Annotated in this window: 45 protein-coding genes and 2 pseudogenes; 22 read left to right on the forward strand and 25 right to left on the reverse strand. The window is 61.9% G+C overall.

Features of this window, described 5'->3' with window-relative positions; genetic code table 11:
• From ACIOUG_RS17795 to ppx, 3 genes and pseudogenes are all read left to right on the forward strand, one after another.
• Positions 1-83 (forward strand): annotated as a pseudogene (locus ACIOUG_RS17795) (amino acid ABC transporter permease); the annotation flags it as partial.
• The gene (locus ACIOUG_RS17800) at positions 70-807 is read left to right on the forward strand and encodes an amino acid ABC transporter ATP-binding protein (RefSeq protein ID WP_401067312.1); all 738 of its coding nucleotides are present in this window, start codon (positions 70-72) and stop codon (positions 805-807) included. The pseudogene ACIOUG_RS17795 and the gene ACIOUG_RS17800, both read left to right, overlap by 14 nt.
• 208 nt (positions 808-1,015) lie before the next feature.
• Positions 1,016-2,518 (forward strand): exopolyphosphatase, encoded by a 1,503-nt coding sequence (ppx, locus tag ACIOUG_RS17805; RefSeq protein WP_202369149.1) that lies wholly within the window; start codon positions 1,016-1,018, stop codon positions 2,516-2,518.
• A 156-nt stretch (positions 2,519-2,674) separates the two neighbouring features.
• Here ppx and ppk1 read toward each other — a convergent pair whose 3' ends face one another.
• Both ppk1 and hemB read right to left on the reverse strand, forming a co-directional pair.
• Entirely contained in the window at positions 2,675-4,900 is a 2,226-nt protein-coding gene (gene ppk1 / locus ACIOUG_RS17810; protein ID WP_401067314.1) for a polyphosphate kinase 1, read from the reverse strand.
• An 18-nt stretch (positions 4,901-4,918) separates the two neighbouring features.
• Positions 4,919-5,932: a porphobilinogen synthase gene (gene hemB / locus ACIOUG_RS17815; protein ID WP_401067316.1), complete on the reverse strand. Its 1,014-nt coding sequence runs from the start codon at positions 5,930-5,932 to the stop codon at positions 4,919-4,921.
• 207 nt (positions 5,933-6,139) lie between these two features.
• Here hemB and ACIOUG_RS17820 point away from each other — a divergent pair, with 207 nt between their 5' ends.
• A complete protein-coding gene (locus ACIOUG_RS17820; protein WP_401067318.1) occupies positions 6,140-6,790 on the forward strand; it encodes a DedA family protein in 651 nt (216 codons plus the stop codon).
• Here ACIOUG_RS17820 and ACIOUG_RS17825 read toward each other — a convergent pair.
• Entirely contained in the window at positions 6,771-8,006 is a 1,236-nt protein-coding gene (locus ACIOUG_RS17825; RefSeq protein WP_401067319.1) for a sterol desaturase family protein, read from the reverse strand. The genes ACIOUG_RS17820 and ACIOUG_RS17825 overlap by 20 nt on opposite strands.
• A 114-nt stretch (positions 8,007-8,120) precedes the next feature.
• On the opposite strand from ACIOUG_RS17825, the gene elbB reads away from it, so the two are divergent.
• On the forward strand, positions 8,121-8,789 hold the full coding sequence (gene elbB, locus ACIOUG_RS17830; RefSeq protein ID WP_401067320.1) for an isoprenoid biosynthesis glyoxalase ElbB: 669 nt from the start codon (positions 8,121-8,123) through the stop codon (positions 8,787-8,789).
• 169 nt (positions 8,790-8,958) lie between these two features.
• On the opposite strand, the gene ACIOUG_RS17835 is transcribed toward elbB, so the two are convergent.
• From ACIOUG_RS17835 to ACIOUG_RS17845, 3 genes are all read right to left on the reverse strand, one after another.
• On the reverse strand, positions 8,959-9,414 hold the full coding sequence (locus ACIOUG_RS17835) for a YaiI/YqxD family protein (protein ID WP_103483661.1): 456 nt from the start codon (positions 9,412-9,414) through the stop codon (positions 8,959-8,961).
• Between the two features lie 111 nt (positions 9,415-9,525).
• Positions 9,526-11,424, reverse strand: coding sequence for an FTR1 family protein (locus tag ACIOUG_RS17840; RefSeq protein ID WP_401067322.1), 1,899 nt, complete (start codon positions 11,422-11,424; stop codon positions 9,526-9,528).
• Positions 11,425-11,510: 86 nt separating this feature from the next.
• Positions 11,511-12,410, reverse strand: coding sequence for a LysR substrate-binding domain-containing protein (locus tag ACIOUG_RS17845; protein WP_401067324.1), 900 nt, complete (start codon positions 12,408-12,410; stop codon positions 11,511-11,513).
• 192 nt (positions 12,411-12,602) lie between these two features.
• Between ACIOUG_RS17845 and ACIOUG_RS17850 the strand changes: the two genes are divergently transcribed.
• The 5 genes from ACIOUG_RS17850 (at position 12,603) to ACIOUG_RS17870 (ending at position 17,367) form a co-directional block, all read left to right on the forward strand.
• The gene (locus tag ACIOUG_RS17850; protein ID WP_401067326.1) at positions 12,603-13,997 is read left to right on the forward strand and encodes a COG3014 family protein; all 1,395 of its coding nucleotides are present in this window, start codon (positions 12,603-12,605) and stop codon (positions 13,995-13,997) included.
• Positions 13,998-14,211: 214 nt separating this feature from the next.
• Positions 14,212-15,606 carry a COG3014 family protein gene (locus tag ACIOUG_RS17855; protein WP_401067328.1) on the forward strand — a complete coding sequence of 465 codons (1,395 nt, stop codon included), beginning with the start codon at positions 14,212-14,214 and terminating at the stop codon, positions 15,604-15,606.
• 15 nt (positions 15,607-15,621) lie between these two features.
• Entirely contained in the window at positions 15,622-15,996 is a 375-nt protein-coding gene (locus ACIOUG_RS17860; protein WP_027610463.1) for a YcfL family protein, read from the forward strand.
• Between the two features lie 36 nt (positions 15,997-16,032).
• Positions 16,033-16,620 carry a penicillin-binding protein activator LpoB gene (gene lpoB, locus ACIOUG_RS17865; protein ID WP_401067330.1) on the forward strand — a complete coding sequence of 196 codons (588 nt, stop codon included), beginning with the start codon at positions 16,033-16,035 and terminating at the stop codon, positions 16,618-16,620.
• A gap of 3 nt (positions 16,621-16,623) precedes the next feature.
• Positions 16,624-17,367, forward strand: coding sequence for a penicillin-binding protein activator LpoB (locus tag ACIOUG_RS17870; protein ID WP_401067332.1), 744 nt, complete (start codon positions 16,624-16,626; stop codon positions 17,365-17,367).
• A 189-nt stretch (positions 17,368-17,556) separates the two neighbouring features.
• Here ACIOUG_RS17870 and rhtB read toward each other — a convergent pair whose 3' ends face one another.
• From rhtB to ACIOUG_RS17885, 3 genes are all read right to left on the reverse strand, one after another.
• The gene (gene rhtB, locus ACIOUG_RS17875) at positions 17,557-18,189 is read right to left on the reverse strand and encodes a homoserine/homoserine lactone efflux protein (protein ID WP_003229368.1); all 633 of its coding nucleotides are present in this window, start codon (positions 18,187-18,189) and stop codon (positions 17,557-17,559) included.
• Positions 18,190-18,391: 202 nt separating this feature from the next.
• Entirely contained in the window at positions 18,392-18,973 is a 582-nt protein-coding gene (locus tag ACIOUG_RS17880; protein ID WP_401067334.1) for a mechanosensitive ion channel domain-containing protein, read from the reverse strand.
• The gene (locus ACIOUG_RS17885) at positions 18,973-20,883 is read right to left on the reverse strand and encodes an ATP-binding cassette domain-containing protein (RefSeq protein ID WP_027610459.1); all 1,911 of its coding nucleotides are present in this window, start codon (positions 20,881-20,883) and stop codon (positions 18,973-18,975) included. The genes ACIOUG_RS17880 and ACIOUG_RS17885 overlap by 1 nt, the downstream gene beginning before the upstream one ends.
• A gap of 50 nt (positions 20,884-20,933) precedes the next feature.
• Here ACIOUG_RS17885 and ACIOUG_RS17890 point away from each other — a divergent pair, with 50 nt between their 5' ends.
• The gene (locus ACIOUG_RS17890; protein ID WP_401067336.1) at positions 20,934-21,398 is read left to right on the forward strand and encodes a TIGR02444 family protein; all 465 of its coding nucleotides are present in this window, start codon (positions 20,934-20,936) and stop codon (positions 21,396-21,398) included.
• Here ACIOUG_RS17890 and ACIOUG_RS17895 read toward each other — a convergent pair.
• The gene (locus tag ACIOUG_RS17895; protein ID WP_401067338.1) at positions 21,395-22,540 is read right to left on the reverse strand and encodes an AlgP family protein; all 1,146 of its coding nucleotides are present in this window, start codon (positions 22,538-22,540) and stop codon (positions 21,395-21,397) included. The genes ACIOUG_RS17890 and ACIOUG_RS17895 overlap by 4 nt on opposite strands.
• 192 nt (positions 22,541-22,732) lie before the next feature.
• On the opposite strand from ACIOUG_RS17895, the gene ACIOUG_RS17900 reads away from it, so the two are divergent.
• Positions 22,733-23,398 (forward strand): FKBP-type peptidyl-prolyl cis-trans isomerase, encoded by a 666-nt coding sequence (locus ACIOUG_RS17900; protein WP_401067339.1) that lies wholly within the window; start codon positions 22,733-22,735, stop codon positions 23,396-23,398.
• A gap of 77 nt (positions 23,399-23,475) precedes the next feature.
• On the opposite strand, the gene rsd is transcribed toward ACIOUG_RS17900, so the two are convergent.
• The 8 genes and pseudogenes from rsd to ACIOUG_RS17940 all read right to left on the reverse strand — a co-directional run.
• Positions 23,476-23,934, reverse strand: coding sequence for a sigma D regulator (rsd, locus tag ACIOUG_RS17905; RefSeq protein ID WP_401067341.1), 459 nt, complete (start codon positions 23,932-23,934; stop codon positions 23,476-23,478).
• A gap of 186 nt (positions 23,935-24,120) precedes the next feature.
• Complete coding sequence (locus ACIOUG_RS17910; RefSeq protein ID WP_401067342.1) at positions 24,121-24,672, reverse strand: disulfide bond formation protein B; 552 nt, start codon at positions 24,670-24,672, stop codon at positions 24,121-24,123.
• Between the two features lie 218 nt (positions 24,673-24,890).
• Complete coding sequence (locus ACIOUG_RS17915; protein ID WP_401067344.1) at positions 24,891-26,129, reverse strand: heme biosynthesis protein HemY; 1,239 nt, start codon at positions 26,127-26,129, stop codon at positions 24,891-24,893.
• Positions 26,126-27,268: a uroporphyrinogen-III C-methyltransferase gene (locus ACIOUG_RS17920; protein ID WP_401067346.1), complete on the reverse strand. Its 1,143-nt coding sequence runs from the start codon at positions 27,266-27,268 to the stop codon at positions 26,126-26,128. The genes ACIOUG_RS17915 and ACIOUG_RS17920 overlap by 4 nt, the downstream gene beginning before the upstream one ends.
• 16 nt (positions 27,269-27,284) lie before the next feature.
• Positions 27,285-28,052: a uroporphyrinogen-III synthase gene (locus ACIOUG_RS17925; RefSeq protein ID WP_401067348.1), complete on the reverse strand. Its 768-nt coding sequence runs from the start codon at positions 28,050-28,052 to the stop codon at positions 27,285-27,287.
• A complete protein-coding gene (hemC, locus tag ACIOUG_RS17930) occupies positions 28,049-28,990 on the reverse strand; it encodes a hydroxymethylbilane synthase (protein ID WP_401067349.1) in 942 nt (313 codons plus the stop codon). Before hemC ends, ACIOUG_RS17925 begins: the two co-directional genes overlap by 4 nt.
• A 137-nt stretch (positions 28,991-29,127) precedes the next feature.
• Complete coding sequence (locus ACIOUG_RS17935) at positions 29,128-29,874, reverse strand: LytR/AlgR family response regulator transcription factor (RefSeq protein WP_401067351.1); 747 nt, start codon at positions 29,872-29,874, stop codon at positions 29,128-29,130.
• Positions 29,871-30,011, reverse strand: a pseudogene (locus ACIOUG_RS17940) (sensor histidine kinase); the annotation flags it as partial. The gene ACIOUG_RS17935 and the pseudogene ACIOUG_RS17940, both read right to left, overlap by 4 nt.
• 337 nt (positions 30,012-30,348) lie before the next feature.
• Here ACIOUG_RS17940 and argH point away from each other — a divergent pair.
• Complete coding sequence (gene argH, locus ACIOUG_RS17945; RefSeq protein ID WP_027610449.1) at positions 30,349-31,743, forward strand: argininosuccinate lyase; 1,395 nt, start codon at positions 30,349-30,351, stop codon at positions 31,741-31,743.
• Positions 31,744-31,862: 119 nt separating this feature from the next.
• Here argH and ACIOUG_RS17950 read toward each other — a convergent pair whose 3' ends face one another.
• Positions 31,863-32,522 (reverse strand): glutathione S-transferase, encoded by a 660-nt coding sequence (locus ACIOUG_RS17950; protein ID WP_401067352.1) that lies wholly within the window; start codon positions 32,520-32,522, stop codon positions 31,863-31,865.
• Positions 32,523-32,645: 123 nt separating this feature from the next.
• Here ACIOUG_RS17950 and ACIOUG_RS17955 point away from each other — a divergent pair, with 123 nt between their 5' ends.
• The 3 genes from ACIOUG_RS17955 (at position 32,646) to ACIOUG_RS17965 (ending at position 36,399) form a co-directional block, all read left to right on the forward strand.
• Positions 32,646-32,930 carry a hypothetical protein gene (locus ACIOUG_RS17955; RefSeq protein WP_401067354.1) on the forward strand — a complete coding sequence of 95 codons (285 nt, stop codon included), beginning with the start codon at positions 32,646-32,648 and terminating at the stop codon, positions 32,928-32,930.
• Positions 32,931-33,126: 196 nt separating this feature from the next.
• The gene (locus tag ACIOUG_RS17960; RefSeq protein ID WP_003229392.1) at positions 33,127-33,372 is read left to right on the forward strand and encodes a TIGR02647 family protein; all 246 of its coding nucleotides are present in this window, start codon (positions 33,127-33,129) and stop codon (positions 33,370-33,372) included.
• A 183-nt stretch (positions 33,373-33,555) separates the two neighbouring features.
• A complete protein-coding gene (locus tag ACIOUG_RS17965; RefSeq protein ID WP_401067355.1) occupies positions 33,556-36,399 on the forward strand; it encodes a class I adenylate cyclase in 2,844 nt (947 codons plus the stop codon).
• Between the two features lie 7 nt (positions 36,400-36,406).
• Here ACIOUG_RS17965 and rnk read toward each other — a convergent pair whose 3' ends face one another.
• The 3 genes from rnk to cyaY all read right to left on the reverse strand — a co-directional run bounded on the left by rnk (position 36,407) and on the right by cyaY (position 37,618).
• Positions 36,407-36,817, reverse strand: coding sequence for a nucleoside diphosphate kinase regulator (gene rnk / locus ACIOUG_RS17970; protein WP_047596730.1), 411 nt, complete (start codon positions 36,815-36,817; stop codon positions 36,407-36,409).
• Positions 36,818-37,073: 256 nt separating this feature from the next.
• Positions 37,074-37,289 carry a DUF1289 domain-containing protein gene (locus ACIOUG_RS17975; protein WP_401067357.1) on the reverse strand — a complete coding sequence of 72 codons (216 nt, stop codon included), beginning with the start codon at positions 37,287-37,289 and terminating at the stop codon, positions 37,074-37,076.
• 2 nt (positions 37,290-37,291) lie between these two features.
• Complete coding sequence (cyaY, locus tag ACIOUG_RS17980) at positions 37,292-37,618, reverse strand: iron donor protein CyaY (protein ID WP_007964535.1); 327 nt, start codon at positions 37,616-37,618, stop codon at positions 37,292-37,294.
• Between the two features lie 317 nt (positions 37,619-37,935).
• Here cyaY and ACIOUG_RS17985 point away from each other — a divergent pair, with 317 nt between their 5' ends.
• Genes ACIOUG_RS17985 through ACIOUG_RS18010 form a run of 6 tightly spaced genes read left to right on the forward strand, consistent with a single transcriptional unit; the run spans position 37,936 to position 42,545 of the window.
• The gene (locus ACIOUG_RS17985; protein WP_007911098.1) at positions 37,936-38,109 is read left to right on the forward strand and encodes a lipoprotein; all 174 of its coding nucleotides are present in this window, start codon (positions 37,936-37,938) and stop codon (positions 38,107-38,109) included.
• Positions 38,110-38,118: 9 nt separating this feature from the next.
• Positions 38,119-39,366 carry a diaminopimelate decarboxylase gene (gene lysA / locus ACIOUG_RS17990; RefSeq protein ID WP_401067359.1) on the forward strand — a complete coding sequence of 416 codons (1,248 nt, stop codon included), beginning with the start codon at positions 38,119-38,121 and terminating at the stop codon, positions 39,364-39,366.
• 3 nt (positions 39,367-39,369) lie between these two features.
• On the forward strand, positions 39,370-40,200 hold the full coding sequence (gene dapF, locus ACIOUG_RS17995; RefSeq protein ID WP_401067361.1) for a diaminopimelate epimerase: 831 nt from the start codon (positions 39,370-39,372) through the stop codon (positions 40,198-40,200).
• A 13-nt stretch (positions 40,201-40,213) separates the two neighbouring features.
• Positions 40,214-40,939 (forward strand): DUF484 family protein, encoded by a 726-nt coding sequence (locus tag ACIOUG_RS18000; RefSeq protein WP_097089519.1) that lies wholly within the window; start codon positions 40,214-40,216, stop codon positions 40,937-40,939.
• A 2-nt stretch (positions 40,940-40,941) separates the two neighbouring features.
• Positions 40,942-41,841, forward strand: coding sequence for a tyrosine recombinase XerC (gene xerC / locus ACIOUG_RS18005; RefSeq protein WP_003229409.1), 900 nt, complete (start codon positions 40,942-40,944; stop codon positions 41,839-41,841).
• Positions 41,838-42,545: an HAD family hydrolase gene (locus tag ACIOUG_RS18010; protein ID WP_401067363.1), complete on the forward strand. Its 708-nt coding sequence runs from the start codon at positions 41,838-41,840 to the stop codon at positions 42,543-42,545. Before xerC ends, ACIOUG_RS18010 begins: the two co-directional genes overlap by 4 nt.
• Before the next feature lie 188 nt (positions 42,546-42,733).
• Here ACIOUG_RS18010 and sutA read toward each other — a convergent pair whose 3' ends face one another.
• The 3 genes from sutA to ACIOUG_RS18025 all read right to left on the reverse strand — a co-directional run bounded on the left by sutA (position 42,734) and on the right by ACIOUG_RS18025 (position 45,142).
• Entirely contained in the window at positions 42,734-43,060 is a 327-nt protein-coding gene (sutA, locus tag ACIOUG_RS18015; RefSeq protein WP_007964546.1) for a transcriptional regulator SutA, read from the reverse strand.
• A 102-nt stretch (positions 43,061-43,162) separates the two neighbouring features.
• Entirely contained in the window at positions 43,163-43,588 is a 426-nt protein-coding gene (locus ACIOUG_RS18020; protein ID WP_003229414.1) for a secondary thiamine-phosphate synthase enzyme YjbQ, read from the reverse strand.
• 216 nt (positions 43,589-43,804) lie between these two features.
• The gene (locus ACIOUG_RS18025; RefSeq protein ID WP_025113244.1) at positions 43,805-45,142 is read right to left on the reverse strand and encodes an ammonium transporter; all 1,338 of its coding nucleotides are present in this window, start codon (positions 45,140-45,142) and stop codon (positions 43,805-43,807) included.
• Between the last annotated feature and the right edge of the window lie 71 nt (positions 45,143-45,213).

Here is a 45,213-nt window from a genome sequence, read left to right on the forward strand (position 1 = left end):
GGCATGCAGTCTACTTCCTGCTCTGCTACCCCTTGTCGCTCAGTGCGCGCTACCTGGAAAGGAGACTGCATGCCTCTGCTTAGAATTTCCGCCCTGCATAAATACTACGGCGATCACCACGTGCTCAAAGGCATCGACCTGAGCGTCGAGGAAGGCCAGGTGGTGGCGATCATCGGCCGCAGCGGCTCGGGCAAGTCGACCTTGCTGCGCACCCTCAATGGCCTGGAGTCGATCAACGACGGGGTGATCGAAGTCGACGGCGAATACCTCGACGCTGCCCGTGCCGACCTGCGCAGCCTGCGGCAGAAAGTCGGCATGGTGTTTCAGCAGTTCAACCTGTTCCCGCACCTGACCGTCGGCGAGAACGTGATGCTCGCGCCGCAGGTGGTGCAGAAAGTACCGAAGACCAAGGCTGCGGAGCTGGCGCGCAAGATGCTCGAGCGCGTCGGGCTGGGGGAGAAATTCGACGCCTTCCCGGATCGTTTGTCCGGTGGGCAGCAACAGCGCGTGGCGATTGCCCGGGCACTGGCGATGTCGCCGAAAGTCCTGCTGTGCGACGAAATCACCTCGGCGCTGGACCCGGAACTGGTCAACGAAGTGCTCGCCGTGGTGCGCCAACTGGCCAAGGAAGGCATGACCCTGATCATGGTCACCCACGAAATGCGCTTCGCCCGAGAAGTCGGCGACAAACTGGTGTTCATGCACCATGGCAAGGTGCATGAGGTGGGGGATCCGAAGGTGTTGTTTGCCAATCCGCAGACGGCGGAGCTGGCGAATTTCATTGGTACCGTTGAAGCGACTGCCTGAAGGATCCTCATTGCCCGTAAGGCCCTCTTCGCGAGCAAGCCCGCTCCCACATTGGAACGCGGTCACCTGTGGGAGCGGGCTTGCTCGCGAATGGCCGCGCCGCAGTCTCAAGCTTTTATGCGCAGGATCAACGGTTTGAACCATGCGCGTTGGCGCCAGCGTTTGATCGTGGCACGATGGCGGGGTTATCGACCGAGACCCCCTGACCATGCCGCAATCCAAAGCCAAGAATCTGTCCCTGATCGCCGCAATCGACCTGGGCTCCAACAGCTTCCACATGGTCGTGGCCAAGGCCCAGAACGGTGAGATCCGTATCCTGGAGCGCCTCGGAGAGAAAGTGCAGCTCGCCGCCGGTATCGACGATGAGCGCCATCTCAACGAAGAATCGATGCAGCGTGGCCTCGACTGCCTCAAGCGTTTCGCCCAACTGATCAACGGCATGCCATTGGGCGCGGTGCGGATCGTCGGCACCAACGCCCTGCGTGAAGCGCGCAACCGTCTGGAATTCATCCACCGCGCCGAAGAAATCCTCGGTCACCCGGTGGAAGTCATCTCCGGGCGTGAAGAGGCGCGGCTGATTTATCTGGGCGTTTCGCACACCCTCGCCGACACCCCGGGCAAGCGCCTGGTGGCCGACATCGGCGGCGGCAGTACCGAATTCATCATCGGGCAGCGTTTTGAACCGCTGCTGCGCGAAAGCCTGCAAATGGGCTGCGTCAGCTTCACCCAGCGCTACTTCAAGGACGGCAAGATCACCCCGGCCCGTTACGCCCAAGCGTACACCGCGGCGCGGCTGGAGATCATGAGCATCGAACACGCCCTGCACCGCCTGACCTGGGATGAAGCCATCGGCTCCTCGGGGACCATCCGCGCCATCGGCCTGGCGCTGAAGGCCGGCGGGCATGGCACCGGCGAAGTGAATGCCGAAGGCCTGGCGTGGCTCAAGCGTCGCCTGTTCAAACTGGGTGACGTCGACAAGATCGACTTCGAAGGCATCAAGCCGGACCGCCGGGCGATTTTCCCGGCAGGCCTGGCAATTCTCGAAGCGATCTTCGACGCCCTCGAACTGCAACGCATGGATCACTGCGAAGGCGCGCTGCGTGAAGGCGTGCTCTACGACCTGCTCGGCCGCCATCATCACGAAGACGTGCGCGAACGCACCCTGACCTCGCTGATGGAGCGTTATCACGTCGATCTGGAACAAGCGGCGCGGGTTGAACGCAAAGCCTTGCACGCCTTCGATCAGGTCGCCGCAGACTGGGAACTGGATGACGGCATCTGGCGCGAACTGCTCGGCTGGGCGGCAAAGGTGCACGAAGTCGGCCTCGACATCGCGCACTACCACTACCACAAGCACGGCGCCTACCTGATCGAGCACTCGGACCTGGCCGGTTTCTCTCGCGAAGACCAGCAAATGCTCGCCCTGCTGGTGCGCGGCCATCGCCGCAACATCCCCAAGGACAAGTTCGCCGAGTTCGGTGACGACGGCGACAAGCTGATCCGCCTGTGCGTGCTGCTGCGCTTCGCGATCCTGTTCCACCACATCCGTGGCACCCAGGCGATGCCGCAAGTGACGCTGCACGCCAAGGGCGACAATCTCGATGTGGAGTTCCCGGAGAACTGGCTGGATGAGAATCAGCTGACTCAGGCCGACTTTGGTCTCGAAGCCGACTGGCTGACGCGGGTTGGCATCGTCCTCACCGTCCACTGATCACCTTGCTCCCGCTGGGGCGCGAAGCGGCCCTTTCTTTTAAAGCGTGGGCCTGCTGCGCAGTCCAGCGGGAGCAAGCTCCCTCGCCACAGGTGGGTGAACGACAGGCACAAAAAAGGCGATCCCGAGGGATCGCCTTTTTTATTGGGCTGAAGGTCAGCTGCTCACCGGCAGAATCGGGCTGCCCAGCCGCTCCAGCAACGTCGCCTGCGCGCTGCGCGGGTTCTGGTTGCCGGTTGGCGTGTTGCGGATGTAACGGCCATCCGACTGCAGACTCCAGCTGTGGGTGTTGTCGGTCAGGTACAGTTCCAGCTCTTTTTTCACGCGGGTCAACAGCTTCTTGCCTTCCACCGGGAAGCAAGTCTCGACGCGCTTGTCGAGGTTGCGCTCCATCCAGTCGGCGCTGGAGAGGAACATCTGCTCCTCGCCACCGTTGAGGAAGTAGAACACCCGGGTATGCTCGAGGAAGCGGCCGATGATCGAGCGCACATGGATGTTGTGCGAAACCCCGGCGATGCCCGGACGCAGGCAGCACATGCCGCGCACCACCAGGTCGATGCGCACGCCGGACTGGCTGGCCTTGTACAACGCGCGGATGATCTTCGGATCGGTCAGTGAGTTGAACTTGGCAATGACGTGCGCCGGTTTGCCGTCGAGGGCGAACTGGGTTTCCCGGGCGATCATGTCGAGCATGCCCTTCTTCAGGGTGAACGGCGCATGCAGCAGCTTCTTCATGCGCAGGGTTTTACCCATGCCGATCAACTGGCTGAACAGTTTGCCGACGTCTTCGCACAACGCGTCGTCGGAGGTCAGCAGGCTGTAGTCGGTGTACAGACGGGCGTTGCCGGCGTGGTAGTTACCGGTGCCGAGGTGCGCGTAACGCACGATCTCGCCGGCCTCACGCCGCAGGATCAGCATCATCTTGGCGTGGGTCTTGAAGCCGACCACGCCGTAAATCACCACCGCACCGGCCGCTTGCAGACGGCTGGCCAGTTGCAGGTTGGACTCTTCGTCGAAGCGTGCGCGCAGCTCGATGACCGCGGTCACTTCCTTGCCGTTACGCGCGGCGTCCACCAGCGCATCGACGATTTCCGAGTTGGCGCCGGAGCGGTACAGGGTCTGGCGCACGGCCAGAACATGCGGGTCTTTGGCGGCTTGGCGCAGCAGGTCGACCACCGGGGTGAACGACTCGAACGGGTGCAGCAGCAGGATGTCCTGTTTGCTCACCACGCTGAAAATGTTTTCGCTGTTCTGCAGCAGTTTCGGGATCTGCGGGGTGAACGGCGTGTATTGCAGCTCCGGGTGGCTGTCCAGACCGGTGATGCTGAACAGGCGGGTCAGGTTGACCGGGCCGTTGACCTGATACAGCTCGGTCTCGCTCAGGTTGAACTGCTTGAGCAGGTAGTCCGAGAGGTGTTTCGGGCAGGTGTCGGCGACTTCCAGGCGCACCGCATCACCGTAGCGCCGCGAGAACAGCTCGCCACGCAGGGCGCGCGCCAGGTCTTCGACGTCTTCGGAGTCGAGCGCCAGGTCGGCGTTTCGGGTCAGACGGAACTGGTAGCAACCCTTGACCTTCATGCCCTGGAACAGGTCATCGGCGTGGGCGTGGATCATCGACGAGAGGAACACATAGTTGTCGCCCGGGCCGCCGACTTCTTCCGGAACCTTGATGATCCGAGGCAGCAGGCGCGGTGCCGGGATGATCGCCAGACCGGAATCGCGACCGAAGGCGTCGATGCCTTCCAGTTCGACGATGAAGTTCAGGCTCTTGTTCACCAGCAACGGGAACGGGTGCGTCGGGTCGAGGCCGATCGGGGTGATGATCGGTGCGATCTCATCGCGGAAGTAGCGGCGCACCCAGGTCTTGATCTTGGTCGTCCAGTGACGGCGACGGATGAAGCGCACCTGATGCTTTTCCAGCTCCGGCAGCAGGATGTCATTAAGGATCGCGTACTGGCGGTCAACGTGACCGTGCACCAGCTCGCTGATCCGCGCCAGCGCCTGATGCGGTTGCAGACCGTCGGCACCGGCCTGCTCACGGGCGAAGGTGATCTGCTTTTTCAGGCCGGCGACGCGGATTTCAAAGAATTCGTCGAGGTTGCTGGAGAAGATCAGCAGGAACTTCAGCCGCTCCAGCAACGGATAGGACTCGTCCAGCGCCTGTTCCAGCACGCGGATATTGAACTGCAGTTGCGAGAGCTCGCGGTGGATGTACAGGCTGCTGTCATCCAGCCCCGGGATCGCAATCACGGGCGCCGCCGCGACGGGTTCGGTGACCGGCGCGGGTGGCGCAGGCTCGAGTTCCGGCGGGGTTTCGGTGATTTGCTCGACCACCGGTTGAGCTTCTTTTACTGCAGTTTCAGTGAGTCCTTCGGTATTCATCGAATGTTCCTGGGAGGGCTATTTCTGCTCTCGTAACAATTGAGCGGCACGGACAGCAAAGTAAGTCAGGATGCCATCAGCGCCGGCACGTTTAAAGGCGGTCAGTGATTCGACAATCACCGCCTCGCTCAACCAGCCATTCTGGATCGCCGCCATGTGCATGGCGTATTCGCCGCTAACCTGATAGACGAAGGTCGGCACTTTGAAGGCATCTTTTACCCGGAAAAGAATGTCCAGGTACGGCATGCCGGGTTTGACCATGACCATGTCCGCGCCTTCAGACAAGTCCGCGCCGACTTCGTGCAGCGCTTCGTCACTGTTGGCCGGGTCCATCTGATAGGAGGCCTTGTTGGCCTTGCCCAGATTCGCCGCGGAACCCACGGCGTCGCGGAACGGCCCGTAATAGGCGCTGGCGTACTTGGCCGAGTAGGCCATGATCCGCACGTTGACATGACCGGCAATTTCCAGCGCTTCGCGGATCGCCTGGATCCGACCGTCCATCATGTCCGACGGCGCCACCACCTGAGCGCCGGCTTCGGCGTGGGACAAAGCCTGTTTGACCAGTGCGTCGACGGTGATGTCGTTCTGCACGTAGCCGTCTTCGTCGAGAATGCCGTCCTGACCGTGGGTGGTGAACGGATCAAGCGCGACGTCAGTGATCACCCCCAGCTCCGGGAAACGCTCACGCAACGCACGAGTGGCGCGCTGGGCAATGCCCTGCGGGTTCCAGGCTTCGGCAGCATCGAGGGATTTCAATTCGGTTGGCGTGACCGGGAACAGCGCCAGCGCCGGGATTCCCAGTTCGACCCATTGCGCCGCCTCTTCAAGCAGCAGGTCGATGCTCAGGCGTTCGACACCAGGCATCGAGGCCACGGCTTCGCGACGGTTTTCACCCTCAAGCACGAACACCGGCAGGATCAGGTCATCGACCGTCAGCACGTTTTCCCGTACCAGCCGACGCGAAAAATCATCACGACGGTTGCGGCGCAAGCGGGTGGCGGGGAACAAACGGTTGGCAGGGGTAAAGCTCACGGCAGACTCCTGAGCCCGCGCAAACGGGCGAGCGTGACAGTTATAAGCGGCCATTATGACCAACAGATGACAGTTATGTGTGCCCTGTGTCACGTAGCCGCATTCCATTGTCCGTGTAGGAAATGTTCACGTCGAGACACATTTCGACACTTTCCTGAATGTGCCCGAAGGGTTAGGCTGCGCGTTCATTTCGCCAGCACCCAGACAATGCTCCAACAATTTCTGCATGACTTCGGCTACTTTGCCTTGTTCCTCGGCACGTTCTTCGAAGGCGAAACCATCCTGGTGCTCGCAGGCTTCCTCGCGTTCCGTGGATACATGGACATCAACCTGGTGGTGGTCGTGGCGTTCTTCGGCAGCTATGCCGGCGATCAGCTGTGGTACTTCCTGGGACGCAAGCACGGGCGCAAATTACTCGCGCGCAAACCGCGCTGGCAGATGATGGGTGACCGCGCGCTGGAACACATCCGCAAGCATCCGGACATCTGGGTCCTGAGCTTCCGCTTCGTTTATGGCCTGCGCACAGTGATGCCGGTGGCGATCGGCCTGTCGGGTTATCCGCCGGGACGTTATCTGCTGCTCAACGGTATCGGCGCAGCGATCTGGGCCACCGCTCTGGCAGCCGCCGCCTACCACTTCGGCGCGGTACTCGAAGGCATGCTCGGCAGCATCAAGAAGTACGAGTTGTGGGTGCTCGGCGCGCTACTGGTGCTGGGTGTCGGCCTGTGGCTGCGTCGCCGTTTCAAGAATGCGCGCCTGGCCAAGCAGGTTTACGCCGACGAGCAAGCCGCAAAAGCCGCACACCTGCTTCAGGCAGAGCAAGCCAAACCCGCCGAACCTAAGACGCCAGCCGAGTAACGCGCTGGCGACAGCCATACAGCCCGATGCCACTGAGCAGGCTGTAACCGAGCAGACCAGCCCAGGCCAACGGGCTGGCCGGCCATAGCCCGAGCAGCGGCGCCAGCCACACCAGCGGCAAGTTCGACCCCAGCCGCAGCAGCTCGACCTTCAACGCCCACGGGCGATTCTCCAGCGCCACCCCCAGCGCAAACAAACCCCACGCCACCGCGCCCCAACCGAGCAGCAGCGCAGGGGCCGGCAGTTGCTGCGCCTGACCCATCAGGTAACTGCCCAGCGCGATATAGACGCAGAACTGCAACGCCACGTAGCTTTTTCGACGACTGTCGAGCGGCACTTCGAATTTGCGGAAACGGCTCAGGTCCGGTTTGTTCAGCGGGTACTTCGCCGCCACGTCCGCCGGACGCCAGCCAGTGCGCATGAACCAGATCCGCAGCTTGTCCCACGGGCTTGCGGCGCGACGTGCGTCGTCCCACAACTGCGCATAAAACTGCACATTGGCCCACAGCGGATTCCAGCTCGCCAGCGGCGTGGTCACACCGAATATCACTGGTTCGTTGTCGTCTTCTTCCTGAAACGTACCGAACAGCCGATCCCAAAGAATGAACACCCCGCCGTAGTTGCGATCCATGTAGAGAGCGTTCTGTGCATGGTGAGCCCGATGATTGGATGGCGTAACGAAGAACCACTCGAACCAGCCGAGCTTGGGAATGTGCCGCGTGTGAACCCAGAACTGATACAGCAGGTTCAGCGCCGCGACGCTGACGAACACCAGCAGCGGCACGCCGAGCACGGCCATCGGCAGGTAGAAGATCCAGCCCAGCAGAAACCCGGTACTGGTCTGGCGCAACGCCGTGGAGAGGTTGTACTCCTCGCTCTGGTGATGCACCGAGTGCGCGGCCCAGAGGATGTTGCGCTCGTGGCCCAGCCGGTGCAGCCAGTAGTAACAGAAGTCATAAAAGACAAAGGCCAACACCCAGACCCAGAGGCTGTCCGCTGGCAATCTGAGCAGCGCCAGATGATGCAGGGCAAACGCATACGTCAGCAGCCCAACCCCCTTGGTCAGCAGGCCGGTGGTAGTCGACAACACCCCGGCGCTGAGGCTGTTGACCGAGTCGGCAAGGCGATAGTGACTGACCCCGCGCCAACGGTCGGCGAGCAGTTCGGCGGCAATCAATACGAAGAAAAACGGCACTGCATACAGAATGAAGTCCATGGCGCGCCCCGGTCGGATTCTATGGACAGATCCTAGGTGTAGCCGCCCTTTCCCCCTATGGCAACGCGCGACAAATTAGTGGACATTTAGCGCCATGAATCTGGAGAGAAACCCATGAGCAAAAAAGTTGCAGTGATCCTGTCCGGCAGCGGCGTGTACGACGGCGCCGAGATCCACGAGAGTGTCATCACCCTGCTGCGCCTCGATCAACGTGGCGCGCAGGTGCAATGCTTCGCCCCGAACATCGCGCAATTGCATGTGATCAATCACCTGACCGGTGAAGAAATGCCCGAGACGCGCAACGTGCTGGTGGAGTCGGCGCGCATTGCCCGCGGCAACATCAAGGACATCCGCGAAGCCAACGTCGATGACTTCGACGCACTGATCGTGCCCGGCGGTTTTGGCGCGGCGAAAAACCTCTCGAACTTCGCCGTCGAAGGCGCCGGCTGCAGCGTGCAGCCACAAGTGCTGGAACTGGCCGAAGCCTTTGCCGAAGCGGGTAAACCGGTGGGCTTGATGTGCATCTCACCGGCACTGGCGGCGAAGATCTACGGCCCGGGCGTGACCTGCACCATCGGCAACGATACCGACACCGCCACCGCGATGAACAAGATGGGCGCTACCCACGAAGACTGTGCAGTGACCGACATCATCGAAGACAAGGCACGCAAACTGGTGACGACCCCGGCGTACATGCTGGCGCAGAACATCAGTGAGGCGGCTTCGGGGATCAACAAACTGGTGGATCGGGTGCTCGAACTGACCCATGAAAATGATGGCTGACACGACCTTGATGAAGGGCTTTTGTGGCGAGGGAGCTTGCTCCCGCTGGGCTGCGTAGCAACCCCAAAACCATTCAATCAAGCTGTGTCAGACACATTTTGATTGCAGGGCTTACGACGGCTGCGCCGCCGAGCGGGAGCAAGCTCCCTCGCCACAAGTCCTGGCACAATCAGGGTTTGCGGATCAGGCGCGTGAGGATCCGGTCCAGCGCATTGGCAAACGCCTGTTTCTCACGCTCGCCGAACGGCGCCGGGCCGCCGCTGATCTGGCCCTGTTCGCGCAGGTCGGTGAACAGGTTGCGCACCGCCAGCCGCTCGCCCATGTTCTGCGCGTCGAACTCCTTGCCGCGCGGATCCAGCGCCGCCACGCCTTTCTTCACCAGCCGATCGGCCAGCGGAATATCGCTGCAGATCACCAGCTCTCCGGGCACCGCGTGCTCGACCAGGTAATCGTCCGCCGCATCCGGGCCGCTCGGCACCACGATCAGCTTGACGATGGCCAGCCCCGGCTTGGTCTGCGGCTGCCCGGCCACCAGCACCACTTCAAACTGGCGCTTGAGGGCGAACTTCACCACCAGATCCTTGGCGGCCCGGGGGCAGGCGTCGGCATCAATCCATACACGCATCTTGATAACCTCTTGAAAGCAAAAGATCGCAGCCTGCGGCAGCTCCTACAGGTATACACCGAACCCATGTAGGAGCTGCCGCAGGCTGCGATCTTTCAAACGATAACCCGATCAGGCAGCAGAAACCCGCTTCTTCTCAACCATTCGGCTGCGCCCATACAACACCACAATCGCCAGAATCGCCAGCGCCTGCGCTGTCAGCGAATAGGCATCGGCATGAATCCCCAGCCAATCGAATTCAAAGAACGCTACCGGCCGCGTGCCGAAGATCCCGGCCTCCTGCAACGCCTTCACGCCATGCCCGGCGAACACCACCGACAGCGCACAGAGCAGACCGGCGTTGATGCTGAAGAACAGTGTCAGCGGCAGTTTCGCCGAACCGCGCAGGATCACCCAGGCCAGACCGATCAACAGCACCAGTGCCGTCGCACCACCGGCCAGCACCGCGTCGTGCCCGGCAGGACCGGCCTGCAGCCACAGGGTTTCGTAGAACAGGATCACTTCGAACAACTCGCGATACACCGAGAAGAACGCGAGGATCGCGAAGCCGAAACGCCCGCCGCCGCCCACCAGACTCTGCTTGATGTAATCCTGCCAGGCCGCCGCGTGGCGTCGGTCGTGCATCCACACGCCGAGCCACAGCACCATGACGCTGGCGAACAGCGCCGTGGCGCCTTCGAGCAGTTCACGCTGCGAGCCGCTGACGTCGATCACATACGCCGCCAGCGCCCAGGTCCCAAGCCCGGCGAGCAGCGCCAGGCCCCAACCGATGTTGACGCTGCGCACCGCCGACTGCTGGCCGGTGTTGCGCAGAAACGCGAGGATCGCCGCCAGCACCAGAATCGCTTCGAGGCCTTCGCGCAGCAGAATCAGCAGGCCGGAAATAAAACTCAGCGACCAGCTCAGGCCATCGCTGCCGAGCAGTTCGGCGGACTCTTTCAACTTGCCCTTGGCCGCGTCCAGACGCTGTTCGGCCTGCGCCACCGGCAAGCCGTCCTGCAACGACTGACGGTAGGCCATCAGCGATTTTTCAGTGTCCTTGCGCACATTGGCGTCGACGTTATCCAGCGAGCTTTCGACCAGTTCGAAGCCTTCCAGATACGCCGCCACCGACAGGTCATAGGCCTGATCGTGATCACCGGCGCGGTACGCCGCCAGGCTCTTGTCCAGTGTGGCGGCGGTGTAATCGAGCAACTGCGCCGGGCCGCGCTTGAGCTGCGGCGGCTGGGCGCGCTGGGCACGGAAGCTCGCGGCAACCTGCGGGCCTTCGGCGGCCAGTACTTCGGCCGGCGTCTGGCGCGCCAGATCGGCGATGTTGAAGGTCTTGTCGGACTTGGCTGCGGCCGGGTCGGCACTGAAACCGGCGATGTAGGTCGCCAGATCCCAACGCTGACGGTCGTCCAGTTGGTCGGCGAAGGCTGGCATGTCGGTGCCCTCAACGCCTTGGCCGAGGGTGCTGTAGATCGCGTACAGGCTCAGATGATCGATGCGTGCGGCGTCGCGCAAATTGGCCGGCGGCGGCGTCATGCCGAGACCCGCCGGGCCGTCGCCGGCACCGCTGGCGCCGTGACACACCGAGCAGTTCTGGGCGTACAGCGGCGCGCCCCGGCTCGGATCGGGGGTGATGATCGGCGCCTGACTGACTTCATACGCCACCGCCAGTTGCGCCCCCAGTTGCCGGGCCTGACGCGCGACGTCGGCGCCGTCCTGCTTCGCCGTGATAGCCACCTGCAGAGCTTCGACGCCCTGCTCCAGCGCAGCCTTCTCCGGTTTGGCCGGCAGGCCGCCGATCAACCCCAGCAACACCTGAGTGAATTCCAGTTGCTCGCGATATTCGCCGTCGTCGACGACCTTGCCCGCCTCGACCGTCGGCGGGTAGTCGGCGCTGATGTAATCGAGCAGGTGCAGCGCCTGCGGGGCGCCCTCCACGGTGTCGGCCAGCAGGTTGAAACTGCTCAGGGCAAACAGCGGGAACACCAGCCAGGCCAGAAATCGGGACGCGGCAGTCATGAATGAGTCTCAAATGGAAATGCGAAGTTACATATTGTTCACTTCGAACGCTTTCCACTCAAGCTCTGTCGACGTCTCGTGGCGTTTTAACGCAGCGCTGCGGCGGTGTGGCGGTAGTGCTCAAGCATGAATTCAACGAACACCTGCACCTTCAGCGCGACGTGCCGGGCATGCGGATAGAGCGCGTAATAGTGGCGCTGCCCGAGGCTGTAGTTGGGCAGGATCTGCACCAGCCGGCCACTGAGCAGATCGTCCTGCACCGTGGCCCGGGTGAACGCGGCAATCCCGACCCCGGCCAGCGCAGCGGCGTGCAGCGAGCTGATCGAATCGGCCTTGAACCGACCTTCTGCCCGTACCGGCGTGGTCGCCCCACGCGCATCGGTCAGCGCCCAGTCACTGCCTCCGGCAAACGCCAGCAACTGATGCTCGCCAAGCTCGCGCACCTGACGTACCAGACCGTTGCGCGCCACATAGACCGGCGAAGCCACCAGCAGCATGTCCGAGACGGTCAGCAACCGCGCCACCATGGATGAATCGGCCAAGGGTCCGCAGATGCGCAGGGCCACGTCAAAACCCTCGGCAATCAGATCAACGAAACGGTCATCGCAGGACAGGTCCACTTCGATGTCGGGATAGCGCTGCTGAAACGCCGGCAGCCAGCTCGCCAATTCCAGCGTACCGATCACCATCGGTGCACTGATGCGCAGCACGCCGCTGGGGCTTTCATGGGCCTGCCCCACCGCCAGCGCGGCTTGATCGAGGCGTTCGAGAATGTCCACGCACGCCGCGTAATACTGCTGCCCCGCCGTGGTCAGGTTGAACCCCCGGGTGTTGCGGTTGATCAGCCGCGTGCCCAGCTCGCTTTCCAGCTGCTGCAACTGCCGGGAGATCGTCGAGTGCGTGGTGTCGAGGCGTTCGGCGGCGGCGCTGAACCCGCGACACTCGACAATGCAACGAAACGCGCGCATGGCTTGCAGTTGATTCATTGAAGTCCCGCAATGGTTAAGCGTCAGGCCAGCAAGGCTAGCCCAAACCCCGCATCCATCCCACCGGTAAATCCGCCGCGTGATCCCAATGATCTGTGCAATCAGCAAACAAAAACCACGCATCACTTGGCCACTATTGCCGCCTATAATGCGCCACCTCGTCGCATTTCCCGCTCAAGGATGAACCCCCTCATGCGCCACCGCTTGCTGCTGCCCCTGTTGGTCACCGCTGTTATGCAACTGAGCGGCTGCGCCGCGTATCGTAACTACGACCTGGAACTGCAACAGACCACCGACCAGTTCAAGGCCGGCAACATCGACGGCGCCCTCACGCTGATCGAAGCGCACAATCCGGACCCGGATAAAGACCTGCTCTACTACTTCGAAAAAGGCGCCGTCCTCAGCGCCGGCGGCGCGCTGCCGCAGAGCCAGACAACCTGGCGCAGCGCCGAGCAGATGATCATCGAGCGCCAGGACACGATCGAAACCACCGGCGACAAGTTGCTCGCGGCGATGGGCGATCACTGGGGCGGCATCATCAATGACAAGCTGCGGCGCTACGATGGCTACGACTATGAAAAAGTCATGCTGACCACGCAAATGGCCCTCAACCAATTGGCGCTGAATGACTTCGACGGCGCTCGTGCCGACATCAAGAAAACCCACGAGCGCGAAGCGCTGATCGCCCGGCAGCGGGAGCTGGAATACGAACGTATCGAAGAAGCGGCCAAGGCCCAGGGCGCACGCGTGCACTACAAGGACCTGCAGGGTTATCCGGTGGTGATGCTCGAATCCCCGGCAGTGATTGCCCTGAAAAACGGTTACCAGAGCGCCTTCAGTCACTACCTCGCCGGCTTCACCTATGAGGCGCTCGGCGAAAAAGACCTGGCGGCGCCCGGTTATCGTCAGGCCATCGAACTGCGCCCGGACATGCCGTTTTTTCAACAGGCATTGCGCGACCTCGACAGCCCCGGACTCAAGGCCGACGAAAGCGATGTGCTGATCATCGTGCAAAGTGGGCTGGCGCCGGCCCGCAGTTCGGTGCGCGTACCGTATCCGGTGCAGCTCAAGGACGGTCAGGTGATCGTCGCCAACATTTCCTTCCCGGTGATGGTGCCGGATAACTCCACCGCGCCGTTCAATCAGGTCCGCATCGACGGTCGCGAGAAAAAGCTGATCGCGGTCAACAGCATCACCGATATGTCTTTGCGCACACTGCGTGACGACATGCCCGGGATTATCCAGCGCACCACCTACCGGGCGTTCCTCGCGGCGGACGTTCAGGGCACCGACAATCGCCGCAATCCGGCCAAGGCCTCCTACGTCACCCAGTGGGATGGTTTCGAGCAGGCCGACACCCGCACCTGGCGCACCCTGCCCAACCTGACACAGGTCGTGCGCCTGCGTCTGAAAAAGGGCGAGCACCAGATCAGCCTGCCGAACACTTCAGGCGCTCCACTGAACATCCGCATCGACCAGAATCGCCAGATGATCGGCCTGCGCGTGCTGGGCGAGCGGATTTACGCAAACGGCAGCGCTTTTCAACCTGCCACGTCGGTGGGAAATCGCGTATCCGCCCTGAAATAAGTAATGGCACCAAACTAACAAGTGCGATTAAAAAGCTATTACATGGCCAGCATCGCCTGCTTATAATGCCGCGCCCGCGCTATCGCGACGCGGCATAAAAGCTCCTCTGGTTATGAGGAATTGGCAGGAGGCCAGCGCCACTGTCGATGGGTCACACCAGCCCGACCAGCACCGGCGGCTGATGCAGTTTCTAGCTCAGGGAAGAAGTACCCCCATGGCATTGCGCACTCCCACCTTGATCGCGCTCAGCGCTGTCACCTTGCTGTCCGGCTGTACGGCATTTCGCAACTACGATTCGGAACTGGCCCAGACCAATCAGCAACTGGCTACCGGCAACGTCGATGCCGCGCTGACCCTGCTGGAAAAGAACAACACTGGCCCCGACAAAGACCTGCTCTATTACTTCGAGAAAGGTGAGTTGCTGCGCGCCAAAGGCGACCTGTCCGGCAGCCAGAACGCCTGGACCAGCGCCGATCAGGTGGTTGGCCAGTGGGAAGATTCGGTCAAGCTTGACACCGGTAAATACCTGGCGCAGTTCGGCAGTTTCCTGGTCAACGACAAGGTGCGTCGCTACGAAGGCTACGACTACGAAAAAGTCATGCTGACCACACAGATGGCCCTCAACCTGCTGGCGGTCAATGACTTCGATGGCGCCCGCACCGCGATCAAGAAAACTCACGAACGTGAAGCGGTGATCGCCGACCTGCGCGACAAGGAATACCTCAAGAGCGAGGAAGAGGCCGAGAAAGAAGGCATCAAGACCCAGTACAAGGATCTGCAAGGCTACCCGGTCGCCAGCCTCGACGCGCCGGAAGTGGTCGGCCTGAAAAACAGCTACCAGAGTGCGTTCAGCCATTACCTGGCCGGTTTCGTCTACGAAGCCCTGGGCGAGAAAGACCTGGCTGCACCGGGCTACCGCAAGGCCGCCGAACTGCGTCCGAACACGCCGCTGCTGGAGCAGGCGCTGGTCAATCTGGACAAGCCGACCAAGAGCGACGACAGCGACATCCTGATCGTGGTGCAAAGCGGTCTGGCGCCAGCGCGCGACTCGATCCGCGTGCCGCTGCCGTTGCCGATCTCCAACAACGTGGTGATCACCCCGCTGTCGTTCCCGATCATCAAGCCTGACACCTCCACCGCACCGTTCGCGCAGATTGGCGTCGATGGCCAGCAGGTCAACCTGACCGCCCTCAACAGCACCACCGCCATGTCCCGCCGCGCTCTGCGCGATGACATGCCTGGGATCATCGTGCGCACCACCGTGCGCGCGATCACCAAAGGCGTGGCGCAGAAGAAGATCAACGAAACCAACCCGCTGGCCGGCCTCGCCGTGGGTATTTCTTCAGCTGTGCTGGAAGGTGCCGATACCCGTACGTGGCGCACCCTGCCGGACAACACCCAAGTGGTGCGTCTGCGCTTGAACAAAGGCGAGCACCAAGTCAGTCTGCCGAGCACTGTCGGCGGCTCGGTGGTCAAGGTCACCGTCGATCAGCGTTATCAGGTGATCAGCCTGCGCGCCGTGGGCAATCAGGTGTTCGCTGCGGGCCTCGCCGCCCACGTCATCCCGAGCGCCGGCGCGACCAACGTCGCCAGCCTCAAACAACCTTAAGAACGGAGTCTTTGCATGCGCTTGAAACTCTTCGCCGTTGCCGCTCTCGCCATCCTGGCCAGCGGCTGCGCCACCCCGCCACCACCGGAGCCGGGCAGCGCCGCGAGCAAGGTCGTGGCCATGGGCCCGCAGAAACACATCGCGGTTGGCGCCATGCGCGTCGCCCGCGAGAACGGCTTCATGACCGTCAATGTGCAGTTGACCAACACCCTCAACAGCAACAAGACGTTCTACTACCGCTTCGCCTGGCTGGGCCCGGAAGGTTTCCCGATCGCCGAAGAAGAAGTCTGGAAAAGCCAGATGATGTACGGCGCCCAGACCAGCTTCATCCAGGGCATCGCCCCGACCCCGAAAGCCGTGGATTTCCGTCTGGAACTCAAGACGCCTTAAGTCCGCCACCCTATTCCTGTTTTAGAGAGCATTCCCATGTTTGCACGCTTTTCCTTGATCGCCGTCCTCGCCCTGCTGGCTTCCGGTTGCGCCAACACCTCGCCGACCCTGGGCAGCAAGAACATCAGCTACGGCGACACCAAAGCGGTTGAAACCGTGACCAACGAATTTGGCTCGACCGACCTGCAAATGATCGCCGAATCGATGACCCGCTCCCTGGCCCAGTCCGGCATTCTGCAGGGCCGCCCGGTGGTGCAGGTCTACGACGTGAAGAACAAGACCAGCGAGTACATCGACACCCGCGAAATCACCACCAGCATCAAGACTCAGCTGATGAAGTCCGGCACCGCCCGTTTCGCCAGCGACAACACCGCGATGCAGAGCCAGGTCGACCAGCTCAAGCTGCAAAACCAGAGCGGCCTGAACAAGAAGAGCACAGAGGCCAAGACCGGCAACATGATCGCCGCCAACGACCGTCTTGAAGGCTCGATCAGCTCGAGCGTCAAGCGCAGCAGCGATTACAAGGACGTCTTCTACAACTTCAGCCTGCAACTGATCGACGTTGAAAGCGGTCTGGCCGAGTGGATGGACGAAAAAGAGATCCGCAAAACCACGGAGCGTTAATTGATGCGCGCATGGATTGGCATGATGGCCCTGGCTTGCGCGTTCAGCGTGCAAGCGGCCCCGAAAGTCGCGGTGACGGATCTGGCGTATCAGGAACGGGTGGAGCAGTACATCCACATCGTTTCGGCGCAGAACAATTACCGCGAGGGTTATTACAGCTCCAGTGGTTCGTCGAACTACAACGAGCTGGAGGCAACCACCAGCTACATCGAGCAGGGTGAACTGCGCAAATTCACCGGCGACATCAAGGGCGAGATCCTGCGCACCGGGATGTTCCAGCTGGTGCAGGGCACGCCGTATACCGCATCGTCCAAGGGCGACGTCTACGACGTGATCAAGCGGATCAAGGCCGGCAACTTCAAGGGCGCCGACTATGTGCTGTTCGGCACCGTGTCGGACATCGACTTCACCCAGGACATGAACGAGCTGGCGCACACCGACAGCTATTCGGCCGTCCTGGGCCTGACGCTGGTGGCGGATTTCAGCCTGATCAACACCAAGACCTACGAGATCACCTCGGCCTTCACGGCGATGGGCGAAGCGCAGGACACCAAACTGGTGAACGGCCGCGACATCAAGATCTCGCTGAACCGCCCTCGGGTGGTGCGTGACGTGTCGAAAGCGCTGGGCGAAGACGTCGCCGGGCAACTGAGCATGCAGCTCGGTGGCGCTGGTTACGAGCAACCGCGTGAAGCGCAGCAGCGCAACAACCTGCCGCGTGATACCGCGCCAGTGATTTTGCACTGACTCTTGGCTGAACGCGTTCTGTGGCGAGGGAGCTTGCTCCCGCTGGGCTGCGAAGCAGACCCAAAAGCTTGTGAGCGCTGCGCACTCAAGCGGGAGCAAGCTCCCTCGCCACAATTGAGCGTCACTCCAAAGTCTAGGCGGATAAAAAAAGGCGACCTCATCAGGTCGCCTTTTTTGTGCCTGCGGGTTTTACACCACCGCTTTACGCAACGTCGCCATGAACGCCGCCGCACCGATGAACAGCCCCGCAAACGTGCGGTTCATGCGTTTCTGCTGCTTTGGTGTGCGCAACAGACGCAGCACTTTGGACGCCAGTCCGGTGTAGCCGGCCATGACAATCAGATCGACGCAGATCATGGTCACGCCGATCACCAGGTACTGCATCAGCAGCGGTGCGTGCGGATTGATGAATTGCGGCAGCACCGCGAGCATGAACACCAGCGCCTTGGGGTTGCTGATGTTCACCAGAAAGCCACGGAACACCAGCGCCAGCGGTTTGCCGATCGGGCGCACGGCGGAATCATCGCTCATGTCCATCGGCAGTGCGCGCCATTGTTTGATCGCCAGATAGACCAGGTAGGCCACGCCAAACCATTTGATCGCATAGAACGCGGTGGCCGATGCGGTGAGAATCGCGCCAACGCCAGCGCCGACAATCGCAATCTGTACCGCCAGCCCGACTTGCAGGCCCAGCGCGTTCCAGTAGCCGCGCCAGAAACCGTATTGCAGACCGCTGGACATCGACGCAATGGCGCCCGCGCCCGGGGACAGACTGATCACCCAGCAGGCGGCAAAGAATGCCAGCCATGTTTGAAGCTCCATCGCACACCTCGACTGTGAATCGTGACAGACGTCAAAGCTAATGCGGTTTGGCGCGGATGACTACCGATTTTTGCTGGATGGTTCGGGCGGGGCTGATGGCCTCTTCGCGAGCAAGCCCGCTCCCACATTGGATTTGTGTCGATCACAGATCCAATGTGGGAGCGGGCTTGCTCGCGAAGGCGTCAGATCAGACGCCCGAGGACTACTTCTCGAAACCGCTGGAGGGAAACACATCACTCCCGCGCCAGCGTCGCACCGAACGCTGGAAGAACAGGCTGTTCGGCACTTGCACCATGGCACTGCCTGTTCCCAGTTCCTCAGCCTCGATCAGCGTGGTGTAGAGCAGATTGATCGCCACCACCCGGCCTTTGACGCCCGGCTTGTCGGTGGTGTCCACCAGTTCGACCACATCGCCGAGGCGGAACGGGCCGACGGTGAAGATCAGAATCGCGCACAGCAGGTTCGACAGCACACTCCACATCGCGAAGAACGCCACCGCCGCCACCGCGACGAAACCCGACAGCGCCGTCCACAGCACCGTGGCCGACACCCCGAGGCGTTCCAGCACAAAGATCAGCGCACTGCCCATGATCAGCCAGCGCAGACCGCCACGCAGCGGCATCAGCAGCTGCGGCGGAAACGGGTAGCGCTCACCCAGACGGGTCAGGCCTTTGGCAACGAAGCGCTGAGCGAGATATCCGGCCAGCAGGATCAGCAGAATCTGCACGCCAAGCCAGATCGGCTCGACCCACACCGCCGGCAATGGCCACCCGAACGCGTCCATCAGGACAACGCCTCCAGCTCCGCCTGCATGCTTTCCAAGGTTTCCAGCGCTTCCATCCACGCTTCTTCGAGCTCGGCTTCGCGCACTTTCAGCTTGGCCTGTTCGGCCAGCAGATCACGCAACTCGTTCTTGCGTGCCGGCTCGTAGATGTCGCTGTCGCCGAGGCTGGCATCGACCTTCGCCAGCTTCTCGTGGAGCTTGCCCAGTTCGGCTTCGAGCTTGTCGGCTTCACGCTTGTGCGGTGCCAGTTGCTGACGCAATGCAGCGGCGGCCTGGCGCTGAGCCTTCTTGTCGGTCTTGTCCGGATTGACCGGAGTGTTGCTGACCGGCGCATTGCGCTGACGATATTCCACCAGCCAGCGCGCGTAGTCTTCGAGGTCGCCATCGAACTCTTCGACCTTGCCATCGGCGACCAGGTAGAAGTTGTCGGTGGTGCTCTTGAGCAAGTGCCGATCGTGAGATACCACCAATACCGCGCCGCTGAATTCCTGCAGCGCCATGGTCAGCGCCAGGCGCATTTCCAGGTCAAGGTGGTTGGTCGGTTCGTCGAGCAGCAGCAGGTTCGGCCGTTCCCAGGCGATCAATGCCAGCGCCAGACGCGCTTTCTCGCCACCGGAGAAATTCAGCACCGGCTCGTCGATGCGTGCGCCACGGAAGTCGAAACCACCGAGGAAGTCGCGCAGGGTCTGTTCACGTTCGGTCGGCGCCAGACGCTGCAAGTGCAGCAGCGGGCTGGCCTTGGCATCCAGCGAGTCGAGCTGATGCTGAGCGAAGTAGCCGACCACAGTGTTCTCGCCACGGGTCAGACGCCCGGCCAGCGGCTCGAGTTCGCCAGCGAGGTTCTTGATCAGGGTCGATTTACCGGCGCCGTTCGGCCCGAGCAGACCGATCCGCGCACCCGGGGTCAGTTGCAGCTTGACCTTCTCCAGGATGGTTTTGTCGCCGTAACCCAGACGCGCATCGGACAGGTCGATCAGCGGGCTGGAGATCTTGGTCGATTCGCGGAAGACGAAGTCGAACGGCGAATCGACGTGAGCTGCCGACAGCTCCTCCATGCGTTCCAGGGCCTTGATCCGGCTCTGCGCCTGACGGGCCTTGGTGGCCTGGGCCTTGAAGCGGGCGATGTAGCTTTCCATGTGCGCACGTTGCGCCTGCTGCTTCTCGTAGGCCTGTTGCTGCTGGGCCAGACGCTCGGCACGGGCACGCTCGAACGCGGTGTAGCCGCCACGGTAGAGGGTCAGTTTGCGCTGATCGACGTGGGCCACATGATCGACCACTTCATCGAGGAAGTCGCGGTCGTGGGAAATCAGCAGCAAGGTGCCCGGGTAGCTTTTCAGCCACTCTTCGAGCCAGATGATCGCATCGAGATCCAGGTGGTTGGTCGGTTCGTCAAGCAGCAACAGGTCCGACGGACACATCAGGGCCTGCGCCAGGTTCAGACGCATCCGCCAGCCACCGGAGAAATCGCCTACCTGACGATCCATCTGCTCGTTGGTGAAACCGAGACCGGCGAGCAACTTGCGCGCCCGCGCATCGGCGGTATAGCCGTCGGCGCTGTCGAGTTCGGCGTGCAGGCGGGCCAGAGCCGTGCCATCGTGGGCCGCTTCGGCGACGGCGAGGTCACGTTGCACCTCGCGTAGACGCAAGTCGCCATCGAGCACATAGTCGACCGCCAGGCGTTCGAGCGTGTCGACCTCCTGGCGCATGTGCGCGATCCGCCAGTCGGCCGGCAGCAGGCAATCGCCCGAATCCGGGTGCAACTCGCCGCGCAGCAAGGCAAACAGGCTGGATTTGCCGGCGCCGTTGGCACCGATGAGGCCGGCTTTGTGGCCGGCGTGCAGGGTCAGCTCGGCGTCTTCTAGCAGACGTTGCGGGCCACGCTGTAAAGTCAGGTTCTGAAGTCGGATCATAATGGCGGCGGAGTCTACCAGCTTCGCTCACAACTGGCGCGAGTAGCACGATGTCCTCTGACCTGTGGAGTTTTTCCCTTGCCACCTACGCCCGCCCGGGTGTGGAACCTGCCTGCCTGCAACTGCAAACGGCGGGGGCCAATGTCTGCCTGCTGCTGTGTGGTTTATGGCTGGAACAGCGTGGCGCGGCCTGCGACGAACAACGCGTGCAACAACTGAAAATGCTGGTGGGGCCGTGGGATGTGGAGGTGGTGCAGCCACTGCGTGCGTTGCGCACTCAATGGAAAACCCTGGCCGCGGAAGATCCGGTGCTCAAGGGGCTGCGAGAACAAATGAAAGCGCTGGAGCTGGAAGCCGAGCGGCATCTGCTGTGGCAACTGCAACAGGTGGCGCAGGATTGGCCGGAGCATGACGCCTCAGCGTCGGGAGAGTGGCTGGAGAGTCTGGCGGGATCCGCTGCCAGCCCGAACCGCGACGCGCTGCACGTGCTGCGCGTCGCGGCAACCGGCACTTAGGAAGCGCTGGTCGGGTTGCTGCTGGCGCTCGACGCAGCGGCTGGCGTTGGCGCAGTCGTGGTGGTCGAGGTAGAAGCGGCAGGAGCAGGTGCGGCGGCCGGCGCAGGAGCGGCTGGCTTGGCAGCCGGTGCAGTCGCCGGTTTGGCGGCAGCGGGTTTGGCAGCAGCCGGTTTTTTCGCGGCAGGTTTGGCAACCGGCTTGGCGGCAGGTTTGGCTGCTGGCTTTGCAGCTACTGGTTTGGCAGCAGGCTTGGCCGCTGCGGTCGCAGGTTTGGCAGCTGCAGGTTTGGCAGCGGTTTTAGCGGCAGGCTTGGCCACGGGTTTGACTGCAACCTTGGCAGCAGGTTTTGCCGCGACCGGTTTGGCCGCAGTCTTGACTGCCGGTTTTGCCGCAGCGGTTTTCGCGGCAGGTTTGGCAGCTGGTTTTACCGCTACTTTGGCAGCCGGTTTAGCAGCAGCGGTTTTCGCCGGAGCGGCTTTGCGCGCAGCAGGTTTGGCCGCTGGCTTGGCAGCCGGTTTTGCCGCGGCAGGTTTGGCAGCAGCAGTCCGTGCAGCAGGTTTCGCAGTGCTCGCCGCAGCCGGTTTTTTCACCGCGGTTTTCGCAGCAGGTTTGGCTGCTGCTTTAACCGGTGCCTTGGCGGCTGGTTTTGCCGCCGGTTTGGCTGCCGCGGTTTTCGCCGGAGCTTTCGCCGCAGCGGGTTTGGCTGGCGCTTTTTTCGCAGACGCTGCTGCAGGTTTGGCAGCGCGGGAAGACAGCGCCTTGCCGGCGGCCTCTTGCACGCGACCAACGCCCTGGGCCAGTTTCAGGCTTTCCTGGGCATCGCGCTTGAGTTGCAGAATGTAGCCGCGAGTGTCGGACTGACGATCCTTCAGCGCATCGAGCAGGTCTTCGAGTTCTTTGACCGCAGCCTTGGCCTTGTTCTGCGCCTTGGCTTTACCGGCAGTGGCTGCGTCTTGCAATTTGGTGCGGGACTTGTGCAGTTTTTCTTGCGCCTTGCCGCGTTGCTTTTCCAGTTTGGCGAGCAGTTTTTCAGCATCAGCCAAGGCTTGGGAGCAAGCGTTTTCCAAATGCTCGAGCAGGCTGCCCGAGAGTTGTTGGAGTAAGTGCAACGGAGTGTTTACAGGCTTCTTGGTGGCCGACATGGTTTACCTCCTGGCTGACGTGAGTGCGGCTCATACTAGACCTCTGCAGTTACCGCCGCTAGGTCATCTTGACAGTATCGAAACCGTTGCGTTGCAACGAAGCGAAAATGTTCTGCACAAAGACAAAAGCAGTTCACCGTTGCAGACCTTCGCGCTGGCATAATCGCCCGCATCTCAGGACGGAGAGTGCCCATGTCGCGCTACCTTTTTTTATCCCTCTGCATGATTTTTTCCGTGGCCCAGGCCGACGAAAAAACTACCGCGAACGATGCTCACGATCTGGCCTACAGCCTCGGCGCCAGCCTCGGTGAGCGGCTGCGCCAAGAGGTGCCGCAATTGCAGATTCAGGCATTGATCGAAGGCTTGCAGCAGGCCTATCAAGGCAAGCCACTGGCACTGAGCGAGGCGCGGATCGAACAGATCCTGGCCGATCACGAATCGCAAAACGCCGAACACTCGGCGCTGCCGTCCAGCGATGCCGCGATGGAAAACGAGCAGCGTTTTCTCACTGCCGAAAAAGCCAAACCGGGGGTCAAGGAATTGGCCGACGGCATCCTGCTGACCGAGCTGGTTCCAGGCACTGGTGCCAAGGCCGGCCCGGATGGAAAAGTGCAGGTGCTGTATGTCGGTCGACTCCCCGACGGCACCGTGTTCGATCAGAACACTCAGCCGCAATGGTTCAGTCTCGACAGCGTGATTGCCGGCTGGCGCACCGCTCTGCAAAACATGCCGGTGGGCGCCAAGTGGCGACTGGTGATTCCATCGGATCAGGCCTATGGCGCCGACGGTGCGGGCGATCTGATCGCGCCGTTCACACCGTTGGTGTTTGAAGTCGAATTGCGCGGTGCAACGAGCTGATCGACGCCGATTCGCCGGCATAAAAAAACGCGGTGCGCTTTCGGCGCACCGCGTTTTTTATACTCTCGAAAAACCAATCAGGCTTGAACCGGATCTTCCTCTTTGTGTGCCGTGTGCAGCACTTCGATCAGGCAGTCTTCCAGTTCGAAGCGTTCGTGCAACAGGCCACCCAGCTCCTTGAACTTCTCGGCGACGCATTTGCCTTCATCGCAAAGGTCGTTGAACGCGAGGAGTTTTTCGGTGATGACGTCGATACGCGGGTAGAGGGTTTCGGCGAGTTCCAGACCACGCTTGTCGTTGAAGGCTTTGGCTTCACCGGTCAGCTGTTCGTAGATCTCGAAGTGCCCGGCCGAGACGTAATCGACCAGCACACCGCAGAATTCCAGCAAGGGCTTACGGTTCTCGGACAGAGACTGTGGTCTGTCGCCCAGCTTGTCGTAGGCACCGATCAGCTCTTCACGCTCCTGCAACCAGCGGTCGATCAGCAGATGAACTCCACCCCAGCGTTCCTGAGCATTCTGACAACTTTCGAGCATGGCGATCTCTCTTCCCTTGTGGGTCATGCTGCTCTACACCCGCGCCCCTCTTCTGGCTGTCATAGCTTGGAGGCGGACCGGGCAGAGCGTCATCGAGCAACATAAATCCAATGACACGTGCGGGCCAGATTATGCCCGCACGCCTATGGCATCAAGGTACGCAGGAGATAAAGTTCATACAAGTGTTTAATCCCTGACCAGCCTGCGGTGCGACGCTTCGCCGCTGAGCGGTCGTTGCAGAGCGCTCCAGACCAGATGCAGCAATCGGTACACCGCGAGGATCGACATCGCCACGAAGAACAGCAGACTCCATTCCGGGATGCTCAAATCGAACAGCGTCCAGGAAATTTCCGCGCAATCGACGCCCCCTTTAAACATCCGCAGCGTTGCGCATAACCACGGCAGGTTGCCAAGCAGCGCCTCGGGATCGGGGGCGCAGCGGGTCATTTGCACCAGCGGATCACTCTGCAACAACACCTGCCGCCAGGCTGCCGTGGTTCCGCCCAGGCTCGCGCCCAGCGCGGCGACCCAGTAGAGCGACAGGCCAAAGCGTTGTGGACCATGGACCGCCGCCAGCCCGCAACAGGCCGTCAGCAAGGCCATGCAGAAGCGTTGCACCAGGCACAGACTGCAAGGCGTCAATCCAACCGCATATTCGAGGTAATAGGAAGCTCCCAGGGCCAGAGCCCCTGCAGTGAAAGCCGTGAAAAACAAGGAGCGTGAACAGGCCAGCGTCATGGCTTTTCCGTAACAGTGGAGACAGGCAGTTACGGTAGAGGAAAGCTTGTCAGCCTTTCAAGGCGGGTGCCTGGCGACAGTTCACCAGAAGTGTAGGGAAAACCCGACAGGTGCGGGAGGAATTGGTGCAGTCCGTTGTAGGAATTTACCCGTGACGCCTGCCGCAGGTAATTATTCTCTCGCCGAATGTTAACGAGGGAGCAGGCTCCCTCGTAGTTTCAAGCGTGTACCGGCACCGGTAATGGTGCGGCCAGCAGGCGTTCATCGAGCAGTCCGAGACCTTCCTGGAACAGCTGATTGCTGCGCTCGGTGTCACCCAGTTGCGCGAGCAGGCGCGCCAGTTCTGCGCAGGCTTCCGGATTGCGCTGCATGCGCAAACTGCTTTCCAGATAATCCCGGGCCTTGCCCCACAAGCTGGCTTGCAGGCAGAGACGGCCGAGAGTCAGCAACAGGCTCGGATCGGCCGGATGCTCCTTGAGCCAGCCTTCGGCGGTCTGCAACTGACGCGCCGGATCGCTGCCGCGCACCAGGCCGTACAAGCGGGCGAGGTGGCTGTCGTACTTGCGCTTGAGGGCGCTGCGCAGCACTTCTTCCGCTTCGACCTGAGCGCCCAGCTGACGCAGTTGCTCGGCGTATGCCAGCACCAGTGCCGGTTCCTGACGCTGGGCGGAAGTCAATTGCTCCCAAGCGCGGCTGAGTGACTGCAGACCGACTTTGCCGTCCTCTTCGCGATTCGCCGCCAGCGACAGGTTGTTGCCCCAGGCACGCCGTTCGAGCTCAGCCAGTTCGGCCGGCGGCAGCACCTTGTCCTTGCGCAGCTCCGGCAACAGGCGAATCACCGCCGACCAGTCACCGCGCTGTTGATGCAGGCGCTGCAACTGTCGCAAGGTCTGCACGTTATGCGGATGCCGCTCGTGCATCGCTTGCAGGGTCACCAGGGCGCCATCGGTGTCACCGCGATCGGTCTGCAACTGCGCATGACTCAAGGCAATCGCTAGTTCGGCCTGCGGCTGACGTTCCAGCGCACGCTCGAGCAACTGGTCACACTCTTCGTACTTGCCTTGTTCGTTGGCCGCGCGTGCCGCGCCGAGGTAATACAACAGCGGCTGGCGCTCGGCCTCAGCGGCGCGAGACAGGTGACGTTGCGCGCTGGCCCAGCGACCTTCGGCCAGATCCAACTGGCCGTGTTCGATGGCCACCTGGACCCGCCGGCTGCGGTTGCGCCGCGACCACGGATTGACCACGCCACTGGAGGCCATGACCAGCTCGACCAGGGCCTTGATGCCCCAGATCAGCAGCCACAACACCGCGATCAGTGCCAGCGCCGCCCACAGACTCGATTCATAGCGAAAGCTCTTGTAGGCAACCAGCACGTAACCGGAGTGCTCGGCGATCGCCAGGCCCAGCGCCGCCGTCGCGGCGATCACCAGAAACACGATCACATACAGGCGTTTCATGGCGTGGTCTCCTGCGCGGAGTTGGCGGCAGGTTTGGCGAACGGTTTGATCGACTCTTCAGCGTTGACGTTACGCCGCTCCAGATAAGCCTGCACCGCACTCAGCGTGCCGGTCAGATCCGGGGTCTTGACCGTCACAGGTTGCTGGCTCAACTCGGCAACCTGTTCGAGCATGATTTTGCTCTGCGGATTATCCGGATTGAAATTGCCCTTGAGCACGTCCCGCGCCTCAGTCAGTGCCTGGCTGTAAACCGGCCCCTGACCATTGAGCGCCGCCCACTGCGCCTGCTCCAGCGCCAGGCTCAGGGCCAGGCGTACCTGGCTCAGGCTCTGCCCGGCGAGCAATGGCTTGACGTTTTTATCGGCGTTGAAGTCGATGCGGATATAACGGGAAACCTTATCCCACCACTGCGCCCAGCGACTGGCACCATCGCCGTCAGCGGTCAGGCCCAGCAGCGACTCGCCGCGATCCTTGTACTCCGGCGCGAGCTCGGTCAGTTCGATGACCTGATCACGCAAGGCGCCGATGCGCAGGAACAGACCGGTGCGATCCGGCTGCTCGGTGCTGCGCAGGGCGACGAGGGTTTTCGCCACTTGCTCGCGGGCAGCGAACGAGCCCGGATCGTTCTGTTCACGGAGGATTTCGTCGGCGCCCTGCACCAGTGCCTGGGCGCTGCTGATGTCCTGCAAGGCCGACAGTCGCAGACTGGCCAGGCGCAGCAGATGCTCGGCCTCGGCCAGACGCCAGTCCTTGCGGCTGGCACCGAGGACGGTTTCCAGACGCTGGTTAAGGCGCTGCTGATCACCCTGCAGTTGCGTGACCAGACGCTGGCGTTCGGCAAGCTCGTCGGCACCCGGTAACTGCGCGAGGCGTTCGGTCAGGCGCTGCTCGTTGAGCTTGAGGCTCTGCGCCTGATCGTTCAACGCCTGCACCTGACCGGACTGCTGCTGAGTGTTGGTCTGCAGGTGACGCACCTGCCAGACACCCCAGCCACCGATTGCCACACCGGCAGCCCCGAGCAACAGGGCGACAATGGCCAGTCCGTTGCCTCGGCGCGGCTCTTTGGCCGGCGGTGGAGTTTCAACCTGGGCATCAATCACAGGCTGGACATCATCTTTAGGCAAGGCTGTTTCGCTCACGTATCCATCCTTTGCATTAGAGAACGGCCACGGGATGCTCCCGTAACGCCGTCAGCAAAGCCGCGGCACTCGCGCCGCGGCAATCCACAACTGTTCGGGCCCCGGCGGCACGAGCCTGCTCGGCGACCCTTGGGCTTGGCACAAACAACGGCAACTGCGCGATTGACGGCCAGGAATCGCCGGCCATCTGGCGCAGGTGCTCGAAACCCTGTCCACTGCTGACCACCAGCCCGTTCAAGCGTTCCGCTGCAATGCGCCGCGGCAGCTCTTGCGGCGGGTAGGCCGGCAGGTCACGCCGATACAACTCCAGATACTCGACACTAGCACCAAGCGCGCGCAGGCGCTCGGCGAGCAGCTCGCGACCACCCTCGCCGCGCAGGATCAACACCTGCGCGCCGGGCCCGGTGACCGCTTCGCGCAGACGCGGTAATTGCAGCAGCGCTTCGCTGTCGTCACCGTCGGCGGGAAAGTGTGCGTCGAGACCGTGATCGCGAAGAATCTGCGCGGTCGCCGCACCGACGCTGAACCACGGCATCGACAACGATTGGGGTCCATCAGTGTCCAGCAGATCAAGCGCAATCCGCGCCGCCGGTTTGCTGACCACGATGACCGCGCTGCAACCCGGCAGCCGCGCCAGCGCCTGCCGTATCTTGTCAGAGACCGGCAACGGCACGATGTCCAGAAGCGGCAGGCAACTGCTGAAAATCTCCTGCCCGGCCAACACCTCGGCCAGCGCCGCACAGTCTTCCGCAGGGCGCGTCAGCAGCAGGCGCCAGCCAGTCACTCGTGACCTGCCTCGCCATACACCGCTTTGAGAATGTCGTCGGCACCCTGGCTGAGCAAGGCTTCAGCAACCTGCACGCCCAGCGCTTCGGCATTGGCCCGCGGCGCACGCGCTTCGGCGCTGAGCAGCTTGCCACCGCTCGGCTCGCCCACCAGCCCACGCAACCACAACTGCTCGCCCTCGAGCACGGCGTAGCAAGCGATCGGCACCTGGCAGCCGCCATTCAGATGTTTGTTGAGGGCACGTTCAGCGGTCACGCGCGAAGCGGTATCGGCGTGATGCAACGGGGCGAGCAAGGCGTGGATCGCCGCGTCGGCGCTGCGGCACTCGATGCCGACGGCGCCCTGGCCACCCGCCGGCAGGCTGTCATCGACGCTGATGGCCGAAGTGATGCGGTCTTCGAAACCCAGACGGATCAGGCCGGCTGCCGCGAGGATGATCGCGTCGTACTCGCCGGCATCGAGCTTGGCCAGACGAGTGTTGACGTTGCCGCGCAGGAAGCGGATTTCCAGATCAGGACGGCGGGTCAGCAACTGCGCCTGGCGCCGCAGGCTGGAAGTGCCGACGATGGCGCCGGCAGGCAGCGCATCAAGGCTGGCGTAGGTATTGGAAACAAAAGCATCACGCGGGTCTTCGCGTTCGCAGATGCAGAACAGACCAAGGCCTTCGGGGAAGTCCATCGGCACGTCTTTCATCGAGTGCACGGCGATGTCGGCGTGGTTTTCCAGCAGCGCGGTTTCCAGTTCTTTGACGAACAGACCCTTGCCGCCAATTTTCGACAGCGGCGAGTCGAGCAGCTTGTCGCCGCGACTGACCATGGGCACCAGCGTCACCAGCAGCCCCGGATGGGCCGCTTCCAGACGGGCTTTGACGTATTCGGCCTGCCAGAGGGCCAGCGCACTTTTACGGGTGGCGATGCGGATTTCGCGAGAGGACATGGATCAATCCGTACTGAATAGATACGGCGGATAATAACAGCTCAGCCAAATCCACTTTGACTTGAATCAGAAACGGCGCGGCCTCCCTGGCCTGCAATGCCCGGTAACAGAAGATGGGACTGCCCGGAATGACCGGGTTACAGGCCCTGCATCATCTTGCGCACACCGGCCACATGCCGGCGGCTGACAATCAGCGCATCACCATTGAGGCCTTTGAGGAACAGCTGGAAATGCCCCAGCGGCGTGCGTTGCAAGCGTTCGATGCGGTCACGGGCGACCAGCGCGTTGCGGTGGATACGCACGAAACGCTCGCCGAATTCGTCTTCAAGGGCCTTGAGCGGTTCGTCCAGCAGCACTTCGCCAGTCTCGTGGCGCAAGGTCACGTACTTGTGGTCGGCAATGAAATACACCACCTGATCCAGCGGGATCAGTTCGATGCCTTTGCGGGTGCGGGCGCTGATATGACTGCGCGGGCCATTACCGCTTTCGGCGGCGGGACGGGTCAGGGCCGAGAGTTGCGCCCGGTTGGGACGTTCAGCCCGTTTCAGGGCGTCATGCAGATGTTCGGTTCGCACGGGTTTCACCAGATAGCCCACGGCGCTGGCCTGCAGGGCTTCCACGGCAAATTCATCGGGGCCGGTGCAAAACACCACGGCCGGCGGCGTCTCGCGTTCGCACAGACGGGCAGCCACTTGCAGGCCATCGAGGCCCGGCATGCGGATATCGAGCAGCACGATATCCGGCTTGTGGCTGTCGATCAGCGCCAACGCCTCTTCGCCATTCGTGGCGCTGGGCTCCAGGACTGTATAACCCTCGAGCTCGCTTACCATTCGGCTTAGGCGCTCGCGAGCCAGTGGTTCGTCATCAACGATCAGGACATTCATATTGCGCTGGATTCCTGCGTGAGTCTCGCACAAGGATAGCGTAGACAGGTGAAGTGACGTCCGTCACCGCGATCCACGCTAAGACTAGCCCGAGCGCCAAAAAGTGCCGTACGTCGGCCAGCAATATTTGCCAGTGTCCGGGTCGTACTGCTCAAAGCCCGCTGTTGCCTGCGTTTTTCACGGGGTATGTCAAAGGACAAAACCACCCCACCCCCTCTTTCTTATAGTCGGCGTCCAGACCTTTGCGCGATCCGCAGTCGCGCCGACCCTTATGTCCAACTGTAGACGCTCGCCGGGCCGATATTGCTCAATCGAAAAATATCCTTACGCAAATCCCCGGGCGACCGCGCCGACTATGAACCGGCAGATGAGAAAAAAACGTATCGACCGGTGTCAGCGACAGGATTGGCAACCCTGTTATTATCCGCGCCAGCGTTTCACGCCTTCTTTCTCCAAGCCGATACGAGCGAATTCATGAGCACTGACAAGACCAATCAGTCCTGGGGCGGCCGCTTCAGTGAACCCGTCGACGCCTTCGTCGCCCGCTTCACCGCCTCCGTCACCTTCGACCAGCGCCTGTATCGCCACGACATCATGGGCTCGATCGCCCACGCCACCATGCTGGCCAAGGTCGGCGTGCTGACCGATGCCGAGCGCGACAGCATCATCGACGGCCTGAAAACCATTCAGGGCGAAATCGAGGCCGGCCAGTTCGACTGGCGCGTCGACCTCGAAGACGTGCACATGAACATCGAAGCCCGCCTGACCGATCGCATCGGCATCACCGGCAAGAAACTGCACACCGGGCGCAGCCGCAACGACCAGGTCGCAACCGACATTCGCCTGTGGCTGCGTGATGAAATCGACCTGATCCTGGCCGAGATCACCCGCCTGCAAAAAGGTCTGCTGGAGCAGGCCGAGCGCGAAGCGGCGAGCATCATGCCCGGCTTCACTCACCTGCAGACCGCACAACCGGTGACCTTCGGCCATCACATGCTGGCCTGGTTCGAAATGCTCAGCCGCGACTACGAACGTCTGGTCGACTGCCGCAAGCGCACCAACCGCATGCCGCTGGGCAGCGCCGCACTGGCCGGCACCACCTACCCGATCGACCGCGAATACACCGCGCAACTGTTGGGCTTCGACGCCGTCGGCGGCAACTCGCTGGACAACGTTTCCGATCGCGACTTCGCCATCGAATTCTGCTCGGCCGCGAGCATCGCGATGATGCACCTGTCGCGCTTCTCCGAAGAGCTGGTGCTGTGGACCAGCGCGCAGTTCCAGTTCATTGATCTGCCGGACCGCTTCTGCACCGGCAGCTCGATCATGCCGCAAAAGAAAAACCCCGACGTGCCGGAACTGGTACGCGGCAAGACCGGCCGCGTGTTCGGCGCACTGATGGGCCTGCTGACCCTGATGAAGGGCCAGCCACTGGCCTACAACAAGGACAACCAGGAAGACAAAGAGCCGCTGTTCGACGCCGCCGACACCCTGCGCGATTCGCTGCGGGCCTTTGCCGACATGATCCCGGCGATCAAGCCGAAACACGCGATCATGCGCGAAGCGGCGCTGCGCGGTTTCTCCACCGCGACTGATCTGGCGGACTACCTGGTACGCCGTGGCCTGCCGTTCCGTGACTGCCACGAAATCGTCGGCCACGCGGTGAAGTACGGCGTGGACACCGGCAAGGATCTGGCCGAGATGAGTCTGGAAGAACTGCGTCAGTTCAGCGACCAGATCGAGCAGGACGTGTTCGCCGTGCTGACCCTCGAAGGCTCGGTGAATGCCCGTGACCATATCGGCGGCACTGCGCCGGCGCAGGTCAAGGCCGCCGTGGTTCGCGGTCAGGCCCTCATCGCCAGCCGCTAAAAGGATGGCTGGCAAGCCAGCTCCCACAGGGTTCTTTGCTGGAACACAAGTTTGCGTTCGACTCAAAGACCTGTGGGAGCTGGCTTGCCAGCGATGATTGCTTCAGAACGCTAGAAAACTCACTTCTTGGCAGCGATCATCGCCAAAAACGCCGGCATCGCTGCTTCTTTGTCCGCTGCAATCTTCTGCACATGCGGATTCTGCTCAAGCCGCTCCAACAGCGCCTTGGCTTTCGGCATCTCCGCCAGCAAATCCAAATCGAACAGCTTCTTGCCGACCGCACAGGCCAGCGGCACGCTGTAGAGGAAGTACAAATCCGCGATGCTCAGGCTGTCGCCCGCCACGTACGGGGCGAATTTGCCGTGTCGACCCAGCGCCGCGAAACCCAGCAGCAACTCGGCTTTGGTTTTCTCCTTGATCGCCTCCGGCACCGCCGCGCCGAAGAACGCTTCGCCATAACAGGCGCGCCCCGGCAGCTCGATGTACAACTCGATTTCCTTGGCGATCGCCAGCACCTGCGCCCGGTCGTAAGGATCATTCGGCAGCAGCGGCGTGCCTTTGCCAGCCTGCTCGAGGTATTCGAGGATCACCGCGGTTTCGTTGATGAAACCCGCCTCGACGCCCAGCACCGGGACCTTGCCGCGCGGACTGATTGCCAATGATTGCGGAGTCGGCGTCGGGTAGAAGGTGACCTCTTCGAACACCAGGCCCTTTTCCAGCAGCGCCAGTTTGACCATGTTGTAGTAGTTGCTGACAGCGAATCCGTAGAGCTTGAACATCACAAAGCCTCCAGGCCGTGCGGGGTGGGCAGTCACTGTTTATAGATCGCCCGTCCCGATCCTGCCAGCAGCATCACGCCGCTGAATGCAGGTAAACTGGCGCCTTTCCTTGAGGAGCCTGCCATGAGCGAGCCGACAGACATCGACAACGACGAAGAAGAGTTCACCGAGGCGACGTTGATCGAAGCCATCGAGAACCAGATCGAAAGCGACAACCCGCCAGCGGCCAAAGCGACCTTCAACAAACTGACTTTGGTGGGCGTCGAGCGCGAAGAGATCCTTAATCTGATGGCGCATGTGCTGGCCTACGAGATTGACGCGATGCTCGATGAAGACCGCGCGTTCGATACCGAGTGGTACGAAGCAGCGCTGCGTAAGTTGCCCGAGCTGCCACCGGAAAAAGCCTGAGATCAAAAGATCGCAGCCTGCGGCAGCTCCTACACGTATCCAATGCAGGAGCTGCCGCAGGCTGCGATCTTTTTCATGGGGACTACACTGGAATCCGCCTCAAGACAAAATCCCTGAGCTGAGCACTGGACATGCCGCAAAAGCGGGTTCACCTTAGGGGCGCTGTCGTCCAATTCCTAGAAAGTCTGGAGTCCTTATGTCGCTTACCCCTGAGTTGGTTGCCGAACTGGAAGTCCTCGCACTCTTCAACCTGGACAGTTCCCAGGAAGGTTTGAAAATTCATCAGACCGCTGCCCCGAAACACATCGCTGCCGCCAAACGCCTCTTCGAGAAAGAACTCACCGACCAGCCTGATGGCGGGTATCTGACCAGCCTGGGTCGTGATGCCGCGCAAAATGTGCAAACCGTGCTGACCATTCTGAGAGAGCAGGAAACCGCCTGATTTCCCCCGTCTTTGCCCACGGGAACTCCTGCCACGGGATTTCCGCGGGCCCACCTGACGCTCCGCGCTAAAAATCTGACGTCAAAAAACAAATTCAGCTTAAAAGTCCCGCTGCGCAAAGGCTAAACTGCCTCCCATTCCGAGACCTTCTTCGTCCGAGCCTGCGAGCCGGTTTGAGCTGACATGACGCGCACCCATGAAATCCGCCCCGACCTGGACGAAGGCATCGACCGCAAGGTGCTCAGCCAGCTGCGCGCGCGCTTTCTCAAACTCAATGAAGGTCGCCTTGGCCGGGCGCTCGAAGGTCTGTCGAGCCGCCAGCAAGGCGTGCTGACCCTGCTGCCGCTGTTTTTCCACGTCAATCACCCGCTGTTGCCGGGTTATGTTTCCGGCAGCACCCCAGCCGGGCTGTCCAACTATGAGCCGGACGCCAACGCGCTGGCCGAAGCACAGCGCCTGACCCGCTCGTTCTCTTACAAGCCACGTCACGGCAGCAACCCGCCACGGCCGATTCACGGTCTGTTCCTGATGGGCAGCCTCGGCACCCTGGCCCAGGCCGATCAGAGTGACATGGACGTGTGGGTCTGCCATGCGCCGGACCTCAGCGAAAACGAACTCGCCGAGTTGCGCAAAAAATGCCAGCTCCTCGAAGCCTGGGCCGCGACCCAGGGCGCCGAGGCGCACTTCTTTCTGATTGACCCGGTACGCTTCGTCAAAGGCGAACGCGACACCCAGCTCAGCTCGGAAAACTGCGGCAGCACTCAGCACTATTTGCTGCTGGACGAGTTTTATCGCACCGCGATCTGGCTGGCCGGGCGCACCCCGATCTGGTGGCTGGTGCCGGTCTACGAAGAAAGCGCTTACGACCTGTACACCCACACTCTGCTGTCCAAGCGCTTCATTCGCGCCGACGAGACGCTTGATCTCGGGCATCTGGCGACAATTCCGCCGGGCGAGTTCATCGGCGCCGGCCTGTGGCAATTGTTCAAGGGCATCGAGTCACCCTACAAGTCGGTGCTCAAGTTGTTGCTGACCGAGGTCTACGCCAGCGAACACCCGAACGTGCAGTGCCTGAGCCTGCGCTACAAGCAGGCCGTGTTCGCCAATCAGCTGGATCTAGATGAGCTGGATCCGTACATGGTGGTCTATCGACGCATCGAGGAATACCTCAGCGCCCGCAACGAACCGGAGCGTCTGGAGCTGGTGCGGCGTGCGCTGTACCTCAAGGTCAACCGCAAGCTCACCGGCAACAGCCGCACCCAGAGCTGGCAGCGCTCGCTGCTGGAACGCCTGGCGCACGAATGGCATTGGGATCAGCGCCAGCTGGCCTTGCTCGACAGCCGCAGCCAGTGGAAAGTCCGTCAGGTCAGCGCCGAACGCCGCGCGCTGGTCAATGAGCTGAATTACAGCTATCGCTTCCTGACCCAGTTCGCCCGCAGCGAACAGACCGTCAGCCTGATCAACAAGCGCGACCTGAACGTGCTCGGTCGGCGCCTGTACGCTGCGTTCGAGCGCAAGGCCGACAAGGTCGAATTCATCAATCCGGGCATAGCCCCGGACTTGGCCGAAGACACCCTGACCCTGGTGCAATCGCCGAACAAAAAAGAGCCCGGGCAAACCCAATGGGGCTTGTACAACGGCAGCCTGAACGCGTTGGAGTGGGAGCACTTCGCGCCGATCAAGCGCAGCCGCGAGTTGCTTGAGCTGCTGACCTGGTGTCACCGCAACGGCGTGATCGACAGCAGCACCCGTCTGGCCCTGCACCCCGGCACCAGCGACATGAGCGAGTTCGAACTGTTCAACCTGCTCGGCAGCCTGCAGCAGTGCATCGCCCTGCCCTTGCCGACTGTTGCCGAAGAACCGCTGCTGCGCGCCGCAATGCCGAGCGAAGTGCTGATGCTGGTCAACGTCGGCGTCGACCCGCTCAAGCATCACCGCGACCTGAACATCCTGATGACCACCGAACGCACCGATTCGCTGAGTTACGCCGGGGTGCGCGAAAACCTCGTGCTGACCCTCGATCAGGTCACGCTCAACAGCTGGAATGAAGTGCTAGTCAACCGTTTCGACGGCCCCCACGCGTTGCTCGATTGCCTGCGCGACTATCTCAACAATCTGCCGCGCGGCCCGCAGCAGCCGTCATTGAAAGTGCGCTGCTTCTGCCACAACCGCGCGCAGTTCATTGCCCGGCGCGTGGAAGAAGTCATCGACACCGCGCAGACTCTGTTGCTCAGCGAGCTCAATCACCGCTACCTGATTCAGGTGCAACAGCACTATCACGTGCTGGAACTGGTGCCGGGCCAGGTCAACCATGTCGCGCTCGCCACCTTGCCGGCACTGCTCGATTATCTGGGCGAAGAACAGCCGCGCTACAGCCCGCTGCACCTGGACCCGATGGCGCTGGAGGATCACGACCTCGCGCTGATCCTGCCGATGGGCCAGCCGGAATCGATTCAGGTGTTCTACCGGATCACCGAACAACAGGCCGAACTGTACGTGCTGGATGAGTTCAACGCGCTGTGGCAACAGCATCTGCCGTATCACGACGAACAGAGTCTGCTGGTGCCGTTGCAGCGCTTCCTGCAATCGATCCAGTACCGACGTGAAGCGCTGTTGCCGATGGACGGCAGCCCGGCGGTCAGCCCCGAAACCTTGTATTACCAGCTGTTGCCTTCGGGCCCGGGGCGTGCGCGCCGGGTCGAAGCTCGGCCGGCGCCGCAGACACCGGTCAACAAACCGTTCTACGACGTGCAGGCGATCGTCGGCAAAGCCGCGCCCGGAGAGGTGCAAGTCACCCTGTATTGCAATCAACGGGAATTCAGCGAGCTGGAACATGGCGACCAGTTGTTCCGCGTGGTCGCCCGAGAGATCGTCGAGCAGCGCCGCGAGACCGAGCGCTATCGCTGCTACATCACCGACCTGGACCTCTCGGGCCTGCTCGGTGATGGTCAGAGTTCAAGCAATCTGTATCTGCGCTACAAGGCCGACCTGGAGCGCGCCCTGAACGAGGCGCTCGAACAGGTCTGAGGCGGGGTCACTCGCGGAATTCACCGCCGTTGGCCGGCTGCGATTCGACTTCCAGCAAAGTCAGTTTCAGGGTCTTGCCGCCGGGTGCCGGCCAGTCGATGTGCTGACCGACCTTCAGGCCCAGCAGCGCGCTGCCGACCGGGGCGAGGATCGAGATCTTGCCTTCGTCGGCGTTTGCATCCTTGGGATAGACCAGCGTCAAGTGATAGTCCTTGCCGCTGCCTTCTTCTCGGCAGTGCACGCGGGAATTCATCGTCACGACATCAGCGGGCACTTCATCGTGGCCGACCAGTGTATCGGCGCGGTCCAGTTCGGTTTGCAGCGCGATCACGCCCGGCAGCGTGTCATCCAGGCTGTCGATCAGGCGCTCCAGACGTTGTACGTCCAGACGGGTAAGGGTGATGGAAGGTGCGGTCATGATCCGGGCAGACTCCTTTCTTCTGCACACAAAAAAAGCAAAACCCCGCCAAAAAAGACGGGGTTTTCACCAGGCCTCGATGGGTTGAGGCGTGTTCGGACACTATCACAGCTCAAAAAATATACAAGTCACCCACCCGACCGGAGGAAACCCTTGTGGCGAGGGAGCTTGCTCCCGCTGGGGCGCGTAGCGGCCCTGAAATTCCTACGACTGCTGCGCAGCCGAGCGGGAGCAAGCTCCCTCGCCACAGATCGGATCAGGCTTGTGATTTTCGTGCGGCAGCCTGCTGGCAGATGACCCGGCGGCGCTGATCGTCCGCCGAACGCCACTCACGAATGTCTTCGACATGCCGCGCACAGCCGAGGCAAACCTTCTGCTCATCCAGACGGCACACGCCGGTGCACGGCGACGGCACGGCCGGGCTGACGTTGCTGTAGAGCGGCTTCGGGGGACGCGGGGCTGCCTCGGTCACGATCAGATCTCTTCGAAATCCAGCTCGAGGCCGGCCTGATCCTGGACACAACGGGCCAGCACTTCACCGAGCAATTCTTCGGATTTCTCGCAGCTCCATTTGCCCGACTCTTCGTCGTAGTCGAAATGGAACCCACCGGAACGCGCCGCCAGCCACAGCTGACGCAGCGGCTCCTGGCGGCTGATGATCAGCTGGCTGCCGTTATCGAACTTGATGGTCATCATGCCGGCCGTGATCTCGATATCGTCGGCATGATCCTCCAGCAACTCTTCCAACGCCTGCTGGGTGGCATCGACCAGATCGTGGAAACGCGCTTCGGACAAACTCATTGTGGCAACCTCAAAAAATGTCTGATCAGGCTCAAGCGCCGCAAGATACGGACGCTGCTGGCCGATTGCAAAGGATAACGACCAAGGGCCTGCCCGCCCATCAACACCGAACCCTGTGGGAGCGAGCCTGCTCGCGAATAGCGGTGTGTCTGGCAGTAAACATATCGGATGTGCCGGCGTCTTCGCGAGCAGGCTCGCTCCCACAAGGCTCCAGGCGTATTCAGGGAGCCCCGCCAGACGGGAACCCCCTCGCATAGGCAAGCTGCCGGGTGGCCGGTATACTCCGGCGCAATTAACGCATTTTCAAGGATTTCGCCATGAAGCGCCTGATCTCTTCCCTTGCTGCGCTCGTCGCGGTTGCCTGCCTCGTTTCGGCCTGTGGTCAAAAAGGCCCGCTGTACCTGCCGGATGACGATCAGGACCCGGCCGAGCAAGCCCAGTCTTCGCAGAAGCAGCCGTCCAAAGCACACAAGCACGACGTTTACCAATAAGGGATCGCCATGGACGCTTTTAACTACCGTGGCGGGGAGCTGTTCGCGGAAGGTGTGGCCCTGTCCGCCATCGCCGACCGCTTCGGCACGCCCACTTATGTCTACTCGCGTGCGCACATCGAAGCCCAGTATCTGGCCTACGCCGATGCGCTGGCCGGCATGCCGCACCTGGTCTGCTACGCAGTAAAAGCCAACTCCAACCTCGGAGTGCTGAATGTCCTGGCCCGTCTCGGCGCCGGTTTCGACATCGTGTCCCGTGGCGAGCTGGAACGTGTGCTGGCCGCTGGCGGCAGCGCCGACAAGATCGTGTTCTCCGGCGTCGGCAAGACCCGTGACGACATGCGTCGCGCCCTGGAAGTCGGCGTGCACTGCTTCAACGTCGAATCCACCGACGAGCTCGAGCGCCTGCAAGTCGTGGCTGCCGAGCTGGGTGTTCGCGCACCGGTTTCGCTGCGCGTGAACCCGGACGTCGACGCCGGCACCCATCCGTACATTTCCACTGGTCTCAAAGAGAACAAGTTCGGCATCGCCATTGCCGACGCCGAAGACGTGTACGTGCGTGCCGCGCACCTGCCGAACCTGGAAGTGATCGGCGTCGACTGCCACATCGGCTCGCAACTGACCACCCTGCCACCGTTCCTCGATGCCCTCGACCGCCTGCTCGATCTGGTCGACCGCCTCGGCGATTGCGGCATCCACCTGCGCCACATCGACCTCGGTGGTGGCCTGGGCGTGCGGTATCGCGATGAAGAGCCGCCGCTGGCCGGCGACTACATCAAGGCCGTGCGCGAGCGTCTGAACGGCCGTGATCTGGCGCTGGTGTTCGAGCCGGGCCGTTTCATCGTTGCCAACGCCGGCGTACTGCTGACCCAGGTCGAGTACCTCAAGCACACCGAACACAAGGATTTCGCCATCGTCGACGCGGCGATGAACGACCTGATCCGCCCGGCGCTGTATCAGGCCTGGATGGACGTCACCGCGGTCAAACCGCGCAACAGCGCCGCACGCCAGTACGACGTGGTCGGCCCGATCTGCGAAACCGGCGACTTCCTCGCCAAGGATCGTGAGCTGGCGCTGGAAGAAGGCGACCTGCTGGCCGTGCATTCGGCCGGTGCCTACGGCTTCGTGATGAGTTCCAACTACAACACCCGTGGCCGTGCCGCTGAAGTGTTGGTAGACGGTGATCAGGTTTTTGAAGTGCGCCGCCGCGAAACCGTGGCCGAGCTGTTTGCCGGCGAAAGCCTGCTGCCGGAGTAACCCATGCTGCTGCGTTTTACCAAAATGCATGGCCTGGGCAATGACTTCATGGTTCTCGACCTGGTCAGCCAGCACGCGCATATTCAACCCAAGCACGCCAAGCAATGGGGCGACCGGCACACCGGTATCGGTTTCGACCAATTGCTGATCGTCGAAGCACCGAGCAATCCGGACGTGGATTTCCGTTACCGGATCTTCAACTCCGATGGCTCGGAAGTGGAACAGTGCGGCAACGGTGCACGCTGCTTCGCCCGCTTCGTGCTGGACAAGCGCCTGACGGCCAAACGGCAGATTCGCGTCGAGACCAAGGGCGGCATCATCGAACTGGACGTGCGTAACGACGGCCAGATCGGGGTCAACATGGGCGCGCCGCGCCTGGTGCCGGCGGACATTCCGTTCGACGCACCGGCGCAGGCCAGCAGCTACCAGCTGGAAGTCGACGGCACCACGGTCGAACTGGCCGCCGTGTCGATGGGCAACCCCCATGCGGTGCTGCGCGTGCAGGACATCAACAACGCACCGGTGCATGAACTGGGACCGAAAATCGAACACCACCCGCGCTTCCCGGCGCGGGTCAACGTCGGTTTCCTCCAGGTCATCGACCGCAACCGCGCGCAGTTGCGCGTCTGGGAACGCGGCGCCGGGGAAACCCAGGCCTGCGGCACCGGCGCCTGCGCCGCAGCTGTAGCTGCAATCAGTCAGGGGTGGATGGATTCGCCGCTGTTGATCGACCTGCCCGGCGGGCGTCTGTCCATTGAATGGGCAGGCCCTGGCCAACCGGTGCTGATGACCGGCCCGGCAGTGCGTGTATACGAAGGACAAGTGCGTCTTTGAGTGAGCAGAAGCCATGACCGATAAGCCTCAGGTACCCGCCCGACAGTCCGACGAATCAGCGTCCGAGAGCCTGGAGGCGGCAGCGGTTGCCGCATACCTCGAGGCTCATCCGGACTTCTTCGTCGAGCACGAAGAATTGCTGCCCGCCATGCGCATTCCCCACCAGCGCGGTGACACCGTATCGCTGGTCGAACGGCAGATGAGCATCCTGCGCGACCGCAATATCGAGATGCGCCATCGCCTCTCGCAGTTGATGGACGTCGCCCGCGACAACGACCGCCTGTTCGACAAGACCCGTCGCCTGATCCTGTCGCTGATGGACGCGGCCAGCCTGGAAGACGTGGTGATCAGCGTCGAAGACAGCCTGCGCCAGGATTTTCAGGTGCCTTTTGTCAGCCTGATCCTGCTCGGGGACAACCCGGCTCCGGTTGGCCGCTGGGTCACCCACGCCGACGCGCAGACCGCGATCGGCGGTCTGCTTACCGAAGGCAAGAGCGTCAGCGGCACTCTGCGTGAACATGAGCTGGACTTCCTGTTCGGCGAAGAACAGCGCAAGCAGATCGGCTCCACTGCAGTGGTTGCGGTCAGTCATCAAGGCATCCACGGCATTCTGGCGATCGCCAGCCGCGATCCGCAGCACTACAAGAGCTCGGTTGGCACGCTGTTTCTCAGCTACATCGCCGAAGTCATGGGCCGCGTGCTGCCACGGGTCAACAGCTCCCTGCGCTCGGTACGCTGAGCATGGAACGACAACTGGACGCTTACTGCGAACACCTGCGCAGTGAGCGACAGGTGTCGCCGCACACCCTGTCGGCCTATCGCCGCGACCTCGATAAAGTCCTCGGCTGGTGCCTCAAGCAGAACATCGGCAGTTGGGCGGCGCTGGATATTCAGCGCCTGCGCAGCCTGATCGCCCGCCTGCATGCCCAGGGGCAGTCGTCGCGCAGCCTTGCCCGATTGCTCTCGGCGGTGCGCGGGCTCTATCACTATCTGAATCGCGAAGGTCTGTGCGACCACGACCCGGCGACCGGTCTGGCGCCGCCGAAAGGCGAACGACGCTTGCCGAAAACCCTCGACACCGACCGTGCATTGCAACTGTTGGAAGGTGCGGTCGAGGACGATTTTCTCGCTCGTCGTGATCAGGCGATTCTCGAACTGTTCTATTCCTCGGGCCTGCGCCTGTCCGAGCTGACCGGGCTCAATCTCGATCAGCTGGATCTGGCCGACGGCATGGTTCAGGTGCTCGGCAAGGGCAGCAAGACCCGCCTGCTGCCGGTCGGCAAAAAAGCTCGCGAAGCACTCGAGCAATGGTTGCCGCTGCGGGCCATGACCAACCCGGCCGACGACGCCGTGTTCGTCAGCCAGCAAGGCCGGCGCCTCGGCCCGCGAGCGATTCAGGTGCGGGTGAAACTGGCTGGCGAGCGCGAACTGGGGCAGAACCTGCACCCGCACATGCTGCGGCACTCCTTCGCCAGCCACTTGCTGGAATCCTCGCAGGACCTGCGCGCGGTGCAGGAACTGCTCGGCCACTCGGACATCAAGACCACGCAGATCTACACCCACCTGGACTTCCAGCACCTGGCGGCGGTCTACGACAGTGCCCACCCACGGGCCAAACGCAGCAAAGGCGACGATTCATGAACATCCAGTTGATCACCTTCGACCTCGACGACACCCTGTGGGACACCGCCCCGGTGATCGTCAGCGCCGAGGCGGTATTGCGCCAGTGGTTGAGCGAACACGCACCCAATCTGGGCGCGGTGCCGGTGGAGCATCTGTGGACAATTCGCGAACGGGTGCTGACCAGCGAACCGGGCCTCAAGCATCGCATCAGTGCGTTGCGCCGGCGGGTGCTGTTCCACGCGCTGGAAGACGCCGGATACGCCCACGGCGAAGCTTCCGATCTGGCCGACAAGAGTTTTGAAGTGTTCCTGCACGCGCGGCACCAGATCACGGTATTTCCCGAGGTCGAACCGACTCTGGAAATCCTCGCCAACCACTACGCCCTCGGCGTGGTCACCAACGGCAATGCCGACGTGCGTCGATTGGGCCTGGCGGATTACTTCAAGTTTGCGTTGTGCGCGGAAGACATCGGCATCGCCAAGCCGGATGTGCGGCTGTTTCACGAGGCGTTGCAGCGTGGTGGTGCCACAGCCGAAACCGCCGTACATATCGGCGATCATCCCGGCGATGACATTGCCGGTGCGCAGCAAGCCGGCATGCGCGCAATCTGGTTCAACCCGGCGGGCAAGGTCTGGGAAGCCGAGCGCCTGCCGGATGCCGAGATCCGCAGCCTGACTGATTTGCCAGCGGTACTGGCGCGCTGGAATGCCCTCTCGAACTGATCCACTATCCCCTGTGGGAGCGGGCTTGCTCGCGAAGAGGCCGTGTCAGCCGACATATAATTTGAATGACACACCGCCTTCGCGAGCAAGCCCGCTCCCACAGGGGATTGCGTGCATCCATGACTTTATTTCAGGCATGAAAAAGCCCGCAGCGACGGCGGGCTTTTTCAGCAAGCAAGCGGCACGCCTCAGATAGGGCGGCTGCCGTACTTGTTGTCCGGCTTCTTGGGCGGGTCGGCGACCACATTGGCCTCCACTTCCTGCACCTTGCCGCCGCGCGCAAGGAATTCTTCCATGGCCTTGGCCAGGGCGTCGCGCTCCTTGTTCTTGGCTTCGATGCTCGGCAATTCGTCGACCGACACCGCAGCCTTGGCCTTGCCTTTGGCAGCCGGGGCCGGCGTGTCGTCACCGCCATCGTCGTCAGCAACGTCTTCCGCTGCCGCTTCCAGGCCTTCCTCGGCCTCGTCTTCGTCGCCTACTTCGAGGTCGTCGTTTTCCAGATCATCGTCGCTCATGTTCTACCTCATGACTTGCGAAAAGCAGATTAGTTATAGACCAGCTTTGGCGACTGTCGAAAGTCGCCGGAAAAAAATCGGTAACCATTGGTGACCAACGGTTTACGCCCCTTCACCGTGCAGGGTGGCGAGGACTTTACGGGCACCGCCATGATCACGGTGCTCGCCCAGATAAACACCTTGCCAGGTGCCCAGAGCCAGTCGCCCTGCCGAAACCGGCAGACTGATCTGGCAGCCAAGTACGCTGGCCTTGAAGTGCGCCGGGAGGTCGTCCAGGCCTTCGTCGTTATGCTCATAGCCGTCTGTTCCTTGTGGGATCAGACGATTGAAAAATCGTTCGAAGTCGCGACGGACCGCCGGATCGGCGTTCTCGTTGATGGTCAACGATGCCGAGGTATGCTGCAGCCACAAATGCAACAGACCGACCCGGCACGCCTTGAGTTCAGGCAGGCCGGCGAGTAACTCGTCCGTTACCAGATGAAAGCCCCGGGGCCGCGCCCGCAGGGTTATCAGAGTCTGTTGCCACATACAGTTCTCCGCACGTTCGGGGCGCATTCTAGCGCGCTCTGGGAAAAAACAAAGGCCCTAATATTCCTGCAATGATGTAAGCGATTGGCCGCAGAAAAACGCGTGTCGTAAACACGACCAAAGCCGTACGAAAAATCCTTTCAGCCATTACCTGAATGACAAATTCCAGGCAAAAAAATGCCCGGCAAGCCGGGCAAGTTTTTTCGATGCGCGTACTTACAGGTTGTAGCCGCGTTCGTTGTGTTGTGCCAGGTCCAGACCCACTGCCTCTTCTTCCTCAGTGGCACGCAGGCCCATGACCACATCCAGTACCTTGAGGATGATGAAGGTGACGATCGCGGTGTAGATCACCGTGAAGCCGACGCCTTTGCACTGAATCCAGACTTGCGAAGCGATATCGGTCACGGTGCCGAAGCCGCCCATGGCCGGTGCGGCGAAGACACCGGTGAGAATCGCGCCGAGGATACCGCCGATACCGTGCACGCCAAAGGCATCCAGGGAGTCGTCGTAACCGAGTTTGCGTTTCAGCGTGGTCGCGCAGAAGAAGCACACCACACCGGCCGCCAGACCGATGATCAGCGAACCCATAGGGCCCACGGTACCGGCGGCCGGAGTGATCGCCACCAGACCTGCAACCACGCCCGAAGCGATGCCCAGTGCACTAGGTTTGCCGTGGGTGATCCACTCGGCAAACATCCAGCCCAGTGCGGCGGCGGCGGTAGCGATCTGGGTCACCAGCATCGCCATGCCGGCGGTGCCGTTGGCCGCTGCGGCGGAACCGGCGTTGAAACCGAACCAGCCGACCCACAGCATCGCCGCGCCCATCAGGGTGTAACCGAGATTGTGCGGGGCCATCGGGGTGGTCGGAAAGCCTTTGCGCTTGCCCAGCACCAGGCACGCCACCAGACCGGCGATACCGGCGTTGATGTGCACCACGGTGCCGCCGGCGAAATCGAGCACGCCCCAGTCACCCAGCAGCGAACCCGGACCGCTCCAGACCATGTGCGCGATCGGCGCATACACCAGAGTGAACCAGACGCCCATGAACACCAGCATCGCGGAGAACTTCATGCGCTCGGCGAAGGCACCGACGATCAGCGCCGGGGTGATGATGGCGAAGGTCATTTGATAGGTAACGAACACCGCTTCAGGGAACAGCGCTGCCGGGCCGGTAATGCTGGCAGGCGTGACACCCGCGAGGAAGGCCTTGGCAAAGCTGCCGACGAAGGAGTTCAGGTTGACGACGTTGGCTTCCATCCCGGTGGTGTCGAACGCCATGCTGTAGCCATAAAGGAACCACAGGATGGTGACCAGGCCGGTAATGGCGAAGCACTGCATCATCACCGAAAGAATGTTTTTCGACCGCACCATGCCGCCGTAGAACAGCGCAAGGCCCGGAATGGTCATGAACAGCACGAGGGCTGTGGAGGTCAGCATCCAGGCGGTGTCGCCGGAATTAAGGACTGGAGGCGCCACCGGATCTGCCGCCATAGCCAGGCCGGGCATTACGATGGACAACAGGGCGCCTAGCCCTGCGAATTTACGCAGAGTCATATTGTTTTCTCCTGGGGCGTTGGGTTTGTGGCGGCGTTTAGATCGCGTCGGTATCGGTTTCGCCGGTACGG

Source organism: Pseudomonas sp. NPDC087803, from assembly GCF_044742995.1.
Lineage (GTDB): Bacteria > Pseudomonadota > Gammaproteobacteria > Pseudomonadales > Pseudomonadaceae > Aquipseudomonas.

Bases quoted from the DNA above. Each gene is read 5' to 3' on its own strand.
- ACIOUG_RS17800 (WP_401067312.1), top strand. From the start codon at position 70: ATGCCTCTGCTTAGAATTTCCGCCCTGCATAAATACTACGGCGATCAC.
- ppx (WP_202369149.1), top strand. From the start codon at position 1,016: ATGCCGCAATCCAAAGCCAAGAATCTGTCCCTGATCGCCGCAATCGAC.
- ppk1 (WP_401067314.1), bottom strand. From the start codon at position 4,900: ATGAATACCGAAGGACTCACTGAAACTGCAGTAAAAGAAGCTCAACCG.
- ACIOUG_RS17820 (WP_401067318.1), top strand. From the start codon at position 6,140: ATGCTCCAACAATTTCTGCATGACTTCGGCTACTTTGCCTTGTTCCTC.
- ACIOUG_RS17825 (WP_401067319.1), bottom strand. From the start codon at position 8,006: ATGGACTTCATTCTGTATGCAGTGCCGTTTTTCTTCGTATTGATTGCC.
- elbB (WP_401067320.1), top strand. From the start codon at position 8,121: ATGAGCAAAAAAGTTGCAGTGATCCTGTCCGGCAGCGGCGTGTACGAC.
- ACIOUG_RS17835 (WP_103483661.1), bottom strand. From the start codon at position 9,414: ATGCGTGTATGGATTGATGCCGACGCCTGCCCCCGGGCCGCCAAGGAT.
- ACIOUG_RS17840 (WP_401067322.1), bottom strand. From the start codon at position 11,424: ATGACTGCCGCGTCCCGATTTCTGGCCTGGCTGGTGTTCCCGCTGTTT.
- ACIOUG_RS17845 (WP_401067324.1), bottom strand. From the start codon at position 12,410: ATGAATCAACTGCAAGCCATGCGCGCGTTTCGTTGCATTGTCGAGTGT.
- ACIOUG_RS17850 (WP_401067326.1), top strand. From the start codon at position 12,603: ATGCGCCACCGCTTGCTGCTGCCCCTGTTGGTCACCGCTGTTATGCAA.
- ACIOUG_RS17855 (WP_401067328.1), top strand. From the start codon at position 14,212: ATGGCATTGCGCACTCCCACCTTGATCGCGCTCAGCGCTGTCACCTTG.
- ACIOUG_RS17860 (WP_027610463.1), top strand. From the start codon at position 15,622: ATGCGCTTGAAACTCTTCGCCGTTGCCGCTCTCGCCATCCTGGCCAGC.
- lpoB (WP_401067330.1), top strand. From the start codon at position 16,033: ATGTTTGCACGCTTTTCCTTGATCGCCGTCCTCGCCCTGCTGGCTTCC.
- ACIOUG_RS17870 (WP_401067332.1), top strand. From the start codon at position 16,624: ATGCGCGCATGGATTGGCATGATGGCCCTGGCTTGCGCGTTCAGCGTG.
- rhtB (WP_003229368.1), bottom strand. From the start codon at position 18,189: ATGGAGCTTCAAACATGGCTGGCATTCTTTGCCGCCTGCTGGGTGATC.
- ACIOUG_RS17880 (WP_401067334.1), bottom strand. From the start codon at position 18,973: ATGGACGCGTTCGGGTGGCCATTGCCGGCGGTGTGGGTCGAGCCGATC.
- ACIOUG_RS17885 (WP_027610459.1), bottom strand. From the start codon at position 20,883: ATGATCCGACTTCAGAACCTGACTTTACAGCGTGGCCCGCAACGTCTG.
- ACIOUG_RS17890 (WP_401067336.1), top strand. From the start codon at position 20,934: ATGTCCTCTGACCTGTGGAGTTTTTCCCTTGCCACCTACGCCCGCCCG.
- ACIOUG_RS17895 (WP_401067338.1), bottom strand. From the start codon at position 22,540: ATGTCGGCCACCAAGAAGCCTGTAAACACTCCGTTGCACTTACTCCAA.
- ACIOUG_RS17900 (WP_401067339.1), top strand. From the start codon at position 22,733: ATGTCGCGCTACCTTTTTTTATCCCTCTGCATGATTTTTTCCGTGGCC.
- rsd (WP_401067341.1), bottom strand. From the start codon at position 23,934: ATGCTCGAAAGTTGTCAGAATGCTCAGGAACGCTGGGGTGGAGTTCAT.
- ACIOUG_RS17910 (WP_401067342.1), bottom strand. From the start codon at position 24,672: ATGACGCTGGCCTGTTCACGCTCCTTGTTTTTCACGGCTTTCACTGCA.
- ACIOUG_RS17915 (WP_401067344.1), bottom strand. From the start codon at position 26,129: ATGAAACGCCTGTATGTGATCGTGTTTCTGGTGATCGCCGCGACGGCG.
- hemC (WP_401067349.1), bottom strand. From the start codon at position 28,990: ATGTCCTCTCGCGAAATCCGCATCGCCACCCGTAAAAGTGCGCTGGCC.
- ACIOUG_RS17935 (WP_401067351.1), bottom strand. From the start codon at position 29,874: ATGAATGTCCTGATCGTTGATGACGAACCACTGGCTCGCGAGCGCCTA.
- argH (WP_027610449.1), top strand. From the start codon at position 30,349: ATGAGCACTGACAAGACCAATCAGTCCTGGGGCGGCCGCTTCAGTGAA.
- ACIOUG_RS17950 (WP_401067352.1), bottom strand. From the start codon at position 32,522: ATGTTCAAGCTCTACGGATTCGCTGTCAGCAACTACTACAACATGGTC.
- ACIOUG_RS17955 (WP_401067354.1), top strand. From the start codon at position 32,646: ATGAGCGAGCCGACAGACATCGACAACGACGAAGAAGAGTTCACCGAG.
- ACIOUG_RS17960 (WP_003229392.1), top strand. From the start codon at position 33,127: ATGTCGCTTACCCCTGAGTTGGTTGCCGAACTGGAAGTCCTCGCACTC.
- ACIOUG_RS17965 (WP_401067355.1), top strand. From the start codon at position 33,556: ATGACGCGCACCCATGAAATCCGCCCCGACCTGGACGAAGGCATCGAC.
- rnk (WP_047596730.1), bottom strand. From the start codon at position 36,817: ATGACCGCACCTTCCATCACCCTTACCCGTCTGGACGTACAACGTCTG.
- cyaY (WP_007964535.1), bottom strand. From the start codon at position 37,618: ATGAGTTTGTCCGAAGCGCGTTTCCACGATCTGGTCGATGCCACCCAG.
- ACIOUG_RS17985 (WP_007911098.1), top strand. From the start codon at position 37,936: ATGAAGCGCCTGATCTCTTCCCTTGCTGCGCTCGTCGCGGTTGCCTGC.
- lysA (WP_401067359.1), top strand. From the start codon at position 38,119: ATGGACGCTTTTAACTACCGTGGCGGGGAGCTGTTCGCGGAAGGTGTG.
- dapF (WP_401067361.1), top strand. From the start codon at position 39,370: ATGCTGCTGCGTTTTACCAAAATGCATGGCCTGGGCAATGACTTCATG.
- ACIOUG_RS18000 (WP_097089519.1), top strand. From the start codon at position 40,214: ATGACCGATAAGCCTCAGGTACCCGCCCGACAGTCCGACGAATCAGCG.
- xerC (WP_003229409.1), top strand. From the start codon at position 40,942: ATGGAACGACAACTGGACGCTTACTGCGAACACCTGCGCAGTGAGCGA.
- ACIOUG_RS18010 (WP_401067363.1), top strand. From the start codon at position 41,838: ATGAACATCCAGTTGATCACCTTCGACCTCGACGACACCCTGTGGGAC.
- sutA (WP_007964546.1), bottom strand. From the start codon at position 43,060: ATGAGCGACGATGATCTGGAAAACGACGACCTCGAAGTAGGCGACGAA.
- ACIOUG_RS18020 (WP_003229414.1), bottom strand. From the start codon at position 43,588: ATGTGGCAACAGACTCTGATAACCCTGCGGGCGCGGCCCCGGGGCTTT.
- ACIOUG_RS18025 (WP_025113244.1), bottom strand. From the start codon at position 45,142: ATGACTCTGCGTAAATTCGCAGGGCTAGGCGCCCTGTTGTCCATCGTA.